This is a genomic window from Profundibacterium mesophilum KAUST100406-0324, assembly GCF_009835145.1.
In the GTDB taxonomy this organism is placed as follows: Bacteria; Pseudomonadota; Alphaproteobacteria; order Rhodobacterales; family Rhodobacteraceae; genus Profundibacterium; species Profundibacterium mesophilum.
Window position 1 is genome coordinate 1 of sequence record NZ_APKE01000011.1, and the last position, 56665, is coordinate 56665.

The 56665-nt window shown below is 67.8% G+C and carries 49 protein-coding genes and 1 tRNA gene (1 of these 50 cut by a window edge); 22 read left to right on the forward strand and 28 right to left on the reverse strand.

The annotated features are described in order from the left end of the window. Nucleotides 1-556 (forward strand): hypothetical protein (locus PMES_RS04135; protein ID WP_159964261.1); only part of this gene is annotated, 556 nt, incomplete at its 5' end. Nucleotides 557-655: 99 nt separating this feature from the next. Continuing rightward, the gene (locus PMES_RS04140; RefSeq protein WP_159964262.1) at nt 656-1057 is read left to right on the forward strand and encodes a hypothetical protein; all 402 of its coding nucleotides are present in this window, start codon (nt 656-658) and stop codon (nt 1055-1057) included. Between the two features lie 120 nt (nt 1058-1177). On the opposite strand, the gene PMES_RS04145 is transcribed toward PMES_RS04140, so the two are convergent. The 3 genes from PMES_RS04145 to PMES_RS04155 all read right to left on the reverse strand — a co-directional run bounded on the left by PMES_RS04145 (nt 1178) and on the right by PMES_RS04155 (nt 3315). Continuing rightward, nucleotides 1178-2083 carry an HNH endonuclease gene (locus PMES_RS04145; RefSeq protein ID WP_236549686.1) on the reverse strand — a complete coding sequence of 302 codons (906 nt, stop codon included), beginning with the start codon at nt 2081-2083 and terminating at the stop codon, nt 1178-1180. Nucleotides 2084-2256: 173 nt separating this feature from the next. Further along, entirely contained in the window at nt 2257-2811 is a 555-nt protein-coding gene (locus PMES_RS04150) for a tetratricopeptide repeat protein (RefSeq protein ID WP_236549687.1), read from the reverse strand. A 45-nt stretch (nt 2812-2856) separates the two neighbouring features. Beyond that, nucleotides 2857-3315 (reverse strand): Lrp/AsnC ligand binding domain-containing protein, encoded by a 459-nt coding sequence (locus PMES_RS04155; RefSeq protein ID WP_159964264.1) that lies wholly within the window; start codon nt 3313-3315, stop codon nt 2857-2859. 110 nt (nt 3316-3425) lie between these two features. Between PMES_RS04155 and putA the strand changes: the two genes are divergently transcribed. Beyond that, on the forward strand, nt 3426-6950 hold the full coding sequence (gene putA / locus PMES_RS04160) for a bifunctional proline dehydrogenase/L-glutamate gamma-semialdehyde dehydrogenase PutA (RefSeq protein ID WP_159964265.1): 3525 nt from the start codon (nt 3426-3428) through the stop codon (nt 6948-6950). Between the two features lie 238 nt (nt 6951-7188). Then, the gene (locus PMES_RS04165) at nt 7189-7914 is read left to right on the forward strand and encodes a rhomboid family intramembrane serine protease (RefSeq protein WP_159964266.1); all 726 of its coding nucleotides are present in this window, start codon (nt 7189-7191) and stop codon (nt 7912-7914) included. Nucleotides 7915-7992: 78 nt separating this feature from the next. Here the strand turns inward: PMES_RS04165 and PMES_RS04170 are convergent, their stop codons facing one another. Together PMES_RS04170 and PMES_RS04175 are read right to left on the reverse strand one after the other, a co-directional pair. After that, nucleotides 7993-8781 (reverse strand): inositol monophosphatase family protein, encoded by a 789-nt coding sequence (locus PMES_RS04170; RefSeq protein ID WP_159964267.1) that lies wholly within the window; start codon nt 8779-8781, stop codon nt 7993-7995. A 78-nt stretch (nt 8782-8859) separates the two neighbouring features. Next, a complete protein-coding gene (locus PMES_RS04175; protein WP_159964268.1) occupies nt 8860-9774 on the reverse strand; it encodes a LysR family transcriptional regulator in 915 nt (304 codons plus the stop codon). 96 nt (nt 9775-9870) lie between these two features. Here PMES_RS04175 and metF point away from each other — a divergent pair, with 96 nt between their 5' ends. From metF to PMES_RS04190, 3 genes are all read left to right on the forward strand, one after another. Then, on the forward strand, nt 9871-10740 hold the full coding sequence (gene metF, locus PMES_RS04180) for a methylenetetrahydrofolate reductase [NAD(P)H] (protein WP_236549688.1): 870 nt from the start codon (nt 9871-9873) through the stop codon (nt 10738-10740). A 238-nt stretch (nt 10741-10978) separates the two neighbouring features. Beyond that, complete coding sequence (locus PMES_RS04185) at nt 10979-12994, forward strand: sensor histidine kinase (protein ID WP_159964270.1); 2016 nt, start codon at nt 10979-10981, stop codon at nt 12992-12994. 127 nt (nt 12995-13121) lie between these two features. Next, nucleotides 13122-13598: a PaaI family thioesterase gene (locus PMES_RS04190; RefSeq protein ID WP_159964271.1), complete on the forward strand. Its 477-nt coding sequence runs from the start codon at nt 13122-13124 to the stop codon at nt 13596-13598. A gap of 51 nt (nt 13599-13649) precedes the next feature. On the opposite strand, the gene PMES_RS04195 is transcribed toward PMES_RS04190, so the two are convergent. From PMES_RS04195 to PMES_RS04205, 3 genes are all read right to left on the reverse strand, one after another. Beyond that, nucleotides 13650-14693 (reverse strand): T6SS phospholipase effector Tle1-like catalytic domain-containing protein, encoded by a 1044-nt coding sequence (locus PMES_RS04195; RefSeq protein ID WP_159964272.1) that lies wholly within the window; start codon nt 14691-14693, stop codon nt 13650-13652. Between the two features lie 29 nt (nt 14694-14722). Then, on the reverse strand, nt 14723-17008 hold the full coding sequence (locus PMES_RS04200; protein ID WP_159964273.1) for a xanthine dehydrogenase family protein molybdopterin-binding subunit: 2286 nt from the start codon (nt 17006-17008) through the stop codon (nt 14723-14725). 123 nt (nt 17009-17131) lie between these two features. After that, nucleotides 17132-18271, reverse strand: a complete 1140-nt coding sequence (locus tag PMES_RS04205) for a type III PLP-dependent enzyme (RefSeq protein ID WP_159964274.1) — start codon at nt 18269-18271, stop codon at nt 17132-17134. 214 nt (nt 18272-18485) lie between these two features. Between PMES_RS04205 and PMES_RS04210 the strand changes: the two genes are divergently transcribed. The 4 genes from PMES_RS04210 (at nt 18486) to PMES_RS04225 (ending at nt 23759) form a co-directional block, all read left to right on the forward strand. Then, complete coding sequence (locus tag PMES_RS04210) at nt 18486-18917, forward strand: Lrp/AsnC family transcriptional regulator (RefSeq protein ID WP_159964275.1); 432 nt, start codon at nt 18486-18488, stop codon at nt 18915-18917. 78 nt (nt 18918-18995) lie between these two features. Next, nucleotides 18996-22130, forward strand: coding sequence for a valine--tRNA ligase (locus tag PMES_RS04215; RefSeq protein ID WP_159964321.1), 3135 nt, complete (start codon nt 18996-18998; stop codon nt 22128-22130). Continuing rightward, nucleotides 22127-23233, forward strand: coding sequence for a pyridoxal phosphate-dependent aminotransferase (locus tag PMES_RS04220; RefSeq protein ID WP_159964276.1), 1107 nt, complete (start codon nt 22127-22129; stop codon nt 23231-23233). Before PMES_RS04215 ends, PMES_RS04220 begins: the two co-directional genes overlap by 4 nt. 70 nt (nt 23234-23303) lie before the next feature. Continuing rightward, the gene (locus PMES_RS04225; protein WP_159964277.1) at nt 23304-23759 is read left to right on the forward strand and encodes a hypothetical protein; all 456 of its coding nucleotides are present in this window, start codon (nt 23304-23306) and stop codon (nt 23757-23759) included. A 52-nt stretch (nt 23760-23811) separates the two neighbouring features. Here the strand turns inward: PMES_RS04225 and PMES_RS04230 are convergent, their stop codons facing one another. Beyond that, entirely contained in the window at nt 23812-25029 is a 1218-nt protein-coding gene (locus PMES_RS04230; protein WP_236549689.1) for a pyridoxal-phosphate-dependent aminotransferase family protein, read from the reverse strand. Nucleotides 25030-25282: 253 nt separating this feature from the next. Between PMES_RS04230 and PMES_RS04235 the strand changes: the two genes are divergently transcribed. After that, a complete protein-coding gene (locus tag PMES_RS04235; protein WP_159964278.1) occupies nt 25283-27070 on the forward strand; it encodes an ABC transporter ATP-binding protein in 1788 nt (595 codons plus the stop codon). 15 nt (nt 27071-27085) lie between these two features. Here PMES_RS04235 and PMES_RS04240 read toward each other — a convergent pair whose 3' ends face one another. Beyond that, the gene (locus PMES_RS04240) at nt 27086-27790 is read right to left on the reverse strand and encodes a glycosyltransferase (RefSeq protein ID WP_328809146.1); all 705 of its coding nucleotides are present in this window, start codon (nt 27788-27790) and stop codon (nt 27086-27088) included. Nucleotides 27791-27852: 62 nt separating this feature from the next. Here PMES_RS04240 and ygfZ point away from each other — a divergent pair, with 62 nt between their 5' ends. Both ygfZ and PMES_RS04250 read left to right on the forward strand, forming a co-directional pair. Next, nucleotides 27853-28623 carry a CAF17-like 4Fe-4S cluster assembly/insertion protein YgfZ gene (ygfZ, locus tag PMES_RS04245; protein WP_159964280.1) on the forward strand — a complete coding sequence of 257 codons (771 nt, stop codon included), beginning with the start codon at nt 27853-27855 and terminating at the stop codon, nt 28621-28623. Between the two features lie 110 nt (nt 28624-28733). Continuing rightward, nucleotides 28734-29762, forward strand: a complete 1029-nt coding sequence (locus PMES_RS04250) for a sensor histidine kinase (RefSeq protein ID WP_159964281.1) — start codon at nt 28734-28736, stop codon at nt 29760-29762. Between the two features lie 152 nt (nt 29763-29914). Here the strand turns inward: PMES_RS04250 and efp are convergent, their stop codons facing one another. Beyond that, complete coding sequence (gene efp / locus PMES_RS04255) at nt 29915-30478, reverse strand: elongation factor P (RefSeq protein ID WP_159964282.1); 564 nt, start codon at nt 30476-30478, stop codon at nt 29915-29917. Nucleotides 30479-30688: 210 nt separating this feature from the next. Here efp and PMES_RS04260 point away from each other — a divergent pair, with 210 nt between their 5' ends. After that, a complete protein-coding gene (locus PMES_RS04260; protein WP_159964283.1) occupies nt 30689-31006 on the forward strand; it encodes a DUF6280 family protein in 318 nt (105 codons plus the stop codon). A gap of 66 nt (nt 31007-31072) precedes the next feature. On the opposite strand, the gene PMES_RS04265 is transcribed toward PMES_RS04260, so the two are convergent. After that, the gene (locus tag PMES_RS04265) at nt 31073-31642 is read right to left on the reverse strand and encodes a cobalamin biosynthesis protein CobQ (protein WP_159964284.1); all 570 of its coding nucleotides are present in this window, start codon (nt 31640-31642) and stop codon (nt 31073-31075) included. Between the two features lie 56 nt (nt 31643-31698). Here PMES_RS04265 and PMES_RS04270 point away from each other — a divergent pair, with 56 nt between their 5' ends. Beyond that, the gene (locus PMES_RS04270) at nt 31699-33162 is read left to right on the forward strand and encodes a cobyric acid synthase (protein ID WP_159964285.1); all 1464 of its coding nucleotides are present in this window, start codon (nt 31699-31701) and stop codon (nt 33160-33162) included. A 45-nt stretch (nt 33163-33207) separates the two neighbouring features. Here the strand turns inward: PMES_RS04270 and PMES_RS04275 are convergent, their stop codons facing one another. The 3 genes from PMES_RS04275 to PMES_RS04285 all read right to left on the reverse strand — a co-directional run bounded on the left by PMES_RS04275 (nt 33208) and on the right by PMES_RS04285 (nt 37127). Further along, nucleotides 33208-34989: a hypothetical protein gene (locus tag PMES_RS04275; protein ID WP_159964286.1), complete on the reverse strand. Its 1782-nt coding sequence runs from the start codon at nt 34987-34989 to the stop codon at nt 33208-33210. 120 nt (nt 34990-35109) lie between these two features. Further along, the gene (locus PMES_RS04280) at nt 35110-36459 is read right to left on the reverse strand and encodes a TolC family outer membrane protein (RefSeq protein ID WP_159964287.1); all 1350 of its coding nucleotides are present in this window, start codon (nt 36457-36459) and stop codon (nt 35110-35112) included. A 14-nt stretch (nt 36460-36473) separates the two neighbouring features. Then, the gene (locus tag PMES_RS04285; RefSeq protein WP_159964288.1) at nt 36474-37127 is read right to left on the reverse strand and encodes a protein-L-isoaspartate O-methyltransferase family protein; all 654 of its coding nucleotides are present in this window, start codon (nt 37125-37127) and stop codon (nt 36474-36476) included. A gap of 186 nt (nt 37128-37313) precedes the next feature. Here PMES_RS04285 and PMES_RS04290 point away from each other — a divergent pair. The 3 genes from PMES_RS04290 to PMES_RS04300 all read left to right on the forward strand — a co-directional run bounded on the left by PMES_RS04290 (nt 37314) and on the right by PMES_RS04300 (nt 39498). Further along, a tRNA-Cys gene (locus tag PMES_RS04290) sits at nt 37314-37387 on the forward strand. A gap of 291 nt (nt 37388-37678) precedes the next feature. Then, nucleotides 37679-38692 (forward strand): NAD-dependent epimerase/dehydratase family protein, encoded by a 1014-nt coding sequence (locus tag PMES_RS04295; RefSeq protein WP_159964289.1) that lies wholly within the window; start codon nt 37679-37681, stop codon nt 38690-38692. Nucleotides 38693-38823: 131 nt separating this feature from the next. Next, entirely contained in the window at nt 38824-39498 is a 675-nt protein-coding gene (locus PMES_RS04300; RefSeq protein ID WP_159964290.1) for a type 1 glutamine amidotransferase domain-containing protein, read from the forward strand. A gap of 118 nt (nt 39499-39616) precedes the next feature. On the opposite strand, the gene PMES_RS04305 is transcribed toward PMES_RS04300, so the two are convergent. The 4 genes from PMES_RS04305 to PMES_RS04320 all read right to left on the reverse strand — a co-directional run bounded on the left by PMES_RS04305 (nt 39617) and on the right by PMES_RS04320 (nt 42882). After that, the gene (locus PMES_RS04305) at nt 39617-40354 is read right to left on the reverse strand and encodes an SDR family oxidoreductase (RefSeq protein ID WP_159964291.1); all 738 of its coding nucleotides are present in this window, start codon (nt 40352-40354) and stop codon (nt 39617-39619) included. Next, nucleotides 40351-41628 carry an FAD-binding oxidoreductase gene (locus tag PMES_RS04310; RefSeq protein WP_236549690.1) on the reverse strand — a complete coding sequence of 426 codons (1278 nt, stop codon included), beginning with the start codon at nt 41626-41628 and terminating at the stop codon, nt 40351-40353. Before PMES_RS04310 ends, PMES_RS04305 begins: the two co-directional genes overlap by 4 nt. A gap of 47 nt (nt 41629-41675) precedes the next feature. Beyond that, entirely contained in the window at nt 41676-42146 is a 471-nt protein-coding gene (locus tag PMES_RS04315; RefSeq protein ID WP_236549691.1) for a GtrA family protein, read from the reverse strand. A 121-nt stretch (nt 42147-42267) separates the two neighbouring features. Beyond that, on the reverse strand, nt 42268-42882 hold the full coding sequence (locus PMES_RS04320) for a response regulator transcription factor (RefSeq protein ID WP_159964293.1): 615 nt from the start codon (nt 42880-42882) through the stop codon (nt 42268-42270). Nucleotides 42883-43142: 260 nt separating this feature from the next. Here PMES_RS04320 and PMES_RS04325 point away from each other — a divergent pair, with 260 nt between their 5' ends. The 3 genes from PMES_RS04325 (at nt 43143) to PMES_RS04335 (ending at nt 46729) form a co-directional block, all read left to right on the forward strand. Then, nucleotides 43143-43649, forward strand: coding sequence for a putative pterin-binding protein (locus tag PMES_RS04325; protein ID WP_236549692.1), 507 nt, complete (start codon nt 43143-43145; stop codon nt 43647-43649). Between the two features lie 32 nt (nt 43650-43681). Beyond that, nucleotides 43682-46387, forward strand: a complete 2706-nt coding sequence (locus PMES_RS04330) for a hybrid sensor histidine kinase/response regulator (protein WP_159964294.1) — start codon at nt 43682-43684, stop codon at nt 46385-46387. A 138-nt stretch (nt 46388-46525) separates the two neighbouring features. Further along, on the forward strand, nt 46526-46729 hold the full coding sequence (locus tag PMES_RS04335) for a hypothetical protein (RefSeq protein ID WP_159964295.1): 204 nt from the start codon (nt 46526-46528) through the stop codon (nt 46727-46729). 346 nt (nt 46730-47075) lie between these two features. Here the strand turns inward: PMES_RS04335 and PMES_RS16835 are convergent, their stop codons facing one another. From PMES_RS16835 to PMES_RS04375, 9 genes are all read right to left on the reverse strand, one after another. Next, complete coding sequence (locus PMES_RS16835) at nt 47076-47207, reverse strand: hypothetical protein (RefSeq protein ID WP_268892408.1); 132 nt, start codon at nt 47205-47207, stop codon at nt 47076-47078. 367 nt (nt 47208-47574) lie between these two features. Continuing rightward, nucleotides 47575-49773: a xanthine dehydrogenase family protein molybdopterin-binding subunit gene (locus PMES_RS04340; RefSeq protein ID WP_159964296.1), complete on the reverse strand. Its 2199-nt coding sequence runs from the start codon at nt 49771-49773 to the stop codon at nt 47575-47577. Continuing rightward, nucleotides 49770-50756 (reverse strand): FAD binding domain-containing protein, encoded by a 987-nt coding sequence (locus PMES_RS04345; RefSeq protein WP_159964297.1) that lies wholly within the window; start codon nt 50754-50756, stop codon nt 49770-49772. The genes PMES_RS04340 and PMES_RS04345 overlap by 4 nt, the downstream gene beginning before the upstream one ends. Next, nucleotides 50753-51262 carry a 2Fe-2S iron-sulfur cluster-binding protein gene (locus PMES_RS04350; RefSeq protein WP_159964298.1) on the reverse strand — a complete coding sequence of 170 codons (510 nt, stop codon included), beginning with the start codon at nt 51260-51262 and terminating at the stop codon, nt 50753-50755. Before PMES_RS04350 ends, PMES_RS04345 begins: the two co-directional genes overlap by 4 nt. 96 nt (nt 51263-51358) lie before the next feature. Beyond that, on the reverse strand, nt 51359-51919 hold the full coding sequence (locus tag PMES_RS04355; RefSeq protein ID WP_159964299.1) for a type 1 glutamine amidotransferase domain-containing protein: 561 nt from the start codon (nt 51917-51919) through the stop codon (nt 51359-51361). A 245-nt stretch (nt 51920-52164) separates the two neighbouring features. Further along, nucleotides 52165-52953 carry an FAD binding domain-containing protein gene (locus PMES_RS04360; RefSeq protein WP_159964325.1) on the reverse strand — a complete coding sequence of 263 codons (789 nt, stop codon included), beginning with the start codon at nt 52951-52953 and terminating at the stop codon, nt 52165-52167. A gap of 73 nt (nt 52954-53026) precedes the next feature. Continuing rightward, the gene (locus tag PMES_RS04365) at nt 53027-55450 is read right to left on the reverse strand and encodes a xanthine dehydrogenase family protein molybdopterin-binding subunit (protein WP_159964300.1); all 2424 of its coding nucleotides are present in this window, start codon (nt 55448-55450) and stop codon (nt 53027-53029) included. Between the two features lie 115 nt (nt 55451-55565). Further along, on the reverse strand, nt 55566-56051 hold the full coding sequence (locus PMES_RS04370) for a (2Fe-2S)-binding protein (RefSeq protein WP_159964301.1): 486 nt from the start codon (nt 56049-56051) through the stop codon (nt 55566-55568). A 116-nt stretch (nt 56052-56167) separates the two neighbouring features. Further along, nucleotides 56168-56665, reverse strand: the final stretch of a protein-coding gene (locus PMES_RS04375) for a molybdopterin-binding protein (protein WP_159964302.1). 510 nt of this gene lie beyond the right edge of the window; only the last 498 of its 1008 coding nucleotides appear in the window; its start codon lies off the right edge, out of view; its stop codon occupies nt 56168-56170.

A 56665-nucleotide genomic window follows, 5' to 3' on the forward strand; every position in this document is an offset into this window, starting at 1 on the left:
AGCAAAAGTGGACGACTTTTGCGCCGCCCGCCCCGGCAAAATACCGGCGCTACCGTGGCCTAATTTGCAACCGCCCTATACAGTCGAGCGGGAGGTCAATGTTCAAGACCGCGAGATCCATCTGGTCGAGAGCGCGGCGGCCGTCGCCAAACGCGAGCAGATCGCGGGCAACAAGGAGCGTGAGGCCGACGAGGTTCTTTCGGTCGCTCAGGCCGTCGCGGGCGGCGATCTGGACTGCGTGGACTGCGATGACGCGCAGGACGGTGCGCAGGAACCGGCGCCGGACAAGCCCGCGCTTCCCATGCGTCCCTTCGGAAGGGCCCTGGCACGCCTGAGGACGGACGAGAAGTTCGCGGCGCGCGCCGAACTGAAGGATGCTTTCGACGAGGTCCGGCAGGCAGACGACGCAATCGTGCGGGTTACGAACCTCCTGCCGATGAAACTGCGAAAGCAGGTCGCCTCGGCCCGCACGTCCCTGACCCGCAGTATCATGGCGCTCACCTCGCATCTGAGGGGCGAGCAGCCGGTCGAGCACGACGAATCTCCGCGCGAGTGAGTTTTTCGTCCTTCAATTCTTTCCGATCGATTTCAATCCGACCCAGATTCCTTTTGGGACCGGATGGCCCACCAAACTGAAGCTTTCAGGAAACTCAAGATGACCCAAGAAACCAACCCTGAGAAGAACCAACCACCCCGCGCCGCAGACCATGCGCAGCCCGAGAAACCGCGCCGGAAGAAGAAGGCGCCGCCCATCGGCTTCAACGCGCTCGATGACCACGAGCAGAAGCTCGTCCGGAGCATCGCGATCACCGGCGCCCGGGTCGCCGGTCGCCAACAGAAGCGCACAGAAGGCCAGCTGAAGGCGATGAAGGCGATGAAGGCGATGAAGGATACTCTGGAAGACATCTTCGCCAACCCCGACGAGGCGGACCCGCGCTTCATCGCGGTGGTCTTCAAGGGGATGCTCGACTACGCCACCTCGGCGAACGCGAAGAAGATCGCCTCGCACGCTCTGTGCCCGCCCGACTTGGCCCGCGCCTACCGGCCCGACGCCTGATCCAACCGCCATCCCGGTTCTCGCAAGGGCACAGCAAATGCTGCGCCCTTTTGCTTTTGCCGGGACCGTATGCGGTTGGATCAGCACCCACATGGCAGTCCCGGTAGCAATCCGGACCCGCTACACCCAAGAAACGGGCTCTTCAGACAATGCCCGACCGAAGACATTCTCCCGGTGCCAGCGCAGGTTCTCCGGGTGCGGCGCGTTCCTTGGGTCCGCGGGCCTGACGAGCTTGCCATCCGGCACGAGCAGCCGCCCAACGACCTCACCGGGCACCTTGTTGTGGGAAACGAGGATCGTCTCGCAGTCATCGGCGACGGAAATCAGGCCGCGATCGAACATCCAGTGCAGCGTTCCGGAGAGCGACAGCCCGTTGCGCACCGAATCGCTGCCCTGGTTCTCGACGGGCCGGATGTGCGCCGCCTGCACCTCAGGCCGCCCGCCGCCGTTGCGCAGCATCAGCCCGGACATCGCACAGCGGTAGCCGTAGGCGTCGCGCACCTTCCGGCGGAAGGCGACATCGCGATAAGGTCTCCGCGTGAGCCGCTCGAGCACCGGCCGTCTGAAGGGTTCGGCCCCTTCGGCAAGCTCGGCCGGCTGCGGGTCATAGCGTGCCGCCTCAATCTGCTCCAACTCCTGCGGCAGGCCGAGATCCACGATGCGGGCGAAGTCTGCCTCCGGCAACCGCCGCACAGCGAGCTGCACAGCACCGCCCTTTTTCGGCGTGCCGTCGGGTTCTGTCAGCGCGGCTTCCATGGGCCGCCCCTTCAGTATTCGTGGCACCTCCCGATCGAAGGGAAGGAAGCTGCCCGGCGCAATCATCGCAAGAAACCGTCCCTCGACTCTCGGCTTCGGGATCACCCGGTCGATTTTTGCAACTGCAAAATAGCCGCGCGGGCCGGCCTTCACTGGCTCGTAGTAGACGATCCAGTCGCCTACGGCCTCCCTGACCGCATTCAGGTAGGAGCGTGGGAAGTCGTAGACGACGTCAGGCTCGTCCTCGTAGATTGAGTCGGCCTTGTGCATGAGAACAAGCTTCACCATGTGCCCACGAAAGCTGTAACAGGCGGAAATGCAAGGACTTCCTACGAAGACGGGCACGCTTGGCCTTGCGCAGGTACCCTGCGGGCACCACTACCACGCTGTCATAGCCTGGATGCGCTTAGGCGCTGCAATTAACGGTCGGGCAACGCCCCTTTCTAGAGCGAATCGCGCGCTTCGAGCTCGGCCAGCAGGTGCCGCTCCGGCAGCCAGGGGTTGAGCGTCAGCGCCGCGCGCAGGCTTTCGAGGGCCGCGCTGTCGCGGCCCAGCGCCATCAGTGTCAGGGCCCGCCCCGAAAGGGCCGCGACATGGGCCGGGGCGCGCCGGAGCGCCCGGTCCAGATCGCGCAGCGCGGCCGGGTAATCCTCGCGGATGAAGGCGACGAAAGCGCGCTGGTTGTAGCCTTCGGCATAATCGGGGCAATAGGCGATCAGCGCGTCGAAGGCCGCCACCGCCCCCTCGAAATCGAAGGAGCTGCGCCTGCTCATCCCGTCATCGAGAAGGCGCTGCGCCCTCGCGTCGGGCGCGGTGGCCCAGATCTGCCACATCCGGTTGCTCAGCACCTGCGCGGCATTGGCATCGGGTGCGCTCTGGATCGCGGTGAACAGGACCGCGAGCTCGTCCATCCTGTCCTGCGGCGCGGGGCAGTCCTGCGCGGCGAGCGGCAGGGCGGGCAGAACGCAGAGCACGAGGATGGCAGGCAGGCGCGGCATGGTCCGATTTGGCCGCGTGCGGGGGGCGCCTGTCAAGTCCCGTGCTCAGAGAGCCACATCCTTGACCGCCTGCATCGCGACATAGGTGGAGGTGTGCGAGACATGCGGCAGGGTCGAGATCCGCTCGCCCAGGATCGCGCGGTAGCTGCTCATATCGGCCGTGCGCACTTTCAGCAGGTAGTCGAAGTCGCCCGCGATCATGTGGCATTGCTCGACTTCGCCGATATCGCCGACGGCGCGGTTGAAGGCCGCAAGGGCGCTCTCGCGGGTATCGTTGAGCTTGACCTCCACGAAGGCGACATGCTCGCGCGCCAGCCGCACCGGGTCGATCAGGGCCCTGTAGCCGGTGATCACCCCATCCGCCTCGAGCCGTTTGAGACGCGCCTGCGTCGGCGATTTCGACAGGCCGATGCGCTGCGCCAGCTCGGTGACGCTGATCCGTCCCTCGCCGGTCAGGATGTCGAGAATCGCGAGATCGAAACGATCTATGGCGGCGCGCGTCATTCGCCCTGCCTCCTTCATCGAAATAAAGCGTTCCGACTGCCTGCGGGCAACCTGCGGGACGACGTCCCGCAGAACGCAGCGTATCATAGACCAAATAACAGGAGCGTGCCATGCCTCGTGATGATTATTCCGACCATCGTCCCCCCTCTGGCAGCGACGCGCCCGCCGCGCCCGTCCTGCCCTTCGGCGCCTATCCCGACCCCGATGCCGTCCTGAGCACGCTGGTGCAGGAGGCCGGACTGTCGGCCGGGGACCGCGCCGCCATCACGCGGCGCGGCGCGGAGCTGGTGCGCGGTATCCGCGAGGGCGGCTCGCCGGGGCTGATGGAGGTCTTTCTCGCCGAATACGGGCTTTCGACCGACGAGGGCATTGCGCTCATGTGCCTTGCCGAGGCGCTGCTGCGCGTGCCCGATGCGCAGACCATCGACGCGCTGATCGAGGACAAGATCGCCCCCTCGGACTGGGGCCGCCACCTCGGCCATTCCTCCTCCTCGCTGGTCAACGCCTCGACCTGGGCGCTGATGCTGACGGGCCGCGTGCTCGATGACCGCCCGCCCGGGCTTGCCGGACATCTGCGCGGTGCGCTCAAGCGGCTCGGGGAGCCGGTGATCCGCCGCGCGGTGGGCCGGGCGATGCGCGAGATGGGGCGCCAGTTCGTCCTCGGCCAGACCATGCCGGAGGCGATGCGCCGCGCCGCGAAGATGGAAGAGAAGGGATATACCTACAGCTATGACATGCTCGGCGAGGCGGCCTGCACCGAGGCCGATGCGGCGCGCTATCACCGCGCCTATGCCGATGCGATCGAGACCATGGCCGCCGCCGCGACGCATGGCGACATCCGCCGCAATCCCGGCATCTCCGTCAAGCTCTCGGCGCTGCATCCGCGCTACGAATGGGCGCAGCGCGAGCGGGTCCTGAAGGAGCTGGTCCCGCGCCTCGCCACCCTTGCCGCGCGGGCCGCGCATCACGGGATCGGGCTCAATATCGATGCCGAGGAGGCCGCCCGGCTGGAGCTGTCGCTCGAGGTGATCGGCCAGGTGCTCGCCGATCCCGCGCTTGCCGGATGGGACGGGTTCGGCGTGGTGGTGCAGGCCTACGGGCCGCGCGCGGGTGCGGTCATCGACTGGCTGCACGATGCCGCCGGCCGGCACGGGCGCAAGCTGATGGTGCGGCTGGTCAAGGGCGCCTATTGGGACAGCGAGATCAAGCTGGCACAGGTGAACGGCCTGCCCCGTTTCCCGGTCTTCAGCCGCAAGCCCGCCACCGATGTCAGCTACATCGCGAACGCGCGCAAGCTTCTGGGCCGCACAAATCGGCTCTATCCGCAATTCGCCACCCACAATGCCCATACCGTCGCGGCGATCCTGCACATGGCCGGCCAGATGGAGGTTGATGCCCAAAGCTACGAATTCCAGCGCCTGCACGGAATGGGCGAGAAGCTGCACGGTATCCTGCGCGCGGAAGAAGGCACGCGCTGCCGCATCTACGCGCCGGTCGGCGCGCATCGCGATCTGCTGGCCTATCTCGTGCGACGCCTGCTCGAGAACGGCGCCAACTCGAGCTTCGTCAACCAGATCGTCGACGAGGCGGTGCCCCCCGAGGAGGTCGCGGCCGATCCGTTCGATGCGCTGGGCAAGACCGGGCCGGTCGCGCCGGGCGCCGCGCTTTTCGCGCCCGAGCGGGTCAACTCGCGCGGCTGGGATTTGAGCGAGCCGCGCCACCTGGCGCAGATCGAGGCGGCGCGTGCGCCGTTCGCGCAGCACGTCTATCACGCCGCGCCGCTTCTGGCAGGCAGCGCGGCGCCGCAGGAGGCCCGCCCCGTGCATGACCCGGCCGCGCCCGATCTCGTGGTGGGCGATGTGCGCGAGGCGAGCCCGGCGGATGCCGAGACCGCGCTTGCCGGGGCCGCGCCATGGGACGCGGCGCCGAAGGAGCGCGCGATGATCCTCGAACGGGCGGCCGATCTCTTCGAGGAGCATCACGGCGAGATCTTCGCGCTGCTTGCGCGCGAAGCGGGCAAGACCCTGCCCGATGCCGTGGGCGAATTGCGCGAGGCGGTGGATTTCCTGCGCTACTATGCCAGCCGCATCGACGCGCTGGACGCACCCGCGCGCGGGGTCTTCACCTGCATCTCGCCATGGAACTTCCCGCTTGCCATCTTCACCGGGCAGATCGCCGGCGCGCTGGCGGCGGGCAACGGGGTGATCGCGAAACCTGCCGGGCAGACGCCGCTGATCGGCCATCTCGCGGCCGGGCTCATGTTGCGCGCGGGGGTGCCGGGCACGGCGCTGCAATTCCTGCCGGGCGGCGGCGAGATCGGGGCGATCCTGACCCGCGAGAAACGGCGTATCGCCGGTGTCGCCTTCACCGGCTCCACCCGGACCGCCAGGCATATCCAGCGATCGATGGCCGAGGCCATGGCGCCGGGCACGCCCCTGATCGCCGAGACGGGCGGGCTGAACGCGATGATCGTCGACAGCACCGCGCTCCTAGAGCAAGCCGTGCGCGATGTCGTCATCTCCGCCTTCCAGTCGGCCGGCCAGCGCTGCTCTGCCCTGCGCTGCCTGTATGTTCAGGAGGATATCGCCGAGGAATTCCTCACCATGCTGCGCGGCGCCGTGGACAGCCTGCGGCCGGCCCATCCCTGGCGCCTGTCGAGCGACAGCGGTCCCCTGATCGACGCGGCGGCCCATGAGGCGATCGCCGACTATGTCGAGGGCGCCGCCGCGCAGGGACGCGTCCTGCATCGCGGCCACGCCCCGGCCGAGGGATATTTCCTCGCGCCCACCATCGTGTCGATCCCCGGCATCGAGGCGCTCGAACGCGAGGTATTCGGACCGGTCCTGCATGTCGCGCGCTTCGCCTCCGGCAAGATCGACGCGGTGATCGATGCGGTCAACGCGACCGGCTACGGCCTGACCTTCGGGCTGCATACGCGGATCGACGCGCGGGTGCAGCATGTCGTCGACCGGGTCACGGCCGGCAACCTCTATGTCAACCGCAACCAGATCGGCGCGATCGTCGGAAGTCAGCCCTTCGGCGGCGAGGGCCTGTCGGGAACCGGCCCCAAGGCCGGGGGCCCGGACTACATGGCGCGGTTCACGCGCCCGCCCGCCCCGGACGGCGTGCAGCCGCCGCGCGCCGATGAGGGGGGCGGGCGCATTCTCGCCCCCGTGTCCGCAGCCGCGCCGGCCCGGGCGCTCGCATCCGCGCCCGCCCCGTCATGCACGGCGCCATCCGACCTGCCCGGACCCACGGGCGAGTCGAACCGGCTGCGCCATTGCCCCCGCCCCCCGGTGATCTGCGCGGGCCCCGGCGAGGAGGCGGTCCGGCAGCAGGCCGAGGCGGTGCGCGCCCTTGGCGGGACGGCCCAGCCGGTGGATGGCATGCTCGATCCTTCCCAGATCGGCGCCCTGCCCCCCTTCGGTGCCCTGATGTGGTGGGGAGAGGACGAGACGGCCCGCGGCTTCGAGAAGGCCCTGGCCGAACGCGACGGGCCGATCACCGGGCTGGTGGTCGGGATGCCGATCCGGGCGGATGCGATGCTCGAACGGCATGTCTGCGTGGACACGACCGCGTCGGGGGGCAATGCGGCGCTCCTCGCCGAGGCGGCCGACGACATCCCCCACGTCTAGGCCGCGCGACGGGGGCCGGCATCGCGGTGGTGCCGGCCGCCGCCTGCCGGGCAGAAGCCTCTCCGGTCCCCGCTCCGGCCCTGCCGCCATGACGCTCCGCTGCGTGCTGGCCGGACCGGGCGGGGCAAAAGGCCGGACCTGCCGCCCGCCTCGTCCTCCCACCGACTTCAGGGCGCACGCGGGCACGCGCGGTGCGGCGCGGCTTGACCGCCCCGGCGAAGAGGGGCAAGCCTGCGCCATGCTTCCGATCCGCGATCACACCCCGTCCGCCACCACCCCTTGGGTGACCTACGGGCTGATCCTGGTGAATGTCGCGATTTTCCTGCTGTTGCTCCCGCTCGAGGGCAATCCACGGGCGCTTACGCTCTTTTACTACGATTGGGCGCTGATCCCGGCGATCGCCGATCCCGTCACCTTCCTCAGCTCGCAATTCCTGCATGGCGGTTTCTGGCATATCGCCGGGAACATGCTGTTCCTCTTCATCTTCGGCGACAATATCGAGGACGAGCTGGGCCATGCGCTTTTCCTGGCCTTCTACCTCGCGGCGGGTGTGGCCGCGGGTCTCGCGCAGACGCTCTTCGATCCAACCTCCACCGTTCCCATGGTCGGGGCCTCGGGCGCGATCGCCGGGGTGATGGGGGGCTATCTTCTGCTCTTCCCGCGCGCCCGGATCGACGTGCTCCTGATCCTCATCGTCTTTTTCAAGGTGATCCCGGTGCCGGCCTGGGCGGTGCTGAGCCTGTGGCTGATCCTGCAGATCGTCTCGGGCGCCGGCACGGCACAGAGCGGCGGCGGCATTGCCTACTGGGCGCATGTCGGCGGGTTTCTCGCGGGGCTCGCCCTGCTTCTGCCGCTCTGGGCGCGGCGTGGCGGTCCGCTCTACTGGCGGCGCAGCGGCGGCGTGCCGCCGCATCCGCCCGCCGACAGCGTCGCGGCGGTCCCCCTGGTGCGGCGCCGCAGGTAGGATCGTGCGGACCCGGCGCATGCCCGGGCAGCGCGCGGCCTCACCGGGCCGGGGCGTCTGCCGGGAACCGGGCGCCGATCAGCCGCCGCGGATCAGCTTGGCAAAGCCGTCGAAGACCGGCTCGTTGGCGACGATGATCTCGCCATCTGCAAGGATGTCGCCCGCGGGGTCGATCGGCTCGACGAAGGCGCCGGCCTCCTTGGCGATCAGCATCCCGGCCGCGAGATCCCAGGGCTTCAGCCCGCGCTCCCAGAACCCCTCGTAGCGGCCGGCACCGACATAGGCGAGATCGAGCGCGGCCGCGCCCCAGCGGCGCACCCCGGCAGTGGCTGGCAGCAGCCGCCCCAGGTCGCGCAGCGTGGCGGGAAGCTCGGGCCGTCCGCCGAAGGGCAATCCGGTGGCGAAGATGCTCTCGATCAGCTTGCCGCGTCCCGAAACGCGCATCCGCTGGGCGTTCATGAACGCGCCCGCGCCCTTCTCGGCGATGAACATCTCGTCCTTGGCCGGATCGAACACGACGCCTGCGACGATGGCGCCCTTGTGCTCGAGCGCGATCGACACCGCCCAATGCGGCAGGCCATGCAGGAAGTTCGTGGTGCCATCGAGCGGATCGACGATCCAGCGCCGGGTGGGGTCCTTGCCCTCGACCGCGGCGCTCTCCTCGCCCATCCAGCCGTAATTGGGCCGGGCCTCCATCAGGATGTCGCGCACCACCTTCTCGGCGGCGGTATCGGCGCGACTGACGAAATCGCCAGCGCCCTTCGAGCTGACCTGGAGGTTCTCGACCTCCCGGAAGTCCTTGACGAGCGAGCGCCCGGCGGCGCGCGCCGCCTTGATCATCACGTTGAGATTAGCACTGCCCTGCATCGCGCACCCTTCCTGAATTCAGCCCGTGCCTATAGACCGGCGCGGCCCCTTTGCCAAGGGTGGCGCGGAACTTCGCGATCAGCCTGCCGCCCGCCTTTGCAGCTTCACCGGCTCGCTGCGCGCAAGGCGCAGCAGATGCGCCATGTAGGGCTGCACCGTCTCCTCGGCCCGCGTCGCGGCATAGAGCCGGCGCGTCAGCCCCTCCGCCGTCACGGGGCGCACCGCGTAATCGGGATGGGCGTGCAGATCGCGCACCACCCAGTCGGGCAGCACCGCGACCCCCCGCTGCGAGGCCACGAGCAGCAGGATCACCGCCGTCAGCTCGACCTGCCGGATCCCCGCCGGCTCCACCCGGGCGGGCGTCAGGAGCTGGCTGAAGACGTCGAGTCTGGCCCGCTCGACCGGGTAGGTGATGAGGGTCTCGCCCCTGAAATCCTCAGCATCGACATGGGGTTTGGCGGCCAGGGGATGGGCGGCGGCGGCGACGAAGACCGGCTCGTAGTCGAAAAGCGGCGTGAAATCGATGCCCGGAAGCTCTTCGGGATCGGAGGAGACGACGAGATCGACCTCCTCGCGCTGCAGCGCCGGCAGGGCGCCGAAGGCAAGGCCCGGACGGATATCGACATCGACCTCGGGCCAGGCCTGCCTGAACCGCTCGAGCACCGGCAAGAGCCACTCGAAACAGGCATGGCATTCGATCGCGATATGCAGCCGCCCCGAAGTGCCCGCCTGCAGCCCCGCGAATTCCTGCTCGAGCGCCGCGATTTCGGGCAGGATGCGCTCGGCGGCACGCAGCAGCTTGAGCCCGGCGGCCGAGAGACGCAAAGGCTTGGAGCGCCGGGCGAAAAGCTCGACACCGACCTGCGCCTCGAGCCCCTTGACCTGGTGACTGAGCGCGCTTTGGGTGATATGGAGCTGGTCCGCCGCGCGCGCGAGCCCGCCGGCCTCGTGGATGGCCTTGATCGTCTTGAGATGCCGGAACTCGATATGCATTAGGCGGAACTCATGATCTTGTTGAGGATTATGAGTTTGTCTCACATCTGCCGATATGGGACAAGATCGACGAACCCCAACCCGGAAAGTCAGACCATGCCGCGCACGCCAGCCATCTCGTTCGAATTCTTCCCGCCCAAATCGCTGGAAGCCTCGTTCCGGCTGTGGGACACGGTGCAGACCCTTGCCCCGCTCGATCCCGGTTTCGTCTCCGTGACCTACGGCGCGGGCGGCACCACGCGCGGGCTCACCCACGAGGCGGTGACCACGATCGGCAAGACGACCGGGCTCAATGTCGCGGCGCATCTGACCTGCGTGGAGGCCAGCGCTGAGGAAACGCTCGAGATCGCGCGCTCCTATGCCAAGGCGGGCGTGCGCGAGATCGTGGCCCTGCGCGGCGATCCCCCCAAGGGTCATGGCAGCTTCACCCCGCAGCCCGGCGGCTTCGCCGATAGCTGCGAGCTGGTTTCGGCCCTCGCGCAGACGGGTGATTTCAAGATCAGGGTCGGTGCCTATCCCGATCCGCATCCCGAGGCGCGCGGTCCGGGCTCCGATGTCGACTGGCTCAAGCGCAAGATCGATGCCGGCGCGCATAGCGCGATCACCCAGTTCTTCTTCGAGGCCGACACCTTCTTCCGTTTCCGCGATGCCTGCGCGCGTGCCGGGATCGACGCGCCGATCATTCCCGGTGTCCTGCCGATCGAGAACTGGAAGGGCGTGCGCAAGTTCGCCGCCTCCTGCGGCGCGCGCATCCCGCTCTGGCTCGACGAGGCGTTCGATGCGGCGCGGCGCGACGGGCGCGAGGACCTGCTGGCCACGGCCCTCGCCACGGAGATGTGCTCGGAGCTGGTCGAGGGCGGGGTCGAGGATCTGCATTTCTACACGCTCAACAAGCCGCATCTGACGCGCGATGTGTGCCATGCGCTCGGCATCACCCCGCAGCCCCCCCTTGAAAAGGTGGCCTGAGACTCGCGCCGCGCCGGGCGAGCCGCCGGGCCGGTGCCCATGCTCGGGCGTGCCCCGCCCTTCCCGGCTAGATATCCAGCGGAAAAGCCCCGAGCCCGAGCCTGCGGTGGTAGCCTATGTGCCGCACGGGCATCATGCCGAGGCACCGTGAAGCCAAAGCGCTTAACAATGGCGCGGAAACCTGACAAACACCTTTAGGCGGGGCATAGTTATTAAAAATTGTCAGGAGTAGACGGCCATGCTGTTCGAAGCGCGTGGCGGCCCTGCGCGGCCCGGGAAAACGGTGCCGACCTGCGATCTGCGCGACAGGCTCGAGCGCGACGGTGATGCCGGGTTCCCCAGCGGATGGCCCCCACGACTGTCGGCGGCCCTCGACATCGCGCTCGCGTCACCGCACCCCGTCTGGATCTGCTGGGGAGAGGATCGGCGCCTTTTCTACAACGACGCCTGCAGCGTCATTCTCGGCCCGCGCCATCCGCAGGCGTTCGGGGCTCCGGGCGCCGAAGGTTTCGGGCCGCTCTGGAGCCGCATCGCCGGGCAGATCGCCGGCATTCTCGAAGCGCAGGTCCCCCCGTGCGCAGAGGCGGATCATATCTCCCTGGCCGAGACGGGCGCGGGCGAAGGTCACGGTGCGCAGCCGGAGTGCCACTACGCGCTGTCCTTCACGCCGATCGGTGCCTTGGACAGCCCTCCCGAGGGTGTTCTGTGCATGATGAGCGATGTCACGCAGCTGCGCAGCGATGCGCAGCGCGCGGCGCTCGATGCCAAGCACCCGCGTTCCGCCCCCGATGCCGCCCCCGATGCCGATGAGGATGCCGGCCCGCGGGGCGAGGCCGATCTGGAGGAAACCGGGCGCGCGCTCGAGATCGCGCAGGAACGCATCGAGTTGGAGCTTTCGGCGGGCACCGTCATCGGCACATGGGTCTGGAACCTGCAGGATGGCACGTTCACTGCGGATGAGCGCTTCGCGCGCACCTTCGGGCTCGACCCGGCCGCGGCGCGGACCGGACTGCCCCTCGCGCAAGCCGTACGCATCATCCATCCCGAGGACCGCGATCAAGTCGACCGGCTGATCGAGCGGGCGATGCGCGAGGGGGGCGATTACCGCGCGCGCTACCGGACCCGTCATGCCGATGGGCAATACCGCTGGGTCGAGGCCTGCGGTCATTGCGAGCAAGACGCGGCGGGCCAGCCCATCCGTTTTCCCAGAGTGCTCATCGACATCGAGAAGCACCTGCGGGTCGAGACGGCCCTGCGCCGGCGCGAGGCGGACCTGGCGCTCCTGCTGGACGCGACGGCGGACGCCTTCTACGCCGTCGATACCGAAGGCCGGACGACGCGCTGCAACGCGGCCTTCCTGCGGATGCTCGGCTTCAATGGCCCCGAGGAGGTCGTGGGCCGCAAGCTGCATGACGTCATTCACCATTCCCATCCCGATGGCAGCCATTACGCGCATGAGGACTGCCCCATCTACCGCGTGGCGGGCACCGGCGAGGTCGCCCATGTCGATCACGAGCTGTTCTTCCGCACCGACGGGACGTCCTTCCCGGTGGAATACTGGGTGCAGCCGGTGTTCTGGGAGGGCGCGCTGCAGGGAGCCGTCTGCACCATCCTCGATATCAGCGAGCGCAGGCAGGCCGAGGATTCGCGGCAGCTCTTGCTGCGCGAGCTCAATCACCGCATCAAGAACCTCTTCTCGATCACGGCGAGCATGATCCAGATGACGGCCCGCAGCGCGAGCAGCGTCGACGAGATGGCGCAGGCCCTGCGCGGCAGGGTGCTTTCCCTGTCGCGGGCGCATGATCTGATCACCACCGCGATCAGCCGCACGGACGATCCCGATGCGCCCTCGGACCTGGCGCAGCTCATCGAGACGGTCATGGCGCCGCATATCGGCACGCGGCCCGGCGCCCTGAGCGCCGCCGGCCCGGCCCTTCCGATCGGCCCCAGCGCCACCACCAGCCTCGCGCTGATCCTGCATGAGCTGGCGACGAACGCGGTGAAATACGGCGCGCTCAGCGAGCCGCGTGGAACCGTTTCCATCACCTGGACGAGGAACGATGCCGGCCTGACGCTCGAATGGCGCGAGAGCGGCGGTCCCGGCCTCGAGGGCGCGCCCACCCGCCGCGGGTTCGGAAGCCGGCTCGCCCGGCTCAGCGCCACCGGCCAGCTCGGCGGGGATATCCGCTATGACTGGGCGCCCGATGGCGTGCGGATCGAGCTGACCGTCGCCGCCACGTCGCTCGTGCTGTGATGGTGCGTCCCTCGCCGCGCGAGCACCGCGCATCCCCCTGCCGCGCCGCCGCCGGCGCGGCCGCCCTTGCGCCCGCCACCGGCGGTTCCTAATCTGACCGCCGATGGGCCGAGAGGAGAAGACCCGGATGCATGTTGCTAAGACACCCGCGGACCTGCCGGGGCGGGACACGCTCCTTTCGATGACGGGGCTCGAGTTCATGCAGGGAATGCTGCGCGGCGAGATCACCCAGCCCCCCATCGGACAGCCGATGAATTACGCGCTCGACGCGGTCGAGGAGGGGCGTGTCGTCTTCAGGGGATCGCCGGAGTTCCGGCATTGCAATCCGATGGGCGGGCTGCACGGCGGCTGGTACGGCACGCTGCTCGACAGCTGCATGGCCTGTGCGGTCATGACCTGCGTGCCGCGCGGCAGCTTCTACACGACGCTGGAATACAAGATCAACATCACCAGGGCGTTGGCGCCGGGCACCGAAATCCTCGCCATCGGCATTTTGGCGCATGGCGGGCGTTCGACGGGCGTGGCCAGTGGCGAGATCAGGGGCGCGGATGATGGCCGCCTCTACGCCACGGGATCGACGACCTGCCTGATCATGAAGGGTTGAAGGTGCCGCCCGCGTCGCGCGTTCGCCCCGCCCTTCCTGATCGCCCCCCCTTCACGGAAGGCTGCTGACGGGCGCCGCAGGGGCGGCGGTGGGATGGATCGATTCGCTGGGATCGGCACCCACCATGCGCCGGCGGCGCGCCACGAAAAGCTTGCCATAGCCCCGCACCTTGCCGATCGATGGCGCATGGGGGTCTTGCGCGAACCGTGCCTGCCAACCCTCGGGCAATCGCAGGCCAAGCGCATCCGCCCGCTCGAGCATCCAGACAAGCGGAATGTTGGCCAGGGGGCGTGCCTCGGTCATGCCGTCGAGCTGGCCGCCGACATCGCCATGCATGCCCCTGAACCAGACCTGCTCGCAGCGCCCGTCGAAGCCATGATCGGTGGTCCACAATACCGGGCTGTAGGCGATGCGGGTCTCGTCGAGGGCAAGCGCGTGATAGCCGTGGCGCACCCGCCGGCCGAGATCGTGGTTGTGGAAGGCATGCTGGGCCTGCGACCATTGCCAAACGAAAGGCAGGCGCAGCCCGAGCGCCTTGACCGTGTCCCAGACGCCGATCATCTCGATCTCGACCTCCGGCACGCAGAAATTGCGCGAGAACGCGGCCGCCGCCCGGCTGCCATTCGCAGCGCGGTAATGGCGGTAGGCCGTCTGGATGTTGCGCTCGGTCGCAAGGTCATGGCGCACCAGGCCGACCCGGTCGATGATCCCCGCCAGGGAGCGCACCGCGTAGGCTCCGCGCGAATAGCCAAAGAGGAAGATCCGGTCCCCCGGCCGGTAGCGCGAGGCCAGCGCGCCATAAGCGCGCCTAATCTGCCGGTTGATGCCGCGCCCCTCGATCACCGCGCGCATGTCGCCCCAGCGGTCGAACTGGATGCCCGCCTCGTAGCGCAGCGACAGATCGGCGCGCGGCAGGGTCTCGGCCAGCAGCTTCCAGGTCAGGCCGGCATTGGTCTCGCGCCCCGCCGCGAGGGAGGACATGGTCCCGTCGAGGATGACCACGTGATCGACCGGCCCGCGGCGCGGTTTTTGCGGCGTCTGCTCGACACGGCGGAACCGGTCGAGGAAATCCCAGAGCCGCGTCCCGAAGCTCATGCTCCGCACCGTGCCGCGCCGCCGGCCACCTAGCGCGCCGCCTCGAGCATCGCCCAGACGCGCGCGGGGGTGTAGGGCATGTCGGCGCGCCGCACCCCGCGCTCCCACAGGGCGTCGAGCACCGCGTTGCCGATGGCGCCCAGCGCGCCCACCGTCCCCGCCTCGCCGCAGCCCTTCATGCCCATCGGGTTGGCGGTCGAGGGCACGGGCGCGGTGCTGAAGCCGATCATCGGGACCATGTCGGCGCGCGGCATCGCGTAATCCATGAAGGTCGCGGTCAGAAGCTGGCCGTCCTCGTCATGCACCACCCGCTCGCACAGCGCCTGGCCGAGGCCCTGCGCCACGCCGCCATGCACCTGCCCCTCCGCGAGCATCGGGTTGATGAGATTGCCGAAATCATCGACCACCGTGTAGCGCACGATCCGCGTCTGGCCGGTCTCGGGGTCGATCTCGACCTCGGCGACATGCGCGCCGTTCGGATAGGAGCGCCCAGGAAGCGTCTCGCGCCCCTCGAAGCGCAGGAGATCCGCGCGCCCCGCCGCCCGCGCGCGCGCCGCCAGCTCGAGCATGCCGGGCGACTCGTTGCTGCCCGCGACGCGGAACCGCTCGTCGTCGAAACTGACGGCGCCCCGCTCGATGCCGAGCTCATCGGCGAGGAACTGCGCGAAGCGTTCGATCATCGTCTTGGCGGTGGCGAGGGTGGCGTTACTTTGCACCGTCACCGAACGCGAGCCCCCGGTGCCGCCGCCCTGCGCGATCAGGTCCGAATCTCCCTGCACGACGGTGATGCGCTCCGCGGGGATGCCGGTCTGGTCGCTGAGGAACTGGGCGAAGACGGTCTCGTGCCCCTGCCCGTTCGATTGCGTGCCGACATGGATCGAGGCGCTGCCATCCTCGTGGAAGATCACCGCGACGCCCTCGTCGGGCGCGCCGAGGATGGATTCGATGTAATAGCCGAGGCCGATGCCGCGCAGCTTGCCCGCCGCCGCGCTCGCCGCCTTGCGCGCGGCGAAGCCGGCCCGGTCGGCGCGGATCTCGGCCTTGTCCAGCAGCCCCGCGAAATCGCCGCTGTCATAGGTCTCGCCCGTCGCGCTGAGATAGGGAAAGGCGCCGGCATCGATGAAGTTGCGCCGGCGCAGCTCCCACGGATCGACGCGCAGCTCGCGTGCCGCCTGGTCCATCACCCGCTCGAGAGCGAAGATCGCCTCCGGGCGCCCGGCCCCGCGATAGGCGTCGACCTGCGCCGTGTTGGTATAGATGCCGCGCGTGCGCAGCCAGGTCGTCTGGATATCATAGGGGCCGGTGAGCACGCGGCTGAAAAGCTCCGACTGGATCAGCTGGCCGAAATTGGAATTGTAGGCCCCCAAGTTGCAGATGTTCTCGATCCGGTAGGCGGTGACGCGACAGTCATCGTCGAAGGCGAGGGCGGCGGTGCTGACGAGGTCGCGCCCGGCATTGTCGGTGAGCATCCCCTCGCCGCGCTCGGACATCCAGCGCACGGAGCGCTCCAGCATCATCGCGGCGGCGGCGATGGCGAAATATTCGGGGTAATTCATTCCCTTCATCCCGAACCCGCCGCCGACATCGGGATTGCTCACCCTGACGCGCTCCGCATCGAGGCCGAAAAGCGTGCAAAGCTCTCTCTTGAGCCCCCAGACACCCTGACCGCCGAAACAGACATGCAGCCGGTCGCCGTCATACTCGGCATAGGCGCCGCGCGGCTCCATCGGGTTGCAGATGATCCTGTTATCCTCGATCTCGAGGCTGACGACATGGGCGGCCCGCGCGAAGGCGGCCTCCGTGGCCGCCGCGTCGCCCTTGGCGAAATCGAAGGCAAGGTTCTCCGGCGCCTCGGGATGCAGCGCCGTCCCGCCCGGCGCGAGATCGACATGGACCGCTCGCTCGGCATAGTCGAGCTCCACCAGCTCGGCCGCGTCGCGTGCCTGCGCAAGCGTCTCGGCCACGCAGATCGCGACCGGCTCGCCCACGAAACGCATCACCCCGCGCGCAAGGAAGGGGCGCTCGGGCGCCGCGCCCGGGCTGCCGTCTTGGTTCTTGACGGTGGAAAAGCCCATGCCCAGCGACAGGCCCATCGCCTCGATGTCCGGCGCGGCGAGCACGGCATGCACCCCCGGCGCCGCGCGCGCCTGCGACAGGTCGAGCCCGGTGATCTCGGCATGGGCGACGGGCGAGCGGACCATCACCGCGTGGAGCGCGCCCTCGGGGGCGATATCGTCGACGTAACGCCCGGCGCCGGTCAGGAACCTGACATCCTCGACCCGTTTCACCGGTTGCGCCTTGCCGAAACTCTCCATGGGGTTCTCCGTCCTGATAGGGCCCGCCCCCACGGCGGGGAGATGGTCAGAACCCTATCGAGGCCGGCAAGGGTGTCCAGCCCGGAAGCGCGGTCAAGCGCCCGCCGGGCCGGGAGCGCAGCGTCAGTGCAGCGCCATCACCGTGGCGATATCGATCGCGCCGAAGCCGTTGAAGGCGGTGACGGTCGCCGTCGAATAGGCGCCCATTCCGTGGAAGAGGACGTAATCGCCCTCCTCGATATCGGCAGGCAGCGCCAGCTCGCCCGGCAGGCGGTCGACGCTGTCGCAGGTCGGCCCGAAGACGATCCGCGGCAGGGCCGCCCCGCCGCGCGGCGCGCCCTCGCCGGTGCGCACCTCGGTGCGGTCGATGATGCCGACGAGCGCCAGTTCCGCCAGCGCGCCGTAGATGCCGTCATTGAGAAAGACATGCGCATCGTCGCGCACGGCACGCACCTGTGTCGCGAGCGAGAAGCTCTCGGCCACGAGGCCGCGGCCCGGCTCGCAGACGAGGGCGGGACGTGCCTCACCGAAAGCTTCGTCGGTGACTCGGTCGATCAGCGCGAAGATCGCCTCGAGCTCGGGCGTCACGTCGCTCAGACGGTGCGCGGGGAAGCCGCCGCCGACATTGAGACGGGCGAGCCGCACGCCGGCATCGGTGGCAATCTGCGCCGCGGTGCGGATATAGGCGTCCCATGCCGCGGGATCGGTGCATTGCGTGCCGGGATGGAAGGTGAGCGAGGTGGTGAAGCCCATCTCGCCGGCCTCGGCCAGCAGCGCGGTGGCCTTCTCGACCGTGGCGCCGAACTTGGCGCCGAAGTCATAGGCCGCGCCCGAGACCGGCAGCTTGAAGCGCACCGAGATCTCGGCACTGGCCGGGACCAGCGCCTTCAGCTTGGCCAGTTCCGAATGGCTGTCGACGGAGAAGGAGCGCACGCCCAGCTCGACGGCGCGGGCGATCTCGCCGCGCGAGCGGACGGGGTTGTTGTAATGCATCGCGGCGCCGGGCGCCATGCGGGTGATCAGTTCGATCTCGGGGATCGAGGCCACGTCATAGCCGTTGATACCGGCGGCGAAGAGGTTCTGGATCACCGCCTCGCCGGGATTGGATTTCACCGCGTAGGTGACGAGGCCGGGAAAGCCGTCGATGAACCGGGTTGCGGTCTGCTGCAGGATCGCGGGCGAGAAGAACAGCACGGGCCGCTCGGGCGCGTGGCTGTAGAGGTATTCCGCGGGAGTTGCGGACATGATGTTCGACAGACCCATGGGCCCAATCCTTCGCCTAGATAGGCGCTGCTTGCTCTTGCCCGGAGGACCGGTTGGGAGGACGGCATGCGCGGTCCATTCCGCCCCGGCGCGGGACATCCTGTCCGAAGCACGCCTGCGGTTCATGGCCTGCATATGAGGCGTTATTTCACCGATGCAAAGGGGCATTATGTCCAGTATGGTGGTCAAAATGACGAAAATAGGTGTCAGATTGATGGATGATCTCGACCAGAAGATTCTCGCGGCCCTCGCGGCCGACAGCTCGACCTCGACATCGCGGCTGGGGCGCCGTTTCAAGGTCGCGCGCTCGACCGTACAGGCGCGGATCGAGCGGATGGAACGCAGCGGGGTGATCGCCGGCTATACCGTCAAGCTCGGCCAGGCGATGTCGGTGCGCCGGGTGCGCGCGACGGTGCTGATCGGGGCAGAGAGCCGCGCGCAGGCGGCCATCGTGGCCCGGCTCAAGGCGATGCCGGAGGTCGAGGCGCTGCACACCACGATGGGCCGGATGGCGATGATCGTGCAGATCGCGGCCGATTCGACCGAAATGCTCGACGAGGTGCTCGACCGGATCGGGCAGGTTCCCGGCATCACCGAGACGGACAGCATGATCCACCTGAGCACCAAGTTCGACCGCGCCACCTGACGCGCGCGCCCTAAACGCTTTTCCCGGCCCGCCCGCCAAGCTACACAGCGCCAAGCACAGACAGGACGGAGCGCGATGATGGACAAGACATTCGATGCGGCCAACGCGGAAGCGCGGCTCTACGAGGCCTGGGAGAAGGCCGGATGCTTCGTCGCCGGCGCGGGCGCGCGGCGCGCCGAGACCTTCTCGATCGTCATCCCGCCCCCCAACGTGACCGGCAGCCTGCATATGGGCCATGCCTTCAACAACACGCTGCAGGACATCCTGGTGCGCTGGCACCGGATGCGCGGCTTCGACACCCTCTGGCAGCCCGGACAGGACCATGCGGGCATCGCCACGCAGATGGTCGTGGAGCGCAAGCTCGCGGCCGAGGGCCAGCCGCCGCGCCGCGAGCTCGGGCGAGAGAAGTTCCTCGAGAAGGTCTGGGAATGGAAGGAGGAATCGGGCGGCACGATCATCAACCAGCTCAAGCGCCTCGGCGCCTCCTGCGACTGGTCTCGCAACGCCTTCACCATGGATGAGAGTTTCCAGAAGGCCGTGGCGCAGGTCTTCGTGAAGATGTTCGAGGACGGGCTGATCTATCGTGGCAAGCGGCTGGTGAACTGGGATCCGCATTTCGAGACCGCGATCTCCGATCTCGAGGTCGAGAATGTCGAGACCCCCGGCCACATGTGGCATTTCAAATACCCGCTGGCCGGCGGCGAGACCTATGAATACGTCGAGAAGGACGAGGACGGGACCGTCACCCTGCGCGAGACCCGCGACTACATCTCGATCGCCACGACCCGCCCCGAGACGATGCTCGGCGACGGGGCCGTGGCGGTGCACCCCTCCGACGAGCGCTATGCGCAGATCGTCGGCAAGCTGTGCGAGATCCCCGTGGGCCCGAAAGAACAGCGCCGCCTGATCCCGATCATCACCGACGAGTATCCCGACAAGACATTCGGCTCGGGCGCGGTGAAGATCACCGGCGCGCATGACTTCAACGACTACCAGGTGGCCAAGCGGGCCGGCCTGCCGATGTATGCGCTGATGGACGAGCGCGGCGCCATGCGCAGCGACGGCGCGCCCTATGCCGAGGATGCGGCACAGGCGCAGCGGATCGCGCGCGGCGAGGCGGCGTTCGACGAGGCGGGCGTCGCGGCGATGAACCTCGTGCCGGACGCCTATCGCGGGCTCGACCGCTTCGAGGCGCGCAAGCGCGTGGTCGAGGACATCACCGCCGAGGGGCTTGCGGTGATGGTGCCCGAGACCGATCCGCGTCTCGGGCGCCGCTCGGCCAGCTCGGCCGCGCCCAAGGGCGGCGCGCAGGACGGCGCACCCACCGACAGCTTCGAGGAAGGCGGCGCGGCACCCGAGATCACCCTTGTGCCGCTGATCGAATCCAAGCCGATCATGCAGCCCTTCGGCGACCGCTCGAAGGTGGTGATCGAGCCGATGCTCACCGATCAGTGGTTCGTCGAGACGGACAAGATCGTCGGGCCCGCGCTCGACGCCGTGCGTGTCGGCATGGCCCGCCCCGAGGGCAGCACCGACGGCACCCGCATCCTGCCCGAGCGCGACGCCAAGACCTATTTCAACTGGCTAGAGAATATCGAGCCCTGGTGCATCTCACGCCAGCTGTGGTGGGGCCACCGTATCCCGGTCTGGTACGGTCCCGCGCTGACCACGGACGATCCCGAGCATCGCCACCTCGACGCCGATGCCGGCTGGCTGGCATTTTGCGCGCCCAGCTACGAGGAGGCGCATGCGAAGATGGTCGCCTATTACGGGCATGACGACCTGAAGCTGGTGCGCGACCGCGGCGAGGCGATGCAGCTGACCGAGGGGATGACCACGCGGCTGCGCAGCGAGGGGGCGATCCGCGACGTCCATGCCCCCATCGCCTTCCCGATCTGGCGCGATCCCGACGTGCTCGACACCTGGTTCAGCTCCGGGCTCTGGCCCATCGGCACGATGGGCTGGCCGGAGGAGACGGCGGAGCTGGCGAAATATTTCCCCACCTCGACCCTCGTGACCGGCTTCGACATCATCTTCTTCTGGGTCGCCCGGATGATGATGATGCAATACGCCATCGTCGACCAGAAGCCCTTCGACACCGTCTATGTCCACGCGCTGGTGCGCGACGAGAAGGGACAGAAGATGTCGAAGAGCTTGGGCAACGTGCTCGACCCGCTGGTGCTGATCGACCAGTACGGGGCCGATGCGGTGCGCTTCACGCTGACCGCCATGGCCGCGATGGGGCGCGATCTGAAATTGTCGGAGCCGCGCATCGCCGGCTACCGCAATTTCGGCACCAAGCTCTGGAACGCCTTCCGCTTCGCCGAGATGAACGAGGTCTTCGCCCTGCCCCCCCGGCAGGACGCGCCCGCGCCGGAGGCGACGGTGAACCGCTGGATCATCGGCGAGACGGCCCGCATCCGCGAGGACGTGGACGCGGCGCTCGGCGCCTACCGCTTCAATGATGCGGCCGGCGCGCTCTACGGCTTCGTCTGGGGCCGCGTCTGCGACTGGTATCTCGAACTTTCCAAGCCTCTGCTGCAGTCGGATGACGCGGAGGCGATCGCCGAGACCCGCGCCACCCTGCGCTGGGTGCTCGACCAGTGTCTCGCGATGCTGCATCCGATCATGCCCTTCATCACCGAGGAGCTGTGGAGCCAGACTGGACCGCGGCCGCAGATGCTGGCGCTGTCGCCCTGGCCCGAGATGCGCAGCGCCGACCTGCTCGATCCGGATGCCGATGCCGAGATGTCCTGGGTGATCTCGCTGATCGAGGCGGTGCGCTCGGCGCGCGGCGAGATGAACGTGCCGGCCGGACTCAAGGTGCCGCTGGTGCAGGTTTCACTGGACGATGCAGGCCGGCGCGCCTGGGAGCGCAACAGCGACCTCATCATGCGCCTGGCCCGGATCGAGAGCCTGACCGAGGCCGCCGAGGCGCCCAAGGGCTCGGTCGCCCTGCCGGTGCAGGGCGGAAGCTTCGCGCTGCCGCTCGAGGGGATCATCGACATCGCCGCCGAGAAGGCGCGCCTCGAGAAGGCCGTGGGGCGGATCGAGAAGGACCTGCGCGGGCTCGAGGGACGGCTGAACAATCCCAAATTCATGCAAAGCGCACCCGAGGACGTGGTGGAGGAGACCCGCGCCCTCGCGGCCGGGAAGCGCGAGGAGGAGGCCAAGCTGCGCACCGCCCTTGCCAGGCTGGCCGAGATCGGGTGAGCGATCCGCGCCTTACCCCCCTCGCCGCCGCCCTGCCGGCCGATACGCCCTTCGTGGGGATCGACACGCTCGAGCGGCAGCGCGGAGCCCCCTTCGCCGCGCGCCTCGGGGCCAACGAGAACGGCTTCGGCCCCTCCCCCGCCGCCATCGACGCGATGCGCGGGGCGGCGGGGGACATGTGGATGTATGGCGATGGCGAATCGCACGCGCTGCGCCATGCGCTCGGTGACCGTCACGGGATCGACCCCGCGCATATCGTCGTCGGCGAGGGCATCGACGGCCTCCTCGGCACGCTCGTCCGGCTGACCGTCGCGCCCGGGGACGCGGTGGTCACCTCCCTTGGCGCCTATCCCACCTTCAACTACCACGTCACCGGCTTTGGCGGGCTGCTGCACAAGGTGCCCTATCGCGGCGATCACGAGGATCCCGGCGCGCTTCTTGCATGCGCGAGGGAGACCGGCGCCAAGCTCATCTACCTGTCGAACCCGGACAACCCGATGGGCAGCTGGCACCCCGCCGCCCGGATCGAGGAGATGATCGCGGCGGTGCCGCCGGGCTGTCTCCTGGTGCTCGACGAGGCCTATGCCGATTGCGCACCGCCAGGCGCGATCCCCCGCATGGATCCCGGCGCGGGCGAGGTGATCCGGATGCGGACCTTCTCCAAGGCATACGGGCTGGCCGGTCTGAGGATCGGATACGCGATCGGCCCGCGTCCGCTGATCTCGGCCTTCGACCGGGTGCGCAACCATTTCGGCGTGAACCGGATGGCGCAGGGCGCAGCCGGTGCCGCGCTCGCCGACGACGCCTGGCTTGCCCAGGTGCTTGGCCGCATCGAGAGCTCGCGCGCCGAGATCGCGCGGATCACGGCGGCATGCGGCCTCACTTCCCTGCCCTCCGCTGCCAATTTCGTGGCCGTGGATTGCGGGCGGGACGGCGATCACGCGCGCCGCGTTCTCGCCGAGCTGGCCGCGCGAGACGTTTTCGTGCGAATGCCCGGCGCGGCGCCGCTCGATCGCTGCATCAGGATAAGCTGCGGGCCGGAGGAGGACATGGCGCGGCTTGCAAAGGCGCTTCCCGGCGCGCTCGAGGCGGCATCACGGTAACGTCATTTCCGCTCCTGCACTGGAAGCGCGCGAGCGTGCGCGCCAATGCATGAATCAAGGAGTTCTCCCCATGCTCGACAAGATCACCACCCCTCTCGCCGCCGCCATCATCGCCCTCGCGGCAGTGCCGGTCTGGGCTGCCGGCGACCATGCGAGCGAAGGCGGCGCGCCGATGGCCGGTCACGGCACCGAGACCGCAGCCGACGACACGGCGCCTGCGACCGGAATGGAAGCCGCCCAGGCCGATGGCAGCATGGGCAACATGTCCATGCAGGGCATGATGTCCGGCGATGCCGAGATCCCCGAGGGCAGCTTCGAGAACATCGCGAAGATGCACGAGGCGATGTTGCGCGGCGACATGGCCAGCGCGGCCCGTGCGCGCGAGGACTTCTCGGACGAGGAGAAGGCTGCGATGCAAGGCTTCATGATGCAGATGATGTCCAACATGAATGGCGGCATGATGGACAAGATGCATGACGGCGATGCGTCCATGCAGGGCCATAGCGGCATGGACAACATGCAGTAAGCTTTCGCTTGTGATGCGCGGCGGGCGGCCTTCCGGGGAATAATCCGGGCGCTCAGCCCGCCGCGCAGATACCGGCCGCCGCGTCGAGCCCGCCGGGTCCGTAGGGGATACCGAGCGCCTCGAAGCCGGCCTGGATCGCCGCAAGGGTGCCAAGCACCATATGCGCGTTGACATGCCCCATATGGCCGATCCTGAAAAAGCCGCCCTCGGCCGGATCGCCGGGCGGCACCATCCCGAGACCGATGCCGAGGGTGACGCCGGTCTGCTTTTCGGTCCATTCGCGCAGGCGCGCGCCGTGATCGGCGCCGATACGGATGGCGGTCACCGCGTGGCTTCGCAGGGCGGCATCCGCGATATTGAGCTCGGCCGGGCCGCCCTGCCCCCATGCCTCGAAACAGGCCCAGATTGCCCGTGCCAGGACGGCGTGGCGCGCCAGCACGTCATCGCGTCCCTCCTCGGCGATCATGTCGAGGGCCTCGCGCAGTCCGTAGAGGTGATGCGTGGGGGCGGTGCCGCCGAAATACTCGTAAAAGCGCGCAGGTTCGGTCCGCGGGCGCCAGTCCCAGTAGCGCGAGCGGCAACCGACCGCGCCGCGCCGCGCCTTGGCGCGCGCGTTGAAGAAGACGAAGCCGAGCCCCGGCGGCGTCATCAGGCCCTTCTGGCTGCCGGCCACCATCACGTCGACGCCCCAGCGGGCCATCTCGAAACGGTCGCATCCCAGGCTCGCGATGCAATCGACCATCAGGAGGGCGGGATGATCCGCCGCGTCGAGCGCCGCCCGGACGGCGGCGACATCGTTGCGCACGCTGCTGGCGGTATCGACATGGGTCAGCAGGACCGCCCTGAGCCCTTGGCCGGGGTCGGCGGCGAGGGCCGCCTCGAGCCGCGCGATGTCGACGGTGGCGCGCTGGCCGAAATCGAGCATCTCGACGCGGGCATCGAGTCCGGCGGCGATTTCCGCCCAGCCATGGCCGAACCGTCCCGTGGCGAGGGCAAGCACACGGTCGCCCGGCGCCAGCACGTTGCACAAGGCCGCCTCCCAGGCACCATGCCCATTCGCGATGTAGATCGCGCATTCCTCGGCGCCGCCCGCAAGGCCCTTCAGATCGTCCAGGAGCGGGGACATCATGTCATGCAGCGCGCCCTCGTAGATGTTGGGCGCCGCGCGGTGCATCGCGCGCAGGACCCGGTCCGGCATCACCGATGGGCCGGGTATCGCAAGATAGGACCGCCCGGCGGCAAGGCGCGTGTTCATCTCGGTCTCTCCCATGCAGCCCCGCCCCGGTCCCCCCGGCCCTTCCCCAAAATGGGTAGGCAGAGGGCCGCGGCCGGTCAATCCCCGGCGGCCCCGCACCGGCGCGAAAGACCGCCCGGTGCCGCATGCGGGGGGCCAGCCGTGCCTGTCCCGCCCTGCGGGCGGGGGCCTCCGGCGGAGGTATTTGGCGCGAAGATGAAGGGGCGCGGCTTCCCACCGGGGCGGTTTGACGCTAACCCCCATGCGGATGCCGCGACAGGAGACCGCCATGGCCGTGCCCCCCGGACCCGCCAAAGCCCCGCCGCCAAGCTCGCGCTCCTTGATGGGGCGGTTGTGGCGCGACTATGTCTCGGCCTACTGGCCGTGGATCGCGCTCGCCTTCGCGATGATGGTGGTCGAAGGCTCCACCGTGGGCCTGCTGAGCTACATGCTGCAGCCGATGTTCGATCGCGTCTTCGTGGATGGCGATCTGGGAGCCATGTGGTGGGTGGGCGGTGCGATCCTGCTGCTGTTCGTGATACGCGCGGTGACGGGTGTCGCGCAGCGCGTGGTCCTCGTCAGGGTCTCGCAACTCAGCTCGACCGCCATGCAGATCGACCTGCTGGGACACATGATGACGCTGGATTCGGTGTACTTCCAGCGCAACCCGCCCGGCATGCTCATGGAGCGGTTGCAGGGTGACACGCTGGCGGTGCAGGGCGTGTGGCAGGTGATGATCCAGGGGGTCGGACGCGACGCGGTAGCGCTGGCCTCGCTATGCGTGGTGGCCTTCTCGATCGACGTGACATGGACGCTGACGGCGCTTGTCGGCGTGCCGCTGCTGATCCTGCCCTCGGTGGCCCTGCAGCGCTACGTGCGGCGCAAGACGGGGCAGATGCGTGACCAGGCGACGCAGCGCGCGACCCGGCTCGACGAGATCTTCCATGGCATCAATCCCGTCAAGCTGAACGGCATGGAGGACTACCAGCTCGGGCGGTTCCGCGGAGTGGTGGGCCGGATCGTCAGGGCGCAGATCAGGACCGAGGCGGGAAAGTCGATGCTCCCGGCGCTCATCGACATCATGACGGGCGTGGGCTTTTTCGGGGTACTCGTGCTCGGCGGGCGCGAGATCATCGCGGGCGACAAGACGGTCGGTGAATTCATGTCCTTCTTCACCGCGATGGCCCTCGCCTTCCAGCCGCTGCGCAGGCTCGGCGGGCTTGCCGGCACGTTCCAGGTGGCGGCCGCCTCTCTGGAGCGGCTCTACGGGGTCTTCGATGACCGCCCCGGGATCGTCTCGCCCCACAAGGCGTTGCCGGTGCCGGGCGACAGCCGCGCACAGGCGCGGATCGAGTTGCGCGATGTGCATTTCGCCTATGATGACGCGCCCGTTCTGCGCGGCGCGAGCTTCGTGGCCGAGGCGGGACAGACGACGGCGCTTGTCGGGGCATCGGGGGCGGGCAAGAGCACGATCTTCAACGTGCTGACCCGGCTCGTCGAGCCGCAGAGGGGGGAAGCGCGGCTCTACGGCGCCGATATCCGCGCCTTCGATCTGCGCGATCTGCGGGCGCAGTTCTCGGTGGTCACCCAGGACGCGCTTCTCTTCGACGAGACCATCCGGGAGAACGTGACCCTCGGCCGCGAGGAGATCGCGCCGGAACGGATCGAGGCCGCCTTGCACTCGGCCCATGTCGAGGAGTTCGTGGCCAAGATGCCCCTCGGGCTCGACACGCCGGCAGGTCCGCGCGGCTCGAACCTGTCCGGCGGTCAGCGCCAGAGGGTTGCGATCGCGCGGGCCTTGTTGCGCGATACGCCCGTCCTGCTGCTTGACGAGGCGACGAGCGCGCTCGATGCGCAATCGGAGGCGGTGATCCAGGATGCCCTTACCAAGCTGAGCCGGGGACGCACGACGCTGGTCATCGCGCACCGCCTGGCCACCGTGCGCATGGCCGACAAGATCGTCGTCATGGATCACGGCCGGGTGGTCGAGGAGGGCACCCATGACAGCCTGCTCGCCGCCGGGGGCACCTATACCGATCTCTACCGGCTGCAATTCGAGGATGAGGGCGCGGGCTGAGCCCTGCGGCGCGGGTCAGCGGCGTTCGTATCGCTTCGCGAGACGGGCCGGATCGGCCCCGGCCAGATATCGTGTGAGGGTCCACAGGTTGCGCGCCCCGCGCCGGGTCCAGCCCCCTTCGACATAGCGCCGCGCATCCGTGCTGGCGGTGCCCCGCAGGCGCACGAGGCGGCCGCGCAGCGCCCGCGCGAGGGCGACGTCCTCCATCAGCGGCAATTGCGGCACGCCCCCTGCCCGCGCCAGCAGCGAGGAATGGACGAGCAACCCCTGATCGCCATAGGGCAGACCCGCCCAGCGGGCACGCAGGTTGGCCCAGCCGGCGACGATGCGCGGTGCGGCGCCCTCGGCGCGAAAGCGCAGCGCGAACCAGCCCGCCCGGTCCTCGCCCCCGGGCCCCGCGCCGCGCACATGGGCCGCGACGGCCGCCATCCAGTCGCCCTCGAGGATCGTATCGGCATGCAGGATCAGAACCCAGCCCTCGCCGGCGGCAGCAACGCCCCTTGCGATCTGCGCGCCGCGGCCGGCGGGGCCGGTGACGATTTCGGCGCCGAGCGCCCGCGCGATGCGCAGCGTGCCATCGCGCGAGCCGGCATCGCTGACGATCAACCTGCCGACGATCCCGCCGATCACGGCGGGCAGAAGCGCGGTCGCGGCGGCGGGCAGCGCGTCCTCGGCATCGCGCGTGGGAATGACGACGGTGATCGGCGCGCTCACGCTCATCCTCCATTACAACCGCTTCGATCATGCCTATATAGCGCGAAAGGCAAGGACAGGAGAGACGGATGCAACAGCGCCGGGAGATTTTCGCCGTCACGGGAGCCGACCGGGAGGCGTTCCTCAACGACCTCGTCAGCAACGACATCCGCCCGAAGGGGCGTCTCGTCTGGTCGGCCCTGCTCACGCCGCAGGGCAAGTACCTGGCCGATTTCATGACGCTGAACGAGGAAAGCCGCATCCTTCTCGATGTCGATGCACGCCTTGCCGGCGATCTGCTGCGGCGGTTGACGATGTACCGGCTGCGCCGCGACGTGGCCATCGCCCCGAGCGGGCTGCGTGTGTCGCGCGGCACCGGTCCCGCCCCCGAGGGCGCCTTGCCCGATCCGCGCCATTCAAGCCTCGGCTGGCGGCTCTACGGGTCCGAGGAGGGCGATGACGGCAGCGATTGGGATGCGCTGCGTATCGATGCGATAGTGCCGGAAGCCCTTGAGGAGCTGGTCCCCAACGAGACCTTCGTACTCGAGGCGGGGCTCGACCGGCTCAACGGGATCGACTTCCGCAAGGGATGCTACGTGGGCCAGGAGGTGACCGCGCGGATGAAACACAAGACCGAACTGCGCAAGGGTCTCGCGCGGGTGCGCGTCGAGGGCCCCGCCGATCCCGGCATGCCGATCACCGCGAATGGCAAGCCGGTGGGTGTCCTGCATACCCGCGCGGGAGAGCGCGCCATCGCCTACCTGCGCTTCGACCGCGCGAGCGGACCCATGCAGGCGGGTGCGGCCGAGATCACGCGGATCGAGCCGGGCGCGCCCGGGGCCGAACCCCGTTCGGAGTGACAGGATCGTGTTCTAAGTGAAGAAAATTCGGCCGCCCGGGGGATCGAGGCTTTGATGCCGCGTGAAACTCCATTACCCTTCCATCTACCGGATTCACGGAACTGACGGTCATGGACGCAATTACAGCACTGTCCGCGCACGGTACGGCAGAGATTTTCGACAAGCTGACAGATGACGGTTTTTGCATTTGCGAAATCGTCCAGGACGACGCGGGCAACCCGATCGACTACAGATTTCTGGCGGTCAATTCCCGTTTCAGCGGGATGACCGGCCTCAAGGATCCCGTCGGCAGGACCGCGCGCGAACTGATACCCAACCTCGAGCATAAGTGGATCGAGGCTTATGGGCGGGTCGCGTTGAAGGCTGAACGCCTGCGCTTTCGCGAAGGTTCCGACGCGTTGGGCCTGCATCTCGATGTCTTCGCCGCGCCCACCTCCTCCTTCGGCCAGTTCGCGCTGCTGTTTCGCGACGTGACCGAGATGCACAGGATCGAGACGGAACGCGAACGGGCGTTGGAATTCTCGCGCAAGCTCCTTGAGGAGATCAATCACCGCGTGATGAACAGCCTCAACACCATGTCCGCCCTGACCTCCATGGAGATCCGCGACCTGGCGGATACGCCCGAACGCAGCGCCCTGTCGCGTGTGCGCGACCGCATCAAGGCGCTCGCCGAACTCTACTCGTCGCTGAACCGTACGGCCTCGGTCGACCGGGTTGAGGCGCGCAGCTATCTCGGCGGCGTCCTGCAATTCCTGCGCAGCTCGATCGGGCCGAATGACGGTGTCGAGATCAGCTCCGAATTCGCCGCGATGCAGCTGGACACACGCAGCGCCGTGCCGCTCGGGCTGATCCTCAACGAACTGGTGACCAACGCGCTGAAATACGCCTTCGCCAATCAGAAGTCCGGCTCGATCAGGGTGACGCTGACCCGTGATGGCGATGCCTGCCTACTCAAGGTCAGCGATGACGGAAGCGGCATTTCATCGGCGCCGAACAACGGCTCGGGGGTTGGCCGCAAACTGATCGATGCCTTCGTGCTGCAGCTTCAGGGCCGTCTGGAGATCGCATCGGGCGCGCGCGGCACCTGCGTCAGGGTCTATTTCCCGGCGCCATCGCTGGACGCGCAAAATCCCGCCTGACGCGTCGGGTCGGAGCGCGGCGGTCCCGGATGCGAGCGGATCAAGGGTGACGGATCGAGAAGCGGAGAGCCGAAACGTGAGGCGCAGACGCGGTCGGCGCCGGATACGAAAACAGGCGGCCCAAGGGCCGCCTGCCGCGCGGTCGACGCCCTTCAGGCGCGTTCGGCATATTCCATCGTTTCGGTGTTCACGATGATATCCTCGTCCTGCCCGACGAAGGGCGGAACCATCACCTTGACGCCATTGTCGAGGATCGCCGGCTTGAAACTGTTGGCGGCGGTCTGCCCCTTCACCACCGGCTCGGTCTCGACGACCTTGCACGTGACCTTCTGTGGCAGCGTGGCGTTCAGGGCCTCGGCCTCGTAATACTCGATATGGATCGTCATGCCGTCCTGCAGGAAGGGGCGGCGCTCCCCGAGGATCTCGGCGGGCAGCTCGATCTGCTCGTAGGTTTCCGAATCCATGAAGACCAGCATCCCGTCCGTCTCATAGAGAAATTGCTGATCCTTCTGCTCAAGACGCACGCGCTCGACCTTGTCGGCGGACCGGAAACGTTCGTTGAGCTTGGAGCCATTGCGCAAGTTGCGCATCTCGACCTGGGCGAAGGCGCCGCCCTTGCCAGGCTTGACATGATCGACCTTCACGGCGCTCCAGAGGCCACCATTATGCTCGAGCACGTTACCAGGTCGAATTTCGTTTCCGTTAATTTTGGGCATGTGGCGAAACCAAGGCAGAAGGTTGATCGAAAGGTGGCCAAGCCTATATCTGGTCGATGGATCGCTTACAAGGCGATGTATTTAGAGTGGTTTGTTGCCAGGACATGCACGTGCTGCATACCTGCCATTCCAAATAACGAACGCAGAATCGGTCATGATGCTTCATAAGAGGCGGAATGCTGAAAACGCAAGAACGAGAATGGGAATCGAATGGCTGATTTCGTTGATGGCACCGCCTTCAATCACGAGCAGGGAAACCGTGCGCGCAAGCTTTTTGCCGCTGTCGTCCTTGCTGCGCTGGATGATGCGATTGCCGATGACAAGAAATACGGGAATGGCCCCGAGCAGATCGCCCGCTGGGCCCGCTCGCGCGATGGCCGCGAAGTCCTGTCCTGCGCCGGAATCGATCCGAACGAGCGGGTCGTGTCCGGACTGATGGATTTCGTCTCGAAAGGTATCCGGACCTCGGTGGCGCTGAGCCGCGAGGAAAGCGAGCGTCGCAACGCGGCGCAGGCCGAGGCTGCCTGACATACGACCGGCCGACCTCCGGCACGAAAAAGCGCCCCCACCGGGGGCGTTTCTTCGTTTGGGGGATCAGAACATGATCTGCCACAGGCGCCCCGTTGCAAGCTGCGCCGCCATGAGGGCGAGCACAGAGGAGCGCAAGGGCCAGCTCGGAAACCGCAATACCAGCCAAACGGCCCCGACCAAGACCATGGCCCCCTCGAGAAGCGCTATCCATCCCGCGCCGCGTGTCCGATCCCAGTAGCTGTAGGGCGAGTCGAATTTCCAGTCGGTCAGGGGCCAGAAATGCATCCGTGCATCATCCCCGTGCAACGGCAGATCGAGCGCGAGATGCAAGAGCGCGGCGCCGGTGAAGGCCACCCCCGCCGCGCTGCCCCGCCATGCCGCGAGACACAGCCCCAGGCCCCACAGGATCACGCTGTTGTCGATCGCGAAGACCTGCTGCCACGGTCCCGAGAAGTAGAGCTGGCCAAAGACGGTTTGCGGCGAGACCCCGAAAACCCACATCGCCGCGCCCGCCAGCACGTAAAGCGAGATGTCGGGCGCCGCGCCCCCCGCCATCCCCCACCACGGGGTGGCCGGCATGCCCCGGCGACCGAGGAGCGCCGCCCCGATGACGAGATGCGCGGGAGTGTTCATGCGCTTTCCTCCGGAAGGGCGAGCAGATAAGCCCAGTTTGCGAGCGGGAGGCATGCATGACCAGAGCGATTATGATCCAGGGTGCCGGCTCGAATGTCGGCAAATCGATGATCGTGGCGGGATTGGCACGCGCCTTCACCCGGCGCGGCCTGCGCGTGGCCCCCTTCAAATCGCAAAACATGAGCAACAACGCCGCCGTGACGGTCGATGGCGGCGAGATCGGCCGCGCCCAGGCGCTTCAGGCAAAGGCTTGCGGCCGCGCCCCCGAAACCGACATGAATCCCGTCCTGCTGAAACCCGAGAGCGACCGCGGCGCGCAGGTGATCGTCCAGGGGCGTCGCACCGGAACCCTGAAGGCCAGCGCCTATGGCAGCCACAAGGCGACATTGCTGCCGCGCGTGCTCGAAAGCTTCCACAGGCTGGCCCGCGGCGCCGATCTCGTGCTGATCGAGGGCGCGGGCAGCCCGGCGGAGGTGAACCTGCGCCATGGCGACATCGCCAATATGGGCTTCGCCGAGGCAGCCGGCATCCCGGTCATCCTGATCGGTGATATCGACCGGGGCGGCGTCATCGCGCAATGCGTGGGCACGCATGCGGTGCTGCCGCCCGCGGATCGAGACCGGATCAAGGGCTTCGCCGTCAACAAGTTCCGGGGCGACGTGACGCTCTTCGAGGGCGGGGTCGAGGCGATCCGTGCCCATACCGGCTGGGCCCCGCTCGGTGTGATCCCGTGGTTCGAAGCGGCCTGGCGCCTCCCGGCCGAGGACGCGCTCGATTTGCACAGCCATGCGAGCGGCCGGGACATCACGATCGCCGTCCCGCAGCTTGGACGCATCGCCAATTTCGACGATCTCGACCCGCTGCGCGCCTCGCCCGGGGTTACGGTCGAAATCGTCCCGCCGGGCCGCCCCCTGCCCGGCACCGCCGATCTCGTGCTCCTGCCGGGCAGCAAATCGACGATCGCCGATCTCGCGGCCTTCCGCGCGCAGGGATGGGACATCGATCTTGCCGCCCATCACCGGCGCGGGGGGCGGGTGCTCGGGATTTGCGGCGGCTACCAGATGCTCGGGCGGCAGATCATCGATGCCGACGGGATCGAGGGCCCGCCCGGCATGGTGGAGGGGCTTGGATTGCTTGACGTGGTGACACGGATGGCACCCGAGAAACGCATTGGCCTCGCGGCGGCACGGCATGTGCCGAGCGGGCTGCCGCTCGATGGCTACGAGATCCACCTGGGCCGGACCGACGGCCCCGACACCGATCGCGCCTGGCTGTCTCTCGATGGGCGGCCCGATGGGGCTGTATCGCGCGACGGGCTGATCGCGGGATGCTACCTGCACGGGCTCTTTGCCGCGGATGGGTTCCGGTCGGCCTATCTCGCCGAACTCGGCGCCCCGGCACATGACTACGCGCATGATGCGGCCGTCGAGGATACGCTCGACGCCCTTGCCGACCACCTTGAACGCTGGATGGATCTCGACGCTCTTCTCGGCCTCGCCGTCACGCTCGCGCCGGATTGACGCGGGCGCACTGCGTCATCGACCCACCCGCGGCCCGTGCCGGGATCAGTCGAATTCGCGGATCGACACGGCGCGCATGATCTCCCGGCGCACGAGCTTGCGCACGTTGCGGGTGATCCGCTCGCCAAGGGCGCCCTGCAATTCCTGTCTGACGATCTCGGCCACCATCTCGCGCAGCATGTCCTCGTCGAGAAACGCACTCTCCTCCGGCGCGGGCTGCGGCTCGGGTTCGGGCGCTTCGGTCCGGCGCGCGGAGCGCGAATGGAAGCTGTTGCTGCGCGCGCGATCGGCGGCGATCACCTCGATATCGTCCTGCTGCGCTCCGGGGGCATCGTTCATCGGCTGAGACCCGGCTGTGCTGTCGTCATCGGACATGTCGCTCTCTCCTGAGACGTCGAGGCGGTGGACGCGGGACGCGCGCGCCTCCCGGTCGGGAGCGCCCTTGCGGGCCGCACGGCCCAGGCCCGCCGCGCGGATGGCCTCGGCGATCCAGGCGCGCTCGTCATCCTCGCCCGGGTCCGATGCGCTCTCACGCGGCTCGTTTCGGGGGGGGATCGCGCCAGGACCGGACGTATCGGCCGCATGGAGCGTATCCGGCTCCGCGTCGGCCGCATGCGCTCCCGACAGTCCCGCCCCGAGAAGCTCGGCGCCCTCGCTGATACCGTCCTCGGCTTCGGGACGGTCCTCGCGGCCATGCGCGCGAACGGACTGCTCGGACTGCTCGGGCTGCTCGATCGTGCCGGCAGCTCCGAACCTGCCGCCCGCGATCGAAGGGGCCTCGAGATCACCCTGCCCGAAGCGGCCGGGCGCGTTCCCGCCGCCGCTGCGACCGGACTCGGCCTCACCGGTATCGGGCGTGGCCCTGCCGCGCATGGAGGCAAAGCTCGGCGCGGGGGCATCATGCGCCTTCGACGGGTAATTCGCCGCCGGGTCCGTGGCCTGCCCCTCTTCGGTGGCGAGACGCAGGATCGATGTCGGCCTGTGCTGCGCGCCGTCCTCGCTGCCATCGGGCTCGAAATCGAAGGCCTGCGCGGTGACGGCCGCCTCGAGCTCCGCGATCCGCTGCTCCAGCGTCATCGCGCCATGCGGCAGGCTTTCGCGCGCGGAGGCGCCCCGCTGGGCATCCGGCGCGTCATGCCCCGCGTCATCCGCCGCATCGAATATCGACGCCTCGGCCAGATCGCTGAGAAGGAAGTCCTCCTCGAAGCCGCCATCATCATCTTGCATGTCATCCGGGCGCGGCGCCTCGTCATCCTCCCGGCCGTGAAGCTGCCACGGCGCCTGCGGCTCTTGCGAGTTGGGCGCGGTTCCGCCGACGATGCGAAAGCTTGCGGCGGCGCGCGGGGACGCCGGCACGGGATCGGCTTCGCGATCGTCGAAATAGGGCGCCTCGTCGAAGATCTCGCCCATGCCCGACGTGTGCAGGACCTGCGATGCGCCGGATGCATCGCCGTCATCCTCGTTCTGCGGCGGGCGGTGATCGCGGCGCTTGGCCGGATCGAGCAGGAGCGGCTCGGCGGCACGCGGCCGCGTCTCCTCGGGCCTGTCTTCCGCGCCGGCGGGGCGGGCGGCGTCACCGGGCGCATGCGCGGATGCGTCCCCCTCGTCACGCGGGCCGTCCGACCGGGCGCGTCCCGCGCCGGCCTGGTCGGTCTCTCCGACCCGAAGATCGGATGTCAGCACGAGCCGTCCGGGCAGTTCGGCATCCGGGGCCGCGCCGCCGGTGCCGTCGTTCTCGGGACGGGCCTTGGTGATATCGGAAGACACCAGCGTTCTGATCGAGGAGAGAATATCCTCGATCTCCATCGTCGTCACGGATTCGGACATAAGCCTGCCTCTCTCTGCGCCTCGCCGGGATGTTACCGGCTTGCCGCCCCCCGCGCAACGACTAGCCCGCCGGGTGGTTAGCACAAGGCTACACTGTGGCAGCGCCGCCCGGCGGCCCCGTCAGTCCCGGCCGATGCTCTTGAGCAGATCGTCGAGCTGCTTGCCCTGCGCGCTGGGCCGGGTGCGCGGCGCCGATTTGACCGCGTTGTAATAGGCCGCGGGATCGTAGGTCACGATCCCCAGGTCGAGATGATCGACCGTCAGGAGCCCGGAGGCCGACAGAAGGGCGTAGACCGACTGGGTGCGGTTGATTTCCGAGGCGATCGCGGAGGCGCGCGCATCGAGCAGTTCCTGCTCGGCATTGAGCACGTCGAGCGTGGTGCGCGCGCCCAGCGTCGCCTCCTCCTGCACGCCCCGGAAGGCGACGGTGGCCGCATTGATCTGCTCGCGGGTGGCCGCGAGGCTCGCGATCGCGACCTGGTATTGCGACCAGACGGTGCGCAGGTTGGCATCCACCTGGTGACGGACGACATGCAGGTTGCTGCGCGCCGCATCGCGCCGCGCGGCCGCTTGCCGGATCAGGGACCGGATCTGTCCGCCGCTGTAGACCGGGCCCGAAAGTTGCACGCCGATCGAGGAGGCGTCGTCGAAATCCTGGTTGACGCTGACCCCTGCCCGCGCGCTCAATCGCGGACGCAGCCCCGCCTCGGCACGGGCGACGTTGATCTCGGCCACCGTCACCTGCCGCTGCGACTGCCGGATCGCGGGATGATTGCGGCGCGCGATCGCAAGGGCGGCATCGAGGCTGTCGGCGATGCGGGGGGTGCTCTGCGGCTCGCGGATATCGCTCGGCGCGACGCCGACCGCCTCGCGGTAGCTGGCCTCCGCTGCCGCCAGGTCGCCGCGGGCCGAGGCAAGGCTGCTGCGGGCCGAGGCGAGGCGCGATTCGGCGATCGAGACATCGGTCCGGGTGATCTCTCCCACCTCGAAACGGTCACGTGCCGCGCTCAACTGCCGGTCGATCAGCCGGACGTTGTTCTGTGCCAGGTCGAGGAAGGCCATCGCCCGACGCATGTCCAGATGCGCCAGAACCGCGTCGAAGAGAACCTGCTGTTCGATCTGGAGCAGCTGCTCGCGGGTGATCAGGACGGTTTCCTTGGTCGCGTCGATCGCGAGGCGGGAGGCGCCGCCGTCGTAAAGAAGCAGATCGGCGTTCAGGCCCAGCGTCGCGGTGAGGTCGCGCCGGTCATTGAGCACATTCGCATAGGTGACATCGCCGGTATAGCCGATCACCGGGCGCAGGGTGGAGATCGCCTGCGCCACGTCCTCGTCGGCCGCGCGCAGCGTCGCCCTGTTCTGCTCGAGCAGGCCGCTATGCCTGTAGGCGGTCACGAGCGTGTCTGCGAGGCTCGCGGCCGTGGCGGCGGCGGGCACGAGGATGGCGGCCGCGACCAGGGCTGCCGCACGCATGTGCCCGCGCGCACTCACAGTGCGAACTCGCTCTTGCGCTCGAACCCGCCGAGCACCGGCGCGCCCGCATTGAAGCCATCGCGCCAGGAAATCACGCCGCCAAGCTTGCGCCCGATCCGCACCGTTCCAAGATCGCCGTCCATGAAGATTGCCGCGATGCGTCCGCGTTCGGCCAGTTGCGCCTCGAGCGCTTCGGGCAGCACCTCGATTCCGCCCTCGATCAGGATCACGTCGAAGGGGCCGAGATCGGCCGCGCCCTCGCGAAGATCGCCGGTGACGACGGCCACATTGTCGGCCCCCTCCTCGCCCAGGATGCTCTCCGCCTCGCGCGCCAGTTGCGGAACCTCCTCGAGCGCGACGACCGCCTGCGCCAAGCGCGACAGGATCGCCGCGGCGTAGCCCTGCCCGGCCGCCACGTCGAGAACCAGATCGTCGGGCCCCGCGTTCAGCGCGTCGAGCATCTTGGACAGGGTGCGCGGCTCAAGCATCCAGCGCCCCTCCCCGATCTCGAGATTGCCGCCCATATAGGCCGCCTCGCGCTTGGCATCGGGAACGAAGCGCTCGCGCGGCACCTGGAGCATCGCGTCGATGATGGGGAACTTGGTGACGTCCGAGGGTCGAACCTGCGTGTCGACCATGACTGTCCGGCGGTGCGCGAAATCGATCATGTTCTAACTTTTCCGTACAATTCGCATGCGACAGCATCTGCCACATCCGGCGGGGGGAGACAAGAATTCTCGGCCCCGCCCTCCGCGACGTCGCCCGGCACGGACCGGCGCGTGCCCGCCTGCCCGGCACGCTGCGATCTTCTGTTGACCTCCCCGCCGCGCTCGGCCAAAAGACGGCACGGCTTCGGCGAGTTGGCGGAGTGGTTACGCAGCGGATTGCAAATCCGTGTACACCGGTTCGATTCCGGTACTCGCCTCCATCCCTCCCATGCTCGAAACGTCCCGAACGCGTCAGTCGCACTGATAAGCGGAGGAAATCCCCGGCGACTGCGGGTGTCGATCCATGGACCGGGACGCGCCCCGCCGGCATGCCGTTCGCAGCTTGAGCATCGGGCATGGGCCGCGTAGCCTGCCGCGGGACCCTACCGGGGCTTGCGACGGGCCTTGCATTCATTCGCGCGGCGCCCGATCAGCCGGGCACCGCGGCCTCCGCATGTTGCCGGGGCGGCCGGGACCCAGTGCGCGGGGCATAAATGGGCAGTCGAAGCGACATGCAGAAGATCCTCATCACCGGCACGGCCGGCTTCATCGGCTTCCACCTGGCCAGATCGCTCCTGAACGAGGGGTTCGAGGTGCAGGGCTATGACGGGATGACCGACTATTACGACGTCACGCTCAAGCGCCGCCGGCACGAAATGCTGCGCGCCCACGAGGGCTTCCACGCCGAGGAGGCGCTGCTGGAGGATCACGCGCGTCTCGATGCCGTGGCGGACGCGTTCCGCCCCGACATGATCGTCCATCTCGCGGCGCAGGCCGGCGTGCGCTACTCGCTGGAGAACCCGCGCGCGTATATCGATGCCAACGTGGTCGGCACCTTCAACGTCATGGAGGCCGCCCGCCGGCACGCGGTGAAACATCTCCTGATGGCTTCGACTTCCTCCGTTTACGGCGCCAACACGCAGATGCCGTTCACCGAGACCGACAAGGCGGACATGCCGCTCACCATCTATGCCGCCACGAAGAAGGCGAACGAGGCGATGGGCCATTCCTATGCCCATCTTTGGAACCTGCCGACGACGATGTTCCGCTTCTTCACGGTCTATGGCAGCTGGGGAAGGCCCGATCTCGCACTCTACAAGTTCGTCGACGCGATCCTCGATGGCCGCCCGATCGACATCTACAACCACGGCGAGATGTATCGCGACTTCACCCATGTCGATGACCTGGTGCGCGGCATCCGGCTTCTGATGGATGCCATACCCGAGCGTGTCGATGCGCCCGAACAGATCCCGCGCTGGGATTCGCTCTCTCCCGCCGCGCCCTACAGGGTCGTGAATATCGGCAACTCGAACAAGGTGCGGCTGCTCGATTTCGTCGAAGCCATCGAGGAGGCGCTGGGGAAGACGGCGATCCGCAATTACATGGACATGCAGAAGGGCGACGTTCCGGCGACCTGGGCCGATGCGACGCTGCTGAGCGAGCTGACGGGATACCGCCCCCGGACGGATGTCCGGGACGGGATTGCCGAGTTCGTGAAGTGGTTCCGCGACTATTACGGCAGGTGACGCGGCGCGCCGCCCCCTTCCCCCGCGTCCGCGAGGGAACAGGCGCCGGGCGCGGCCGTTATGCCCCCTGACGAGTGCCGGGGCTCCCCAGCCGCGTGCCGCTCGATATTTAGAATGACAGGAGAACGGCAATGAAAATCCTTATGGTTCTGACGTCGCATGACCAGCTCGGCGATACCGGGAACAAGACCGGGTTCTGGCTCGAGGAATTCGCCGCACCCTATTACGTGCTGAAGGAATCGGGCGCCGAGATCACCCTCGCCTCGCCCAAGGGCGGGCAGCCGCCGCTCGATCCCAAGAGCGACGACGAAAGCGCGCAGACCGAGGCGACGCGCCGCTTCAAATCCGACGACGAGGCGCAGAAGGCCCTATCGCAGACCGTCGAGCTGTCGCAAATCGATGCCTCGCAATTCGACGCGGTCTTCTTTCCCGGCGGCCATGGCCCGATGTGGGATCTCGCCGAGAGCGATGTCAGCCGCAAGCTCATCGAGGCCTTTGCCAAGGCCGATCGCCCGATCGGCGCCGTCTGCCACGCGCCGGCGGTCTTCCGTCATGTCGAGGGCACCGACGGCAAGCCGCTGGTCGATGGCCGCAAGGTGACCGGCTTCACCAACACCGAGGAAGAGGCCGTCGGCCTGACCGACGTGGTGCCCTTCCTGCTCGAGGACATGCTCAAGGAGAAGGGCGGCGATTATCGCAAGGGCGAAGATTGGGCACCCTTCGTCCTGGTCGACGGCAAGCTCGTCACCGGCCAGAACCCTGCATCCTCCGAGGAGGCCGCGCGCAAGCTGCTCGAACTGATCTGAGCGTTCCGGCGGGCCCTCGGGTTGGGGCCCGCCGCGATCACGTCCGAGGACCCCGCGGGCTCGCGCCTTTGTCTGTGGGTGCCCCGCGCGGGGGCCGGGCGGCGATCCCGGCGCCCGCTCAGAGCGACATGCGCTTGAAGAGCCGCTCCGGGACGAGGCCGATGATCCCCATGACTGCCCGCCAGACCGGCCTGACATAGATCACGTCGCGCCGCCGCTCGGCCGCCCGCCAGATCGCCGCCGCCACCTCCTCCGGCTGCGCGGTCAGCTTTGGCGGCAAATCCATTCCCTCCGTCATCCGTGTCGCGACGAACCCCGGCAGGACCGTGACGACATGCACTCCCCGCCCCGCCAGACGGTTGCGCAGCCCGGAGAGGAAGGCGGTGAAGCCGGCCTTGGACGCGCCATAGACATAGTTCGACGCGCGCCCCCGCAGCCCGGCGACCGAACTGATCCCGACGATGACGCCGCTGCCGCGCGCCTCGAAACGCTCCGCCAATACCGACAGGATGCTGGCCGGCCCTTCGAAATTGGATCGCATCACCTGTGCGGCCGCGACGGGATCCGCCGCGCTCCGCGCCTGATCGCCCATCAGCCCCACCGCGCAGATCACCGTGCCCGGAAGGGCGGGAAGCGCATCGACGAAGCCGGCATGGGCCGGCAGATCGAGCACGTCGAACTCGTGCAGGCTCACCTCCACCCCGTGCCGCAACTCCAGATCGTCCCGATCGGGCCCGAGCGCGGCGCTGCGCCTTGCGGCAAGCTGAATGGGATGGCCCCTGGCGGCGAAATGCCGGGCGCAGGCGCGGGCGATGTCCGAGCGGGCACCGAGGATCAGAACGGGTGTCTTGCTCACAGATCGAGCCTTTCGGATTGGGCCGAGGCGAGGCCGGGTTGCAGTCCCTCGGCCACCCGAAGGGCGGCGAGGGTGGCGAAACGCGGATCCGACCGGTGCAGGGTTCGCGACGACATGCGCGCATCCTTCGCCAAGTAGAACCGTCCGCCATGCTCGATCGTGATCCGGTCGAGCCGTTCCATCAATGCCAGGGTGCGCGCGCTGGCGGGGAAATCGAGCGCGAGGGTATAGCCCTCGAGCGGGAAGGAGATCGGGCCGGATTGCGGGCCGAGCCTCTTGAGCACCGCGAGAAAGGAGCCCGATCCCGCCGCCGCAAGCGCATCCAGAAGTGCCCGGAGCCCGCCCTGCGCCTGCGTCAGGGGCAAGGCGCATTGGAACTGCACGAAGCCGCGCCGTCCGTAGATCCGGTTCCAGCCCAGCATCGCGTCGAGCGGATAGAAGAAGCCGTCCCAATCGACGAGGCGGGTGCCTTGCCGCGCGCGACCGCTTGCATGGTAAAGCGCGTTGAAAAGGCGCAGCGTGCGCCCGTTGAGGATGCGGCCCGGCACGAAGGGCGGCACCTTGCGCTGGCGCCGGGCCGGAACCGCCAGCGGCGCGGCGCGCAGTTCAGGCGGCAGGCTCGCCGCCGGCGCATGCTCGCCGAGCATCACCAGCGCCCGGCCCGCCGCCTGCCCGCGCGCGAGGCAATCGATCCAGGCAACCGAGTAGGGTGCATGGGCCGCCGCCTCGAAAGCGGCCATCGCCCCCGCGAGATCGGGCACGGCGCGCGTCGTCTGCCTGATCCAGCCGCTCTCGACGCGGCGCAGGCGGATTGCCGCGCGGACAATCACCCCCGTCAGGCCCATCCCGCCGATCGTCCATTCGAAAAGTTCGGAATTTCGGTCGGGGCCGCAGCGGCGGATGACGCCGTCCGGTCCGGCAAGATCGATCCAGTCCACGACATGGCGCATGCCCCCGTTGCGGTGATGGTTCTTGCCATGCACATCGGCCGCGAGCATCCCTCCCAGCGTGACGAACTTGGTGCCGGGCGTCACGGCCGGGAACCAGCCGCGCGGCAGGAACGCGTCGATGATGTCGCAAAGCAGAACGCCGGCCTCGGCGACCAGTTGGCCGCGCGCTGGATCGAAGGCGAGCATCCGGTCGAGATGACGGGTCGAGATGGTGCGCTGCGCGCCGATCGCACTATCGCCATAGGCGCGGCCATTGCCCCGCGCGATCGCCCCGCCGCCATCCGATGCCACCGCGGCGGCCAGCGCCTCGGGGCCGCGGGGCATCAAGAGATCCGTGGCGCGAGGGGTGCGACGGCCCCAACCGGTGAGCTTCATGACGCCGCCCATGCGGGCTGGGCAAAGACGAACCGCCTGTCGAGATGATATTTCAGCCAGTAGCCACCACCAAGGCCAAGGGCCGCGCCGAGCTCGCGCATTCCATCCGTTTGCCAAATAACCCAGAAGAGTGTCTCGCTCGCCCAGAAAAGCGCGGTGGTCAGCCCGCCGGTGGCCGAATAGAGACCGAACCTGTGCCCCTCCGCCAGCGGCCCGAGGGGGCGGGCACCGAAGATCCAGCGCCGGTCGAGACCGTATTTCACCACGAGCCCCGCGATCGTCCCGAGGCCCAGCGCCAAGGCGAAGATCGCCCAGCCATCCGCCTGCGCGAGCACGGCACGCTGCGTTCCGAGATTGATCGCCGCCGCCGCAAGGGCGAAGCCCGCATAACGCAGCGCCAGCATCCGCCGGCCGATCCGGCCGGGTGTCCGGCCTGCCCCATCGGCACCAACGCGCCGCTCGATCATCACGCTCTCCCGCTTGCAGTCCCACCCGGTCACAGATCACGGTCCGGTGGCGGCAAGCCGGCGAGGGCAAGGCAATTGATCGACCATCGCGCCCGCTCCCCGGCCCTGCCTCCGGCCCCGGTCAGATGAAGCCCGCCTCCTTGGCGATGACCACGGCATGGGTCCTGTTGCGCGCCGAGAGCTTGCGGCTCAGCGTCTTCACATGCACCTTGATCGTCACTTCCTCAAGATCGAGATCGCGCGCGATTTCCTTGTTCGCCTTGCCCATCGACAGGCCGCTCAGGACCTCGCGCTCGCGCTTGGTCAGTTGCGCATGCAGCGGGTGTTCCGCCTTGCAAGGCGTCGCCGCCATGAACTCAACGGGCGCATAGATCTCGCCAGCTGCCATGAATTTGACGGCATTCACCAGCGAGCGACCCGACATCGTCTTGGGCAGGAAGCCCGCCGCGCCGGCGGCAAGCGCATCCTGCGCGATTGCCGGCGTCGCGGTGCCCGACACGATGCCGACGGGCTTGCCCCCATTGCACGCGATCGCCCGTCCGAGCCCCTCGAGCTTGTGCATCCCTGGCATGTCGTAATCGAGCAGGACGATGTCGAACGCGCCCTCCGCTTCGATCCTCTCCAATGCCTCGCCAAGCGATCCGGCCACCTGGACATGGATCGAACCCCTGGACGTCAGGAAGGCCGCGATCGTGTCGCGAACGAGATCGTGGTCATCGGCGATCAGGACGTCCATCGGCGCCATCTCCAGCGGGAAAGTCGGAACCCGCCCCCTTGCCGCGGCACCGGGCCGCGGCAAGGGGGCGTGCCTACTATTGTGTCTAGCACACGCATCTGTGACGGTATACCTGTTTGGGCCGGCGGATAAGGCGACCATACCGAAGGTTTCACCCTTATACATTCGTATAATCACCTTATACGGATTAACGCATGATTAACCCGGAACCTCCATGTAACTTGGGGTGGTACAGACCATCAAGGCCCGGAGGGAAGTTCATGCTGCAACCGTTCCAACCGTCGCATCCGCGCCGTTTCCTCGTCCTGGCGGGACTGCTTGCCGCCCTCGCGACGCCAGGCGCGGCGCAGGAGCCGGTCCTCACGGTCGACGGCCTCCTTGATGAAAAGCTAAACGAGACAGAGCTTTCATTCGACATGGCCGCGCTCGCGGCGATGCCCGTCACGCAGTTCACCACCGAGACGATCTGGACCGAAGGGCCGCAGACCTTCACCGGCGTGCCGTTGCACGAGTTCCGCGAGATGGCCGCCGAAGATGCTGAGACTTTCCGTGCGACAGCCCTCAATAACTATGCGATCACCATTCCCTTCAGCGATGCAGTCGAGGATGGTCCCATCATCGCATATGCGCTCAACGGTGCCCCGATGTCGCGCCGCGGCAAGGGGCCCTTGTGGATTGTCTATCCTTATGACGACAACCCGGCCTACAAGTCCGAGACCATCTATAGCAGGAGCATCTGGCAGCTCGAACGCGTAACCCTCGAATGACAACTGCGGTCTTCAGTGCGAAGGCAAGGCGATTGCGTGAATGGGTTGCCGGCCTTGGCAAGAAGGCTCCGCTGCGCCATGCCGGGGCTATCGGACTTACTGCCGCGATCGGCGCGCTGGCACTTCTGTGCATTCACCTGTTCGACAGGATCGGCGCGCTGCGGGCCCTGCCCTACGACAATCTGCAATGGAGCCTGTCACAGCTCGAGGTGGACCATCTGCGTATGCTGCTCAGCCTCGAGCAGCTCGAGGATGACGAGAGCGATGTGGAGGCGTTCCGCAAGGCCTATGACATCTTCTACAGCCGGGTGACCCTGATCTCCAACGGAAGCGCGGCCGCCGATGTCCATCTCGACCCGGCCCTGCATCACCAGCATGAGCTGCTCCGAAGCTTTCTAAGGAACACGGTGGAGATCATTGACGGCAGCGACGCCGCATTTCTGGCGAGGCTGCCTGAATTCAAGACCGAGCTTGCCAGGGTATCCGAGGTGCCGCGCCGCCTGTCGCTGAGCGCCGTCGAGATGTCGGCGCGCATGTCCGATGCCGACAGGGCCGAGATCGTCCGCCTCCTCAAATCGACCGGCGCGTTCGGCGCGATCGTCTTGCTGGCCCTGTCCGCGGCCTATCTCTTCCTGCGCCGGCAACGCGGCGAGCTCAATCGCAGGGCACGGCGCCTCGAGCAGGCCGGAGAAATGCGCGATTCGATCCTGCGCGCCTCGCTCGATGCGATCATCGTGCTCGACGCGAAGGGAATCGTCTGCGATTTCAACGGATCGGCGGAAAAGATATTCGGCTTCTCGCGTGAGGAGGTCATCGGCAGGCCGATGGGCGAATCGCTCGTTCCGGCCCGTTTCCGCGCGGCACACGCCAAGGGATTGGCAACCTACGAGAGCCGCGACACATCGGCCATCGTCGATAAGGGCCGGATTGAGCTGACCGCGCTCCATGCCGAGGGCCATGAACTGCCGATCGAGCTGTCGATCTCGGAAACCTCCGGTCAGAACGGACCTCTCTTCGTCTCCTACATCCGCGACATCACCGACATCCGTCGTGCGCAGGCCGAATTGCAGGAGGCGCGCGACAAGGCGATCTCCGCGAACCGGGCGAAATCGCGGTTCTTCGCGATCATGAGCCACGAGATGCGCACCCCCTTGAACGGGATCGTCTCCTCGCTGGAGCTGCTCAGGACGGAGCCGCTGAACGAGACGCAGCTCAACTTCCTGCGTATCGCCGAATCATCCAGCGAGGTCCTGCTCAGCCATATCGACGATGTGCTCGATATCGAGAAGATCAATGCCGGCAACACGAACCAACCCCCCGTCCGCATCACGATGGAGCATTTCGTCCCCGCCCTGCTCGACGGCATGCGTCCCGCCGCGCAGGCACAGGATACCGAGGTCAACTGGTCCGTGACGGGAGATACCGCACCTCTCATGGCGCCGCCGCGCATGCTGCAGCAGATCCTGACCAACCTCGTGAGCAACGCCATCAAGTTCACCTCCGGCGGCCACGTCCGGGTCGACACGCGGATGAGCCGGATGGAGGACGATCTGTGCCGGCTCGTGCTGAGCATCAGCGACACGGGAACGGGGATCGCAGAAAAGGCCCAGGAAACCATCTTCGACGATTTCATTTCCGCCGATTCTCCCTACGAGCGCAGCTCGACCGGCACGGGTCTCGGTCTTGGCATCGTGCGGCGGCTGGTCGAGCGGCTCGATGGCACGGTCCGGTGCGAGAGCGAGGCCGGGAAGGGTTCGACATTCACCGTCGAGCTCGTGCTGCCTTACTCGGGTCCGCGCGAGCTCGTGATCGCGCCATCCGATCCCGGCGGCGATCACGATTGCCCGGACGACGACGCGCAAGCCGGCCTCGTCTTCGCCGATGCGCCGCGTTCCGCCACACTGCCCGCGGCCGTGGCGCCTTCGCCGCAGCTGCCCACGGACGGGCGGATCGTGCCGATGCGCATTCTCGTCGTGGATGACGATGCCAACAATCGCGAACTGCTCGACATCAGGTTGCGGCGCGAAGGTCATATGGTCAGTCTTGCCAGCGACGGCTTCGAAGCCGTCCACTTGGCCAGCAAGAGCCGGTTCGACCTCATCTTGATGGATATCAGCCTTCCGAACATGTCCGGAACCCGCGCCACCCGCGAGATCAGGGCCTCGCGCGCCATGTCGCGGCAGGCACCGATCTACGCCGTCACGGCGCATGCGATGCCCGAGGAAATACGCGAATTCGAGGCCGCCGGAATGGCAGGCTGCCTGATCAAGCCGATACGGGCGCGCGAATTGCACAGCCTTCTGGCCGAGATCACGCCCCAGAACGCCCCGGGCGAAAGCGGGCCCGCGCCGCAGGATCACTGTGTCCCCACGCTCGATCATGAATGCTTGACCGCCCTCGAAACCCTGCTTGGCGCGGATAACAGGACCGAAAGGCTGTCGGTCTTCCTGCTGGAGGGCAACCATTCGCTTCAGCAGATCGGCGCGGCCGCCGAGGCGCGGGATTTCCAGACGCTCGCCGCCCTGTCGCACCGCTTCGCGGGGGCCTGCGCCACGTTCGGCGCCGCCGCAATGAACTCGCTCCTAGGGGCGGTGGAGCAGCAGGCGAAAAGTGGGCAGAAGGCACGCGAGCTCGGCGATTTGGGCGAATGCTGGGCCATCACCCTCGACGCCTACTCGAACGGCGCGCATATCGCGGCGAAGGGCACGAACCGGCCGCCAGTTCATGCGAAAGTATAGCGGCAAGCCCTCCTTTTGAGACGGCGCCTCATGCCATCGCACGATACGCCGCCACGCATCCATTCTGTATAAAAAAAGCATGAACTGGATGCGGCCCGATCCCCTGGCATCGGCCCGCCAACGCGCAGGAGTTGCCCCATGGATATCGATTGGCTCTTTTCCGTTCTCGACGACCTCGAAACCTTGGCGTGGGAGCATCGCCTCGACGATACCGCGCTCCAGATATGGAAGACGAGGCGCGTTGCCGAGCGGAATATCATCGCCCTTGCACAGGGCGCCGCGACCCGGGCGTCGGTGACGGTGTCGACCGCTTGCGCGGAACCCAACCCCTTGCTGCACTGAGCTTGCGCCAGGGCAATGCCGCGGCCGGGTGTTCGATCAGGGCCATCCGGCCGCGCATGATCCATGATTGCGCCCATCGGGGTGTCGCGGCGGGAACGCCCTGACCCTTGCCAAGGGCCATCCGCCTCGGGGCACGCAAACAGAACCCCGGCGGCAGCATCGCGTTTGACAATGTCGTTCGGGACCAGTCGGCCATTGATCGACGAGGAAGACCGCGACCTTGGGAGAGGCACAGAAGGATGGAGTGCCGTCGAATGCCAGGAAAGCGGTTCTCGGCTCGGCGAGAAGGACAGGCCGGTTCTGGCCGAGCCTTCGCCAGGTTCGCGATCTCGGTTCGACCGCGCAATTACACGATCATGGCGAAGGCGGCGATGGTCCGGGCCGTGTAGCCCCCGATGCAGGCCGGCACCGCTGGCACAGCCGTCCCGCGCACGACGTTCGCGGCCATGCCCATCAACGCATGGCCCGCCAGTGCCATAGAGGATTATCCCGGCATCGGCCACGATTCCTCCGGTCGGAAGGCCGAAAAATTGCCGAGCGACGCCTCTAGCCCCGCGGCTTGGGGGGCGAGGGGCGGCATCCCCTCGATCTTGGCTGTCGGCACGCGGCGCAGCAGCGCGATCAGTGTAGCTGTCTTGGCCACGTTTTCCGGAGCGCCGACCATTGGCGCCGATGCGCGGCCTTTGGCACGACCGGACATCGCTCACAGTTTGATGCGCAGATCCGCGACCGGAGGCATCGTACCCGTCGCCGCGCGGGGGAGCGCGCGTATTCGCATCGGGGCAAAGGGCGCAAACGCCACCCGCCCGTGACATGTCCCGCCCCACCGGGGCGGGACATCCGTTTCAGTCGCCGAGCCCTTCGAGGATCGTATCGAGGGTCATCGGGAAGCTGCGCACCCTGACACCGCAGGCGTTGTATATCGCGTTTCCGATCGCGCCCGCCGCGCCGCAGATGCCAAGCTCGCCGATGCCCTTGGCCTGAAGCGGGTTCGAGTAGGGATCGCGCTCGTCGAGCAGCATCACGTCGATCTGCGGCACGTCGGCGTTCACCGGCAGGTGGTACTCGGCAAGGTCGCGGTTGACGACATGGCCATCGCGCATGTCGTGCACGATCTCCTCCGTCAGGGCGATGCCGATGCCGAAGGTCATCCCGCCGATACATTGCGAGCGTGCCGTCTTCGGATTGAGGATCCGTCCGGCGCCGAAGACGCCGAGCATCCGGCGCACCCGCGTCTCGCCGGTCACCGAATTGACCGCGACTTCTGCGAAATAGGACCCATAGGTGGCCTGGCGATGGCTCTTGTAGGTGTCACCAGGCTCCCCCTGCCCCACCGCGCTGAGCGGCGTATCCAGAAGCTCGGAGAGGTCACGGCGGACATTCCCGGCGGTGACGGTGCCATCCTTGAGCGTCATCTCCGCCTCGTCGCAGCCGATCCGCCCGGCGATCTGCCGGCGCAGCTCCTCGCAGGCGAGAAAGACCGAGGTGCCGTTCGACCCCGCCCCCCACGAGCCGCCGGAGCCGGAGCCGCGCGGGAAGGCACTGTCCCCAAGCCGCGTCTCTACCCGGTCCATGGGAAGGCCGAGCATCTCGGAGGCGATCTGCGTCAGGACCGCGTAGGTGCCCGTGCCGATGTCGGTCATGTCCGTCTCGACCACGGCGCGGCCACCGGGCTGCAAGGTCACGCGCGCCGCGGCTTCCTGCATGATGTTGCTGCGCACGGCCGAGGCCATGCCCATCCCGATCATCCATTCCCCCTCGCGCACCGTGCCCGGCCGCTTCGAGCGCTCGGACCAGCCGAAACGCTCGGCCCCTTCGGTGAGGGCTTGCGCCAGGACATGCGAGGAGAACGGGATGTCCTTGGTGGGGTCGCGCTCGGGGATGTTGCGCAGGCGCAGCTCCACCGGATCGATGCCCGCCGCCTCGGAAAGCTCGTCCATCGCGACCTCCAGGACGGCCAGGCCGACCGCCTCGCCGGGCGCACGCACCGATCCCGCGCAGGTCCGGTTCACCCGCGCGATCTCATGTCCGATCACCCTGTGGGCGCCCGCATAGAGGAAGGGCGTGGCCTGCGTCACCGGCTCCGAGAAGCTCTCGCCCGGAAGCTGCGAAACACGCGCCTCGTGGCCGATCCCCGTCAGCTTGCCCTCGGCATCGGCCGCAAGGCGGACACGCTGGCGCGTCTCGGACCGCCGCATCGTCGCCTCGAAGACCTGCTGACGCGTCATGGCGACCGAGACCGGCACGCCAAGTTCCTTGGCCGCGATCGCCGCCGCGACCGCCTCCGGGGCAATCCCGAGCTTGGAGCCGAAGCCGCCGCCGACATAAGGGGAGAGAAGATGGATCTGCTCGGCATCGATGCCCAGCGAATCGGCCAGCTCGTTGATGTTGTAGTTGAGCATCTGGTAGCTGCCGCGCAGCTCCAGCATGTCGCCGTCCCAGCGGGCCACGGAGGCATGCGGCTCCATCGCGGCGCTGCTGTTGGGCGCGGTGTGATAGGTCTGATCGACCGTGTAGGCGGCTTGCGACATCGCGCTGTCGAGATCGCCCTGGCTGCTCTGCTTCTTCTCGGGCCGTTCGATCTCGGCATCGTCGGCCTCGGGATCGATCGCGGCGGCGCCTCCGTCGATGGTCAGGCGCAGCGCCTGCGCGCCGTGGCGGGCCTGCTCGAAGCTCTCGGCGACGACGAGGGCGACGGGCTGCCCGAGATAGGCGATCTCATCGCATCCCTGGATCGGGGCCGCGTCGGCCGTGCCCTGGGCGGGATTGCGCAGCAGGCGCGGGTCGGTGATCACGGCCCTGACGCCCTCGAGGGCCATCACGTCCGCACGCCCGACGTCGCGGACCTTGCCGGCCCCTACGGGCGCGCGCACCAGCACGCCGTGCAGCGTGCCCTCAGGGTGGTCTTCGTTGGCATAGGTCGCGCGGCCGCTGACCTTCAGCTTGCCTTCGGGACGGTCGAGCGGCGCGCCCACGGAGCCTTGCGCCATGTGATCGAGGCGATTGCGCTCGTCGGGGCTGTCCATCTTCATATGCGCGGTCATCCTGCGCCTCCCGTGGCTTCGGTCAGGACCGCCCTGAGGGTGCGGCGGACCAGAGGTATCTTGAAATCATTGTCGCCCTGCCCGCGCGCATCGGCCAGCAGGATATCGGCGGCGGTATCGAACAGCGCGCGTGAGGGGGCCTTGCCGATCAAGGCCTTCTCCACCTCGGGATCGCGCCATGGCTTGTGCGCCACTCCGCCGAATGCCAGGGCCACCTGCGCGATTTTGCCATCCTCGAGCGTGACCCGCGCCGCGATCGAGACGAGCGCGAAGGCATAGGAGGCGCGATCACGCACCTTGCGATAGATCTGCGTGCCGCCCGCCGGCGCCGGCAGATGCACCGCCGTGATCAGCGCGCCCTGCGGCAGAACCGTCTCGATATGGGGGGTGTCGCCGGGCAGGGTATGGAACTCGCGAAGGGGGATCCGGCGCGTCTCGCCGCTCTCCTCCTCGATCTCCACCTCGGCATCGAGGGCGAGCATGGCCACGGCCATGTCGCTGGGATGGGTGGCGATGCATTGCGCGCTCGCGCCGAGAATGGCGTGCAGACGCGTCGCGCCGCCGATCGCGGCGCATCCGCTACCGGGATCGCGCTTGTTGCACGCCATCGCCGTGTCGTAGAAGTAATAGCACCGCGTGCGCTGCAGCAGGTTGCCACCCGTCGTGGCCTTGTTGCGCAGCTGTCCGCTGGCCCCCGCGAGAAGCGCACGCGAGAGCAGGGGATAATCCGCGATCACCGTCTCATGCGCCGCCAGATCGCTGTTGGTGACGAGCGCGCCGATGCGCAGCCCCCCCTCCCCGGTGGTCTCGACGGACTTCATGTCGAGACGGTTGATGTCGACGAGACGCTCGGGCTGCATCACCTCGAGCTTCATCAGGTCCAGAAGGTTCGTGCCGCCCGCGATATAGGCGGCGGCGGGCATGGCGGCGTCGCGGCGGGCCGTGCCGCGATCGGCGGCCCGGAGATATTCGAACGGTTTCATCGCTCACCCTTTCCCGCCGCGTCGCGGATCGCGTCGACGATGTTGGGATAGGCGGCGCAGCGGCACAGGTTGCCGCTCATCCGCTCCGAGATTTCCGCATCCGTCAGCTCCATGCCGCCGCTCAGATCGGCGCTGGCATGGCTCGGCCAGCCTTGCGCGACCTCCTCGAGCATCGCGGTCGCCGAGCAGATCTGTCCCGGCGTGCAGTAGCCGCACTGGTATCCGTCATGGGTCACGAAGGCCTGCTGCATCGGCGAGAGGGCTTCCGGCGTGCCGAGCCCTTCGACGGTGGTGATCTCGTCGCCGTCATGCATGCAGGCGAGCGTCAGGCAGGAGTTGATCCGGCGGCCGTTGACGATGACCGTGCAAGCCCCGCACTGACCGTGATCGCACCCCTTCTTGGAGCCGGTCAGCCCTAGATGGTGGCGCAGCGCATCAAGAAGCGAGGTGCGGGGATCGGCCTGGAGCACGCGCTCCTCACCATTGATTTTGAGCGTGGTATCCATCTGGACCCTTTCGATATTTTCTGTCGGCACGAAATTGCGCGGGGCGCCGCGACGGTGGCGCCCCGCATCCGGTCCCGGTCCGTCCGGGACGCGGGTTCAGGCCGCACGGCGTTCGTGGCGGCCTTCCTTGATCTCCTCGATGATCTTGGCGCAGAACGCGTCGAGATCGCCCGGGTTGCGCGAGGTGACGAGCCCCTTGTCGGTGACGACCTCGCTGTCTTCCCAAAGGCCGCCCGCATTCTCGACATCGGTGCGGATCGAGTTGAAGGAAGTCACATTGCGCCCCTTCACGATCCCCGCCTCGATCAAAAGCCAGGGTGCGTGGCAGATCGCGGCCAGCACCTTGCCGCTGTGATAGAAGTCGCGAACGAAATTCACCGCCGTCTTGTCGGCGCGCAGCACGTCGGGGTTGATCTGCCCGCCGGGCAGGACCAGGGCGTCGAACTCCTCGACGCTGACCGCGTCGAGCGTCTTGTCGACGGGCATCGCCTCGTCCCAGTGATCCTTGTCCCAGCTCTTGATCTCGCCACCTTTCGGCGCGACGATCGTAACGGTCGCCCCGGCGGCCTCGAGCTGGCGCTTCGGCTCGAAGAGCTCGGCTTTCTCATAGCCATCGGTGGCGAGGATCGCGATTTTTGCGGTCTTGATATCTGTCATGGAAAATTCCTCTTTACGCGTTGCAAGAAGCAGCACTGGCTAAGCCTGAAAACTTAGGAACTGTCGGGATCGAAACGGTCTGTCCCGCCGATGGTTCCTTTTCCCGCGCAAACGGCGGCACACCCCGCCTCGCGCGAGCGGCGAAGCCCGCGGCGGCCACCCCTCCGGCGCCAGCGATCCGGCATGACAAGAAGGGGGACCTGCAAGGCCCCCCTTCCCCCGGTCCGCGAACGCGGCGTCTTGATCTACGTCGCGGCGGCCACGGCCCGGCGGGTCATGACGGCGATCAGATGCGCACGGTATTCGGCCGTTCCGTGCAGATCGGAGATCATGCCATCGGCCGGATGGCTCATGTCCTTCAGCGCCTCCGGCGTGAAATCGGAGCCCAGCGCCTCCTCGGCTTCGCGCCAGCGGAAAACGCCCCCCTCCGAGGCGCCGGTGACGCCCACCCCGACCCGGCCGTCGAAGCGCGCGACGAAGACCCCGACGAGCGGGAAGCGCGATGCCGGCTGCTCGAACTTCTGGTAGTTCGAGGATTGCGGCACCGGGATGCGGACCCCGGTGACGATCTCGTCCTCCTCGAGCGCGGTCGTGAACATGCCCTGGAAGTAGTCGTCGGCCGCGATCTCGCGGTTGTTGGTGATCACCGTGCCGCCAGTCGCCATCATCGCGGCGGGATAGCAGGCGGAGGGGTCGTTGTTGGCGAGGCTGCCGCCGATCGTGCCGCGATTGCGCACCGCCGGATCGCCGATCTTTCCGGCGAGATGCGACAGGCCCGGAAAGCTGTCGGCGGTCTCGCGGGCGATCTGGCCATGTGTGGTGCCGCCGCCGATCCGGAGCGCGCCATCCTCGCGGGTGATGCCGCGCAGCTCCTCGATGCCGGTCAGGCTGACCAGGACGGAGGGCATCGCCAAGCGCTGCTTGAGCGTCGGGATCAGGGTCTGCCCGCCGGAAAGCGGCTGCGCATCCTCGGCGCGCAGGGCCGCAAGCGCCTCGTCGAGCGTGCCGGGACGGGTGAGTTCGAAATCATACATGTCGCGATGTTCCTTGCGTTTGCTCACGGGACCGACCGCTCCTGGAGCCGGTCCCGACTGTCGCGTTTCCCGTTCAGGCCCCGAGCTGCCGCGCGCCGGCCGAGCCGTGACCCTCGCCCTGCTCGGGGCTGCCGCCCTGCATCGCGGCCCAGACACGCTGCGGCGTCAGCGGCATGTCGATATGCGCGATGCCGGTATGCCCGCCGCGATGGAGCGCGTCGATCACCGCGTTGACCACCGTGGGAGGCGAGGCGATCGCCCCGGCCTCGCCGCAGCCCTTCACCCCCAGCGGGTTATGCGTGCAGGGTGTCTGGCACGAATGGTCGACGGTCATGAACGGCACGTTGTCGGCGCGCGGCATCGCGTAGTCCATGTAGGTGGCGGAGACGAGCTGCCCGTTCTCGTCATAGGCGCAGTTCTCCAGCAGCGCCTGTCCGATCCCTTGCGCGATCCCGCCATGCACCTGCCCCTCGACGATCATCGGGTTCACCACGTTGCCGAAATCATCGGCCGCCGCGAAGCGCTCGATCGTCACGACGCCCGTTTCGGGGTCGAGCTCGACCTCGCAGGCATAGGCGCCCGAGGGATAGGTGAAGTTCGCCGGATCGTAGAAGGCCGTCTCCTCGAGGCCGGGCTCGATATCCTCGAGCGGGTAGTTGTGCGGCACGTAGGCCGCCAGGGTCACGTCGCCCCAGGCCACCGACTTGTCGGTGCCCGCGACCGAGAACTGCCCGTCCTTGAGCTCGATATCCTCCTCGGATGCCTCCATCAGGTGGGCCGCGATCTTCTTGGCCTTGTTGATGATCTTCTCGGTCGCGCGCACCATCGCCGATCCGCCCACCGCGAGCGAGCGCGAGCCGTATGTGCCCATGCCCATGGGTGCGGTCGCGGTGTCACCATGGACGATCTCGACCATGTCCTCGGGGATGCCGATCATCTCGGAGATCACCTGCGGAAAGCTCGTCTCATGCCCTTGGCCGTGGCTGTGGCTGCCGGTCATCACCACGAGCCCGCCGGTAGCATTGACCCGCACCGTGGCGCTCTCGTAGAGCCCCGCGCGCGCGCCGAGCTGCCCCACGAGGTTGCTGGGCGCAATGCCGCAGGCCTCGATATAGCTGTTGATCCCGAGACCGCGCAGCTTGCCGCGGCGCTTCGATTCCTCGGCCCGCCCCTCGAAGCCTGCGAAATCGCCGATCTCCTCGAGCTTGTCCATCGTCGCGTTGTAGTCGCCCGTGTCGTATTCGACCGCCACCGGGGTGGCATAGGGGAACTCGGTGATGAAGTTCTGCCGGCGCAGCGTGACCGGATCGACGCCAAGCTCACGCGCCGCCTTGTCGATGACGCGCTCGAGCTGGTAGGTCGCCTCGGGACGCCCCGCGCCGCGATAGGCATCGACCGGCACGGTGTTGGTGAAGACCGCCTTCACGTTCACATAGATCAGCGGCGTCTTGTAATTGCCCGCCATCAGCGTGCCGTGCAGCCATGTGGGCACCGAGGGCGCGAAGGTCGACAGATACGCGCCCATGTTGGCATGGGTCAGGGTGCGCAGCGCGGTGAAGTTGTTCTCGGCATCAAGCGCCAGTTCGATCTTGGTGACGTGGTCGCGGCCATGCGCGTCCGACATGAAGGCTTCCGAGCGCGTGGAGGTCCATTTCACCGGCCGCCGGCAAGCCTTCGCCGCGAAGGTGCAGAAGGCCTCCTCGGCATAGTGGAAGATCTTGGTGCCGAAGCCGCCGCCTACGTCGGGGGCCACGACGCGCAGCTTGTGCTCGGGGATGCCAAGCACGAAGGCGCCCATCAGAAGACGGATCACATGCGGGTTCTGCGAGGTGGTATAGAGTGTGTAATCGCCCGTCGACTTGGCCCAGTCGCCGACCGCCACGCGCGGCTCCATCGGGTTGGCCACGAGGCGGTTGTTCACAAGCTCGAGCGTGGTGACATGCGCCGCCTCCGAGATCGCCTTGTCGACCGCCTCGCGGTTCTCCTCGACGAAGCCCCAGTCATAGCAGAGGTTGTTTTCCAGGTCGTCATGCACCTTGGGCGCATCGCCCGAAAGCGCCTTCTTCATGTCGATCACCGCCGGAAGCTCGTCGATCTCGACCATGATCGCCTCGGCCGCGTCGCGCGCCTGCCCGAGCGTTTCGGCCACCACGGCGCAGATCGGATCGCCCACATGGCGAACCTTGCCATGCGCCAGCACCGGGTGCTTGGGCTCCTGCATCACGTTGCCGTCGCGGCTGGTGATCTGCCAGCCGCAGGGAATGCCGCCGATCGCCTCGAAATCCGCGCCGGTGAAGATCCGCACCACGCCGGGCATCGCCTCCGCCTCGCTCGTGTCGATCGAGGTGATGCGCCCATGCGCCACGTCCGAGCGCAGGAAATGCACATGCGCCTGGCCGGCCAGGTTGATATCATCGGTATATCGTCCGTCTCCGGTCAGGAAACGCACGTCCTCGCGCCGCTTGCTGCTGGCGCCAATTCCGCCGTCTTTCGGCATGGTCCTCTCCTCCCAGTTTCCGCACCTTGCCCGCCGCGCGGGCGGTGCGCCATTCGTCCGGGCCGCGTCCTGAAGCCCGTCATTCGGCCCGTCATTTGGAACGTCGCGCGCCGCCCTATTCGGCGGCGACGGCCGGCATGTCCTGGCCACTGGCCGCGAGGATCGCCTTGATGATGTTGTGATAGCCCGTGCAGCGGCAGATATTGCCCTGGAGGTAGTCGCGGATCTCCTGCTCGCTGGGCTTGGGATTCTCCTCCAGCAGCTTGGTCGCCGACATCACCATCCCGGGGGTGCAGAAGCCGCATTGCAGCCCGTGATGATCCTGGAAGGCCTGCTGCATCACGTTGAGCGAGCCATCCCCGTTGGCCATGCCCTCGATCGTGGTGACCTCGGCGCCGTCGGCCTCGGCCGCGAACATGGTGCAGGCCTTCACGTTCTGCCCGTTCACGTGAACGGTGCAGGCGCCGCACTGGCTGGTATCGCAGCCCACATGCGTGCCGGTCAGGTGCAGCTTCTCGCGCAGGAATTCCACCAGCAGGGTGCGCCCCTCGGCCTCGGCGGAATGCGTCTTCCCATTCACCGTCATCGAAATCATCGCCATGTCATCCTCCCAAGGCTTCTCCCGTCGCCACCACCTAAGCACGAAGGCACGCGGCTGAGAACCACCCTTTCGTCGGAGTTGCAAAGCGCCGGCATCGCGCGCAGGGTCCTGCGCCGCTAGGTGCGCCGCTCGCGTGGATGGGGCCGCTGCGGCCCCTCCTTGAGAAGGCCGCCGACACCCATCTGCGCGATCTGCGCATCGCCCACCTCGATGCCGCACACGATCCGCTCGAGCACCCAGTCGGCACCGTTGAGGGTGGGCGCGCGCACGCAACCCGGCAAGCCGATCACCGGCCGTCCCCCCTGCTCGCCGAGAAAGAGCAGATTGCCCGGATCGACGGGCATTCCGAACCGGTCGACGCGACCCCCGGCCAGGCGAACGGCTTCGGGTGCAACATCGGCGGGATCGGACGTGGCCGAGGCGGTCAGGATCAGGGCCAGCTCGCCTCCCATGTCCGACAGGGCCCGCGCGATCGGGGCGCTCGCATGGGCGGTCAGCCGGCATTCGGTCAATGCGACGCCGAGGGCCGACAGGCGCGCCTCCACCGCCGCGCGTCCCTTCACGGTCAGGCGGGAGGGCTCGGCGCCGGGCCGCATCTCGGTCACGATCAGCCC

What these genes read in the sequence shown, in the direction of transcription:
- PMES_RS04275 (WP_159964286.1), bottom strand. Translation starts at nt 34,989, where the DNA reads ATGTCCGAATCCGTGACGACGATGGAGATCGAGGATATTCTCTCCTCG.
- PMES_RS04340 (WP_159964296.1), bottom strand. Translation starts at nt 49,773, where the DNA reads ATGACCGCGCATATGAAGATGGACAGCCCCGACGAGCGCAATCGCCTC.
- PMES_RS04370 (WP_159964301.1), bottom strand. Translation starts at nt 56,051, where the DNA reads ATGGCGATGATTTCGATGACGGTGAATGGGAAGACGCATTCCGCCGAG.
- metF (WP_236549688.1), top strand. Translation starts at nt 9,871, where the DNA reads ATGCCGCGCACGCCAGCCATCTCGTTCGAATTCTTCCCGCCCAAATCG.
- PMES_RS04280 (WP_159964287.1), bottom strand. Translation starts at nt 36,459, where the DNA reads ATGCGTGCGGCAGCCCTGGTCGCGGCCGCCATCCTCGTGCCCGCCGCC.
- PMES_RS16835 (WP_268892408.1), bottom strand. Translation starts at nt 47,207, where the DNA reads ATGGCACTGGCGGGCCATGCGTTGATGGGCATGGCCGCGAACGTCGTG.
- PMES_RS04260 (WP_159964283.1), top strand. Translation starts at nt 30,689, where the DNA reads ATGGCTGATTTCGTTGATGGCACCGCCTTCAATCACGAGCAGGGAAAC.
- PMES_RS04285 (WP_159964288.1), bottom strand. Translation starts at nt 37,127, where the DNA reads ATGATCGATTTCGCGCACCGCCGGACAGTCATGGTCGACACGCAGGTT.
- PMES_RS04345 (WP_159964297.1), bottom strand. Translation starts at nt 50,756, where the DNA reads ATGAAACCGTTCGAATATCTCCGGGCCGCCGATCGCGGCACGGCCCGC.
- PMES_RS04170 (WP_159964267.1), bottom strand. Translation starts at nt 8,781, where the DNA reads ATGCAGGGCAGTGCTAATCTCAACGTGATGATCAAGGCGGCGCGCGCC.
- PMES_RS04270 (WP_159964285.1), top strand. Translation starts at nt 31,699, where the DNA reads ATGACCAGAGCGATTATGATCCAGGGTGCCGGCTCGAATGTCGGCAAA.
- PMES_RS04315 (WP_236549691.1), bottom strand. Translation starts at nt 42,146, where the DNA reads ATGATCGAGCGGCGCGTTGGTGCCGATGGGGCAGGCCGGACACCCGGC.
- putA (WP_159964265.1), top strand. Translation starts at nt 3,426, where the DNA reads ATGCCTCGTGATGATTATTCCGACCATCGTCCCCCCTCTGGCAGCGAC.
- PMES_RS04335 (WP_159964295.1), top strand. Translation starts at nt 46,526, where the DNA reads ATGGATATCGATTGGCTCTTTTCCGTTCTCGACGACCTCGAAACCTTG.
- PMES_RS04310 (WP_236549690.1), bottom strand. Translation starts at nt 41,628, where the DNA reads ATGCCCCGCGGCCCCGAGGCGCTGGCCGCCGCGGTGGCATCGGATGGC.
- PMES_RS04205 (WP_159964274.1), bottom strand. Translation starts at nt 18,271, where the DNA reads ATGGGTCTGTCGAACATCATGTCCGCAACTCCCGCGGAATACCTCTAC.
- PMES_RS04350 (WP_159964298.1), bottom strand. Translation starts at nt 51,262, where the DNA reads ATGGATACCACGCTCAAAATCAATGGTGAGGAGCGCGTGCTCCAGGCC.
- PMES_RS04150 (WP_236549687.1), bottom strand. Translation starts at nt 2,811, where the DNA reads ATGCCGCGCCTGCCTGCCATCCTCGTGCTCTGCGTTCTGCCCGCCCTG.
- efp (WP_159964282.1), bottom strand. Translation starts at nt 30,478, where the DNA reads ATGCCCAAAATTAACGGAAACGAAATTCGACCTGGTAACGTGCTCGAG.
- PMES_RS04320 (WP_159964293.1), bottom strand. Translation starts at nt 42,882, where the DNA reads ATGGACGTCCTGATCGCCGATGACCACGATCTCGTTCGCGACACGATC.
- PMES_RS04295 (WP_159964289.1), top strand. Translation starts at nt 37,679, where the DNA reads ATGCAGAAGATCCTCATCACCGGCACGGCCGGCTTCATCGGCTTCCAC.
- PMES_RS04365 (WP_159964300.1), bottom strand. Translation starts at nt 55,450, where the DNA reads ATGCCGAAAGACGGCGGAATTGGCGCCAGCAGCAAGCGGCGCGAGGAC.
- PMES_RS04165 (WP_159964266.1), top strand. Translation starts at nt 7,189, where the DNA reads ATGCTTCCGATCCGCGATCACACCCCGTCCGCCACCACCCCTTGGGTG.
- PMES_RS04325 (WP_236549692.1), top strand. Translation starts at nt 43,143, where the DNA reads ATGCTGCAACCGTTCCAACCGTCGCATCCGCGCCGTTTCCTCGTCCTG.
- PMES_RS04210 (WP_159964275.1), top strand. Translation starts at nt 18,486, where the DNA reads ATGGATGATCTCGACCAGAAGATTCTCGCGGCCCTCGCGGCCGACAGC.
- PMES_RS04190 (WP_159964271.1), top strand. Translation starts at nt 13,122, where the DNA reads ATGCATGTTGCTAAGACACCCGCGGACCTGCCGGGGCGGGACACGCTC.
- PMES_RS04155 (WP_159964264.1), bottom strand. Translation starts at nt 3,315, where the DNA reads ATGACGCGCGCCGCCATAGATCGTTTCGATCTCGCGATTCTCGACATC.
- ygfZ (WP_159964280.1), top strand. Translation starts at nt 27,853, where the DNA reads ATGCAACAGCGCCGGGAGATTTTCGCCGTCACGGGAGCCGACCGGGAG.
- PMES_RS04250 (WP_159964281.1), top strand. Translation starts at nt 28,734, where the DNA reads ATGGACGCAATTACAGCACTGTCCGCGCACGGTACGGCAGAGATTTTC.
- PMES_RS04225 (WP_159964277.1), top strand. Translation starts at nt 23,304, where the DNA reads ATGCTCGACAAGATCACCACCCCTCTCGCCGCCGCCATCATCGCCCTC.
- PMES_RS04235 (WP_159964278.1), top strand. Translation starts at nt 25,283, where the DNA reads ATGGCCGTGCCCCCCGGACCCGCCAAAGCCCCGCCGCCAAGCTCGCGC.
- PMES_RS04195 (WP_159964272.1), bottom strand. Translation starts at nt 14,693, where the DNA reads ATGAGCTTCGGGACGCGGCTCTGGGATTTCCTCGACCGGTTCCGCCGT.
- PMES_RS04360 (WP_159964325.1), bottom strand. Translation starts at nt 52,953, where the DNA reads ATGTATGATTTCGAACTCACCCGTCCCGGCACGCTCGACGAGGCGCTT.
- PMES_RS04140 (WP_159964262.1), top strand. Translation starts at nt 656, where the DNA reads ATGACCCAAGAAACCAACCCTGAGAAGAACCAACCACCCCGCGCCGCA.
- PMES_RS04145 (WP_236549686.1), bottom strand. Translation starts at nt 2,083, where the DNA reads ATGCACAAGGCCGACTCAATCTACGAGGACGAGCCTGACGTCGTCTAC.
- PMES_RS04300 (WP_159964290.1), top strand. Translation starts at nt 38,824, where the DNA reads ATGAAAATCCTTATGGTTCTGACGTCGCATGACCAGCTCGGCGATACC.
- PMES_RS04175 (WP_159964268.1), bottom strand. Translation starts at nt 9,774, where the DNA reads ATGCATATCGAGTTCCGGCATCTCAAGACGATCAAGGCCATCCACGAG.
- PMES_RS04355 (WP_159964299.1), bottom strand. Translation starts at nt 51,919, where the DNA reads ATGACAGATATCAAGACCGCAAAAATCGCGATCCTCGCCACCGATGGC.
- PMES_RS04230 (WP_236549689.1), bottom strand. Translation starts at nt 25,029, where the DNA reads ATGGGAGAGACCGAGATGAACACGCGCCTTGCCGCCGGGCGGTCCTAT.
- PMES_RS04200 (WP_159964273.1), bottom strand. Translation starts at nt 17,008, where the DNA reads ATGGAGAGTTTCGGCAAGGCGCAACCGGTGAAACGGGTCGAGGATGTC.
- PMES_RS04265 (WP_159964284.1), bottom strand. Translation starts at nt 31,642, where the DNA reads ATGAACACTCCCGCGCATCTCGTCATCGGGGCGGCGCTCCTCGGTCGC.
- PMES_RS04215 (WP_159964321.1), top strand. Translation starts at nt 18,996, where the DNA reads ATGGACAAGACATTCGATGCGGCCAACGCGGAAGCGCGGCTCTACGAG.
- PMES_RS04240 (WP_328809146.1), bottom strand. Translation starts at nt 27,790, where the DNA reads ATGAGCGTGAGCGCGCCGATCACCGTCGTCATTCCCACGCGCGATGCC.
- PMES_RS04185 (WP_159964270.1), top strand. Translation starts at nt 10,979, where the DNA reads ATGCTGTTCGAAGCGCGTGGCGGCCCTGCGCGGCCCGGGAAAACGGTG.